Here is a 55,265-nt window from a genome sequence, read left to right on the forward strand (position 1 = left end):
AAGCTGCAGCAGCATGCCCGGGTCGCGCCGGCCTCGGCCACGCTCAAGGACTACTCGTTCAAGAAGCCTGCTTACGGACAACTGCATGATCACGCCGCACGCGATCTAGAAGCTCACGGCCAGCGCAGCGACTACGAACACTACGACTACCCCGGGCGCTACAAGGCCGACGCCTCCGGCCAGGCCTTCACTCGCATTCGTCTCGAAGCGCTGCGCCGCGGCGCCAACACCGCCGACGCCGAGAGCGATCTGCCCGAACTCGCCCCGGGTACCCGCTTCACGCTCACCGACCATGACCTCGACAACCTCAACCGCGACTGGCAGGTGCTCGGCGTCATTCACCACGGCAAACAGCCCCAGGCTCTGGAAGAGGACGGCTTCGTTCAGGATCAGGCAGAAGGCGATGGCAGCGGCATGACCCGCTACCACAACGAACTGGTGCTCATGCCCGCCGACCAGGCCTGGCGCCCCGAGCCCAACCCCCGGCCCCGGGTCGATGGCCCCCAGATCGCCTTCGTCGTCGGCCCCGAAGGTGAAGAGATCTATTGCGACGAGCACGGCCGGGTCAAGGTGCAGTTCCCCTGGGATCGTTATGCCGAGCCGAATGAAACGGCGAGTGCTTGGATTCGTGTCAGCCAGGACTGGGCCGGTGGCGGCTACGGCAGCATGGCGATTCCGAGGATTGGCCATGAGATCCTCGTCAGCTACCTGGAGGGCGACCCCGATCAACCGCTGATCACCGGGCGGATCTACAACGCCGTCAGCACACCGCCCTACGAACTGCCGGCGCACAAGACCCGCACCGTCATCCGCACCCAGAGTCACCAAGGCGAAGGCTTCAACGAACTGCGCCTGGAGGACGAAGCCGGCCAGGAGCAGATCTGGCTCCACGCCCAGAAAGACCTGGAGCTGCTGACCCACAACGACCGCACCGAAGAGATCGGCAACGACAGCCACCTCACCGTGCACCGCAACCGCATCAGCGAGATCCACGCCGACGACCACCTCACTGTGCGTGGCCAGCGCCACCTCAAGGTCGACGGCGACGACCACCTCATCGTCGGTACCACGCGCCACGAAAAGACCGCCCGCGCCCAGCTCGTCGAAGCCGGCCAGGAGATCCACCACAAGGCCGGCAGCAAGACCGTGATCGACGCCGGCGCCGAGATCACCCTCAAGGCCGGCGGCAGCTTCCTCAAGCTCGACCCCAGCGGCATCACCATCGTCGGTGCCCAGGTCAAGATCAACTCCGGTGGCAGCCCCGGCTCGGGGAGCGGGCAGGGAGCGGCGGCGGCGCTGTTGCCGGGTGTTGCCACTCCGGAAGCCAGCGAAGACGTGACGCTCAAATCGGTCGGGGCCGGGCTGTTTTCTCAGCTAGGTAATCTGCTGGATCTCGGCAATCCCGCCATGCTCGAAGGCTTGGCCAACCGCTGCAGTGCCTGTGCGCCTGCCGTGGGCAGCCCGGTCAATCCGCTGTTGGGCGCCAAGCTGCTGCCCGCGGAAACCGACTTCGCCTTGCCGGCACCGCGGCCCTTCGTGTTCTCACGCGGCTACCTCTCCGCCAACGCTCGTATCGGCGTGCTGGGGCAGGGGTGGTCGGTGCCTGGTGATGGCCTCTCGCTCACTCTGCGCGACGATGCCTGCGTGATCCACGATGCCCAGGGCCGCGACATTACCTTCAGCGCTCTGGCGCCGGGTCAGTCGCGCTACTCCCCCACCGAGCAGCTTTGGCTGCGGCGTGGCGGCGAGCCGACTGCGCTGGAAGCGGGTAAGGATGGCGAAAGCGCCCGCTGGGCGGCTCTGCCCGAAGCCCTGCGCCACGACCCGCAGACCATCGTGCTGAGCGATGGTGACCTCTACTACGTCTTCGCACCGACGCAGGAAGCATCTCCAACCTGGCGCCTTGCCCAGGAACTGGACCGCAACGGCTACGCCACCACCTATCGTTGGGAAGCCGAGCTGCTTGTCCAGGTCGAGGACAGCGCCGGGCGCCACTTCCACTTCGACTACGAAGCGCTGCTGCCGTCGAGCGAGCAGGACAGCGGCCAGCGCCTCAGTGGCGTACGCCTGGTACGTGAGGCCGATGGCAGCACTCAGGATGACTGGCTGGTGCGCTATACCTACAGCCCCGAAGGCGATCTGGTCAGCGTGCAGCTGCGTCATGGCGAGGTCGTGCGCGAATTCGAGTGGCAGGACCACATGCTCACGGCTCACCGCGTGCCCGGCGGTATCGAAGCTCACTACACCTGGGATCGCCATGTCCCGGAAGGCCGGGTCATCGCCCAGGAGGAGAGCGGTGGGCTGACGCGCACCTACGCCTACCATCCGGATCACACCCTGGTGACCGACAGCCTCGGCCGCGAGGAGCGCTACCACTTCAGCGGATCTGGCCCCGGCCAGCGCTGGACGGCTCACACCCGTGCCGATGGCTCGGTTATTCAATACCGCTACGATCACGCCGGGCAGCGTATTGCCACCATTGATCCGCTCGGCAGAGAGACCGCGCTCGAACGCGATGAAAGCGGGCAGGTCATCGCTCAGATAGGCCCCGACGGCAGCCGCTGGGCCATTACCCGCGACGCGCAAGGGCAGCCCATCGCCGTGGCCGGCCCGGAAAACCATCGTTGGCAGTTCGAGCGCGATGTCCGCGGCAACCTCATTCGTGTCACTGGCCCCGAGGGCACCACCACCTTCGCCTTCGAGAGCGAAGCGCTGCCCGATCGTCCCACCGCCGTCACCGATGCCGGCGGTAGCACCCGCCGACTCGAATGGAACGCCCTTGGTCAGCTCATCGCCGAGACCGACTGCTCCGCCCAGACCACCCGCTACGACTACGATAGCCGTGGCTACCTGCTGGCTGTGACCAACGCTCTGGGTGAAACCTCCCGCACCACCCACGACGAGATGGGCCGGCGCATCGCCACCCAACTGCCTGACGGCAGCCGCTGGCAGCATCACCACGACCTGCAGGGCAGGCTCGTCGAGCAAGAGGGGCCGCAAGGCTACCGGCAGCAGTTCCACTACGACGCCCACGGTCGCCCCGTACTGCGAATCGACGCCGACGGCGGCCGCGAGCATTACGCCTACGACGAAGCTGGCCGACTCAGTGAACTGACCCTGGCCAACGGCGCCGGCTACCGCTTCGAGTACGACGAGATGGATCGCCTCGTCAGCGAGACCGGTCCGGACGGCCGCGAGCAGCGCTACGGCTACGACGCTGCAGGCCAACTGAGTACTCGTACCGAAGCCCACCGGCTCGGCCTCGATGGGCAGCCGCTCGCCGTTCATTACGAGTTCGATGCCAACGGACGCCTGATCGCTCGCCACCTGCCCGCAACAGATTCGGCCCCTGCCAGCACCGAGCGCTATCAGTGGCGCGCCGACGGCCAGCTTGCTGGTGTCGTCAATCCTGAGAGCGAGGTCTCCTTCGCTTACGACGCCTCCGGTCGTCCCATCGGGGAGCGGCAGCGCCATCATACCGATGGCGACGTAGCCGCCTGGCAATGGCAGCACCAGCAACGCCTGACCGCCACCGGTGCGCCTCAGGCCAGCCGCTACGGCGATCTGCCCGAACTCGCCTGGCACACCTACGGCAGCGGCCACCTGCACGGCCTCAGCTCTCCCGGGCTGGGCCTCGAGCTCGCCCTTGAGCCCGATGCCCTGCACCGTGAAACCCAGCGCCGCCTGAGCAGCGCCGATCAGCCCCAACCGCTGATTCTCGAGCGTGGCTACACGGCACTTGGTCAACTCGACCATCTGAACCTGCGCGGCCCCGGCAGCGCCAAAGGCGAGCAGCACTACCGCTACGACGCCCTCGGCCGGCTCAGCTTCCGCAGCCAGGGCAGTGCCAACCCGGTCATCGCCTATAGCTACGACGCGGCAGGCCGCCTGATCGCCAGTCAGCACGGCGACCGTGCCCACCGCTACCCGGTGGATGCCGCCGGCAACCGCCTCGAAGGCCAAGCCAGCGCTCAGCCCGACAACTGCCTGACCCAACTCGACGGTGCCCGCTATCGTCACGACGGCGCCGGCAACCTGATCGAGCGCGAGACTTCCAATGGCGAGCGGCTCAGCCTTGGCTACGATGGCGCCAACCGCCTGGTACGGTTGACCCGCACCAGCGCCCAGGGAGCGACCGAAGAAGCCCGCTACCGCTACGACGCCCTGGGGCGGCGTATCAGCAAGACCGTCCATCACGCCAACGGCACCACCGCCACCACCCACTACGGCTGGGATGGCGACCGGCTGGTGCACGAAGCGAAAGAGCGTCACCAAACCACTGTGGTCTATGAGCCCGGCAGCTTCGTGCCCATGCTCCGAATCGACCAGCCCGGTGATGGCGCAGCCAAGCAGATCAGTGCCTACGTCACCGATGCCCTGGGCACACCCATGCAGCTCGTCACGCCCCGGGGCGACACCCTATGGCAAGCCCAGCCTGACGACTGGGCCGCGGTCGCCAACGAACAGGGCCGCACCGCCCAGCCCATCCGCTTCCAGGGCCAGTGGTACGATGAAGAGAGTGGGCTGTACTACAACCGCCACCGCTACTACGACCCGCAGCAGGGCCGATACATCAGCCAGGACCCGATTGGTCTGAACGGCGGCACCAACCTGTATGGTTACGTCAGCAACCCGACCGGGATGGTGGATCCGTTGGGGTTGGAGGGTATTGTTGATAGACGGGTAAGGCCAGACTCCAGAACTCTAATGGGTATGAGAGGGCTAGACCCTAGAAATAACAATCAGATTATTGAATCCTGCATGAGTGACTTGAAAGATTGGCTGGATATGGCTGACTACTCAGGGGCGGTTGATGCGAGGAAGACAGTATTTGCAGCTTTACGGAAGCAGCCTGGTGCTGGTGTTTTTGCTTCTTTTAGTAAGCAGGCGCTCATGCAAGGCGCCTGCTCAAGCATGAATAATAATGGGAATCTTATCGATGAGTTGAGTGGGGAGGTTATCGATGATTTTTCTGTTTGGCCGGGCCCAGTTCCGCAAGAGATACTAGACCTTCGCCAGATGAATATACCCAATGACCCTGGTGCTAAAGCCAGAAGAATTCTTGAACAAGGTGCTTATGGAATGTTTTTCCGATAGGAGTGCGTCGTGAAAACCAAATATTTGGTTTCGTTGATTTTTTTTCTCATTGGATTCTGTGACATTCTTCCGTTGGCACACTCTGAAACTTTGGAAGAAGGAAAAGCCGCATATGAAGCAGAGGAATTTTCTACTGCGCACCATATTTTTCTCACCCTCGCTGAGGAAGAGAACAGCGAGGCTCAGAGCTTGCTGGGGGGAATGTATTTAAGGGGCCAGGGAGTAACACAAGACTTTTTACAGGCAGCAGAGTGGTATAGGCGCTCTGCTGAGCTTGGAAATCCAATTGCTCAGAATAATTTGGCATGGATGTACGAGGTAGGTAGAGGAGTAGAGCAAGATTACCAAGAGGCTATGAAATGGTATCGGCTTTCTGCTGAAGAGGGAATGGCTGGGGCACAGCAAAATTTAGGGCTGATGTTTTTTTACGGTAGAGGGAGTAGTGTTAATTATTCAGAGGCGGCGAAATGGTTTCGTTTGTCAGCAGGGCAAGGGCTAGCTAAGTCGCAAGAATATCTTGGTAATATGTACTATTACGGAGCAGGAGTTTCGGCTGACTATGAAGAATCCGCTCGATGGTTTAGGTTGGCCGCAGAACAGGGGGAAGTAACTTCCCAATATCAGCTGGGTGTGCTGCATATGAATGGAGAGGGGGTGCCACAAGATGATGTCATTGCTGCAGAATGGTTTTACAAAGCTGCTGAGCAAGGTGATGATCATGCCCAGTACAACTTGGGGGCAATGTATGAGAATGGCTGGGGAGTGAGCCAGAATTACGAGGAGGCAGTCAAGTGGTACGCTATGGCTGCTCAGCAAGGTTTAAAAGAGGCTCAGGAAGTCTTGCTTGAACTTGCAGAGAGTGGTGTTGAGGCGGCTGTAGTTATTGTTAATGCTAAATGAAAGAAAGTTCTGATAATGGATGCTGGGAGCGTTGCCAAATTTAATTATTGTAGGCGCATGTAGCTTGGCTAGGGCCTCATGCAGCTCGTCACACGCAGTGGCAAACCCAGCCCGACGACTGGGCCGTGGTCTCCAATGAACAGGGCTGCACTGACCAGCCGATTCGCTTCCAAGGCCAGTGGTGCGGTTTAGGCATGCATGTGGTGAGGTGATGAAAATTTCACAGTTTGCTACCCACTACTATTTACGCGAAACTGGCCCGTTTCGAAGCCTCTCAGAGCTATCGGCCGGCTCCGAAGATCCTGTTTTCCTGAATCTTCTGACTCGTCATGAACGCGATCCCGGCTATCGTCGTCGCTATGGCAGGAACTACATTGCAGTACGGCGCGAGGTTGAAGCTCGGCTGCGTGAGTTGTTCATTGCGCGAGGGGGAAAGCCGCGTCGACGCCATCCCTTTTATCTGGTGCTGGGTGAGTCGCCGTGGTTTCGCGATCTGAACGCTGACCACAGTGAGCTGAGAATTCCTCTCTCACAGCTTGACCCAGAAGTGACGTCTTTAACCTTCCCGGATAGCTTTGTTGCGCTAACCCGAAACGACAAGCCGTACTATAACCAAGTGTTTCTTCTCAGCGAGATCGACGAGCTCATTGCTCGATTCGGAGCCCCTGAAAATGATCAGTTGGTCCCTTATGAGCGATATTGGGAAACTGAATTTGAGCTCTATATCGAAGTGCAGCTTTGGGATGTACCACCCATGATTGACGTCTAACTGTACAGTGCAGTATTCACCTGACAAAGCCCCTGAGCCAACCACTTGGCTCAGGGGCTTTTCGTTTCCGCTGGCTGCCTACTTCGCTGCCAGCGCCACGCCTACCTTCGAGCGGTTCGGCCGGCCGATGGTTTGGGTGATCCAGGTGCCGGTTTCGGCAAGCTTGTTGAGGTCGATGCCGGTTTCGATACCTAGGCCGTTGAGCAGGTAGACGACGTCTTCACTGGCAACGTTGCCGGAAGCGCCCTTGGCGTAGGGGCAGCCACCGAGGCCGGCAACGGAGCTGTCCACTACGCTGATGCCTTCTTCCAGCACGGCGTAGAGGTTGGCCAGCGCTTGGCCGTAAGTGTCGTGGAAGTGGGCGGCTAGCTTTTCCATGGGGATGTCGCGGCTCACGGCTTCGATCATGCGCTTGGCGGCGAGCGGGGTGCCGACGCCGATGGTGTCGCCGAGCGAGACTTCGTAGCAGCCCATATCGAACAGCGCCTTGCTCACCTCGGCTACCTTGGCCGGGGCGATCTCGCCTTCGTAGGGGCAGCCGAGCACGCAGGAGACGTAGCCGCGTACGCGCACGTTGGCCTCTCTGGCTCGCTCCAGCACGGGGGCGAAGCGCTCCAGCGATTCGGCGACGGAGCAGTTGATGTTCTTCTGCGAGAAGGCTTCACTGGCCGCGCCGAATACCGCCACTTCTTCCACGCCGCACTCCAGCGCCGCTTCCAGCCCCTTGAGGTTGGGGGTGAGGGCGGCGTAGGTCACGCCTTGGCGGCGCTTGAGGCCGGTCATCACTTCACGATGGTCGGCCATCTGCGGCACCCACTTGGGCGAGACGAAGCTGGCCGCTTCGATGTAGCCGATGCCGGCAGCGCCCAGGCGGTCGATCAGTTCCAGCTTGGTGGCCGTGTCGATCGGATTGGGCTCGTTCTGCAGCCCGTCGCGAGGGCCGACCTCGACCAGGCGCACGCGCTTGGGAAATGCCATTCGATTTTCTCCTATCCTGTTCACGGCACGCAATCAGTGGCTTCGTCCGCGGCTACCCCGGGTGCTGTCTCTCGCGAAGATCGCTATGAACCCATCCCTGGGCGCTCCATTTTTCATCCCTGAAAAATGAGCTTCGCTCACGACAGCTCCCGGCGCCGCTTAGCTTGGCGCTTCCGATATCTTTCTTAGCTTACTCGACCGGGGCGAATTCCAGCAGCACGTCGCCTTGGCCCACCGTATCGCCGGCGTTGAAGTGGAAGCTCTCCACGTGGCCGTCGGCGGGGGCGGTCATGGTGTGTTCCATCTTCATGGCTTCCATGACCATCAGCGGCATGCCTTTCTCCACCTTCTGACCGGCTTCCACCAGCAGCGCGACCACGGTGCCGTGCATCGGCGCGGTGAGGGTCGATTCGGCTTCGTGGTGGCCGTGGTCGATGGCGTCGATGCGGCGCCAGAACAGGCGGGTTTCGCCGCGCGGGTCGACCATCACCACGACATTGCCGTCGCGCCGTGCCTGCAGGCGGCGTCGGTGGCCATTGAGGGTGACGGCCACGGCGTCGCCTTCCAGGTGCTGCAGGCGAGCGGTAAGGGTCTCGCCGCCGATGGTCAGGTCCCACGGATCGGCGCCGCTGGCCCGGGTGCCTTCCACCACGACCACGCCTTCGGCGTCATGCACCTGAGCGATGGACGGGTCGCACAGCGAGATACGGATGGTATGCGGGGCGTTGAGACGGAAGCCGTCGTGGCGGTCCCACGGCGAGTCGCTCTCGCACTCGCGGGCCAGCTGGTTGAGGCCGATCAATGCGGCACCGGCGTACTCTTCGATGCTGTACTGCTTGGGCGCGAAGAGAGTGGCTTCGTTCTTCTCGATGAAGCGGGTATCCAGCTCCACGTTGCGAAACGCCGGGTGGGTGGCCAGGCGCTGCAGGAAGGCGCGGTTGGTCACTACGCCCTGTACGTCGAGCGCCGCCAGTGCGCGGTTGAGGGTGGATAGGGCCTGGTCGCGGTCGTCGCCGTGGACGATCAGCTTGGCGAGCATGGGGTCGTAGTGCATGGAGACCACGTCGCCGGTTTCCACGCCGCTGTCCAGGCGTACCTGGCGCGGATCGAGGCCGGCGCCCTTGAGGTCCATGGCGAAGCGCTCGAGCTTGCCGGTGGCGGGCAGGAAGTCCTGCTCCGGGTCTTCGGCGTAGAGGCGCGCCTCGAAGCTGTGGCCGGTGATGGTCAGCTCTTCCTGCTTGAGCGGAAGAGCTTCGCCCATGGCCACGCGCAACTGCCACTCGACCAGGTCCTGGCCGGTGATCATCTCGGTGACGGGGTGCTCCACCTGCAGGCGTGTGTTCATCTCCATGAAGTAGAAGGAGCCGTCCGCATCCAGAAGGAACTCGACGGTGCCGGCGCCCACATAGCCGATCTCCTTGGCGGCGCGCACGGCGGCTTCGCCCATCTCACGGCGCAGTTCGGCGGTCATGCCGGGGGCGGGGGCTTCTTCGAGTACCTTCTGGTGGCGGCGCTGCACGGAGCAGTCGCGCTCGAACAGGTAGACGCCGTTGCCGTGGCTGTCGCAGAACACCTGGACCTCGACGTGACGCGGCTGGGTCAGGTACTTCTCGATCAGCATGCGGGTGTCGCCGAAGGCAGCCTGGGACTCACGCCGGCAGCCGTCCAGCGCGGCCTGGAACTGCTCGGGGGCTTCCACTACGCGCATGCCCTTGCCGCCACCGCCGGCGCTGGCCTTGAGCAGCACCGGATAGCCGATCTTGTCGGCCTCGGACTTGAGCAGGGCGTCGTCCTGGTCGTCGCCGTGGTAGCCAGGTACCAGCGGTACGCCGGCGTTGGCCATGCGCGCCTTGGCGGCGGACTTGTCACCCATGGCAGCAATCGCCGAGGCGGGCGGGCCGACGAAGGTGATGCCGGCGGCGTCCAGCGCTTGAACGAAGGCGCCATTCTCGGAGAGGAAGCCGTAGCCGGGGTGAATGGCGCCGGCGCCGGTGCGCTTGGCGGCTTCGACTACTGCTTCCACCTTGAGGTAGCTCTCGCGGGCGGCGGCCGGGCCCAGGCGCACGGCCTCGTCGGCCTCGCGCACGTGTCGGGCGTTGGCGTCGGCGTCGGAGTACACGGCCACGGTGCGCAGGCCCATGGCGCGGGCGGTGCGCATCACGCGACAGGCAATCTCGCCGCGGTTGGCCACCAGCAAGGTGTCGAAGGGCGTGGTGCGGGAATCGTTCTGACTCATGAGCGGCGCTCCGAGGAGTTCGTGTTGTCGTCGGCCCAAGCGGGGCGGCGCTTCTCGAAGAAGCTGGTCAGGCCTTCCTGACCTTCGGCGCTCACGCGCAGCTCACTGATCACGCGGCAGGTGTGCTCGCGGGTGGCCTTGCTGTCGGAGTCGCGGGCTACTTCGGCCAGCAGCGCCTTGGTGGCACGCTGGGCCTGGGGCGAGGCGGCCAGCAGGGTGGCGATCATTTCTTCGACAGCCTCGTCGATGTGGTCGTGGCCGACGATCTGGTGGGCCAGGCCCAGTTCCAGCGCCTGGTCGGCATCGATCACCTCGGCGGTGAGGGCGTAGCGGCGCATCTGGCGAGAGCCCAGGGCGCGCTGCACGTAGGGGCTGATCACCGCCGGGGAGAGGCCGATCTTGACCTCGGAGAGGCAGAATTTGGCCTTCTCGCTGGCGATCACCACGTCGCAGCAGGCGGCCAGGCCCACGGCACCGCCGAAGGCGGCACCCTGCACGCGACATACGGTGGGGCAAGGGAGGGTGTCCAGCCCGTGCATCAGCTGCGAGAGCTTGCGCGAATCGGCCAGGTTGCCCTCGAAGTCGTACTCCACCATGCGCTTCATCCAGCCGAGATCGGCTCCGGCGGAGAAGCTCTTGCCCTCGGAGCCCAGCACCACCACGCGCACCTCGCCGTGGCGGGCGGCATCGTGGAGCTTGGCGAGGTGCTCGTTGAGCTCGGCGATCAGGCTGTCGTCGAAGGCGTTGTGCACTTCGGGGCGATTCAGCGTCAGCCGGGCGACGCCGCGCTCGTCGATCTGCAGTTCGGTATAAGTCTGTGTCATAACGGCCTCACATCCGGAATACGCCGAACTTGGTTTCCTGGACTTCCGCGTTCATCGCCGCGGCGAGCGAGAGTCCCAGCACGTCGCGGGTCTGGGCCGGGTCGATCACGCCGTCGTCCCACAGACGCGCGCTGGCGTAGTAGGGGTGGCCCTGGTGCTCGTACTGCTCGCGAGTGGGCTGCTTGAAGGCCTCTTCCTCCTCGGCGCTCCACTCTCGGCCTTCGCGCTCGTACTGCTCGCGCTTGACCTGGGCGAGCACGCCGGCGGCCTGCTCGCCGCCCATCACCGAGATGCGCGCATTGGGCCACATGAACAGCAGGTTGGGGTCGTAGGCACGGCCGCACATGCCGTAGTTGCCGGCGCCGAAGCTGCCGCCGATCAGCACGGTGAACTTGGGCACCTTGGCGCAGGCCACGGCGGTGACGAGCTTGGCGCCGTGCTTGGCGATGCCTTCGTGTTCGTACTTGGAGCCGACCATGAAGCCTGTGATGTTCTGCAGGAACACCAGCGGAATCTTGCGCTGGGCGCACAGTTCGATGAAGTGGGCGCCTTTCACCGCGGATTCGGAGAACAGCACGCCGTTGTTGGCGACGATGCCTACCGGGTAACCGTGGATATGGGCGAAGCCGGTCACTAGGGTGTCGCCGTAGTAGCGCTTGAACTCGTCGAAGTCGCTGCCATCGACGATGCGGCCGATCACTTCGCGCACGTCAAACGGCTTCTTGAGATCGGTACCGACGATGCCATAGATCTCGCTGGGATCGAGCTTGGGCGGCTTGGGCTCCTGCATCTTGAGCTGGCCGCGCTTCTGCCAGTTGAGCCGCGACACGCAGGCACGGGCGAGCTGCAGGGCATGGGCGTCGTTCTCGGCGTAGTGGTCGGCCACGCCGCTCTTCTTGGCGTGCACGTCGGCACCGCCCAGGTCCTCGGCGCTGATGGTCTCGCCGGTGGCGGCCTTCACCAGCGGCGGACCGCCCAGAAAGATGGTGCCCTGCTGCTTGACGATGATCGACTCGTCGGCCATGGCCGGCACGTAGGCGCCGCCGGCGGTGCAGGAACCCATCACCACGGCGATCTGCGGGATGCCTTCGGCGGAGAGGGTGGCCTGGTTGTAGAAGATGCGCCCGAAGTGCTCGCGGTCGGGGAACACTTCGTCCTGACGGGGCAGGAAGGCGCCGCCGGAGTCGACCAGGTAGATGCACGGCAGGCGGTGCTTGCGGGCGATCTCCTGGGCGCGGATGTGCTTCTTCACCGTGAGCGGGTAGTAGGTGCCGCCCTTGACGGTGGCGTCGTTGGCGACGATCACGCACTCCACGCCACTCACGCGACCGATACCGGTGACCACGCCGGCGGCGGGCACGTCGCTCTCGTAGACCTCATGGGCGGCCAGCGCCGAGAACTCGAGGAACGGCGAGCCTTCGTCGATCAGGTGGTCGATGCGGTCGCGCACGAACAGCTTGCCGCGGCTCTCGTGGCGGGTGCGGGCCTTCTCGCCGCCGCCCTGGCTGATCGCCGCGGTCAGCTCACGCAGCTTCATGACCTCGTGGCGCATGGCCTTGTCGTTGGCCTGGAAGCCGTCGCTGCGCGGATTGACTTGGGTGTTCAGGATGGCCATCTATCGGCTCCCTTGCTCAATGTGTGTTCACGAAGGTGCGAGCTAGCGCAGCCATTTTCATTTTGATTCGTTGAACAACTCACGGCCGATCAGCATACGACGGATCTCGCTGGTCCCGGCGCCGATCTCGTAGAGCTTGGCGTCGCGCAGCAGGCGTCCGGTGGGGTACTCGTTGATGTAGCCGTTGCCGCCGAGCAGTTGGATGGCGTCCAGCGCCACCTGGGTGGCCTTCTCGGCGCAGTAGAGGATCACGCCCGCGGCGTCCTTACGGGAAGTCTGGCCGCGGTCGCAGGCGGCCGCCACCGCGTAGAGGTAGGCGCGACAGGCGTTCAGCGTGGTGTACATGTCGGCGATCTTGCCCTGCACCAGCTGGAACTCACCGATGGACTGGTCGAACTGCTTGCGCTCGTGGATGTAGGGCACGACGACGTCCATGGCCGCCTGCATGATGCCGATGGGGCCGGCGGCGAGCACGGTGCGCTCGTAGTCGAGGCCGCTCATCAGCACGCGCACGCCTTTGCCTTCCTCGCCCAGGATATTCTCGGCCGGCACTTCGCAGTCCTGGAACACCAGCTCGCAGGTATTGGAACCGCGCATGCCCAGCTTGTCGAGCTTCTGGGCGGTGGAGAAGCCGGGCATGCCTTTCTCGATGATGAAGGCGGTGATGCCCTTGGAGCCAGCGTCCGGGTCGGTCTTGGCGTAGACCACCAGCACGTCGGCGTCGGGGCCGTTGGTGATCCACATCTTGTTGCCGTTGAGGATGTACTTGTCACCCTCCTGGCGCGCGCGCAGCTTCATCGAGACTACATCGGAACCGGCGCCCGGCTCGGACATGGCCAGCGCGCCGATGTGCTCGCCGCTGATCAGCTTGGGCAGGTACTTGGCCTTCTGCTCGGCGTTGGCGTTGATCTTGAGCTGGTTCACGCACAGGTTGGAGTGGGCGCCGTAGGAGAGACCCACCGAGGCGCTGGCCCGGGAGATCTCTTCCATGGCGATGCAGTGCGCCAGGTAGCCCATGCCGGTGCCCCCATCCTCTTCCGGCACGGTGATGCCGAGCAGGCCCATGTCGCCGAACTTCTGCCACAGGTCGTTGGGGAACTCGTTCTTCTCGTCGATCTCGGCGGCGCGCGGGGCGATCTCGTCGCGGGCGAAGGCGTTCACCTGATCGCGCAGCATGTTGAGCTCGTCGTCGAGGCCGAAGTCGAGGGGCTTGTAGGCGGTCAGCATGGCGGAACTCCCTGATGGTTGTGTCGTAGCTGGTGTTTCTGTCGCTAGCGCAGCTGTGTGTCAGGTGCGAAGCTGTCGGGTTGTGCGAACCGCGCAGGCGCAGTTCGCATGGCTATTCACGAATGTTACTAGACTAGGCGAGGTTTACGTTAACGTAAAGTGCAGCTTTGGGACGTTCTACGAATGTCGAAGAGGCGAGGATATGGAAGAAGAAGGTAGGGAGAAAAGCGAACGCCACCGGGGCTGCCGGTGGCGTAGAGGCTGGGGGGTAACTCAGTTACTCAACCACATGGCCAACTGATAGTAGATGGGAATACCCACGATCACGTTGAGCGGGAAGGTGAAGCCGAGCGCCGCGAGCATGGCCAGGCCGATGTTGGCCTGGGGTATCGCCGTTCGCATGGCCGCCGGAGCGGCAATGTACGAGGCACTGGCGGCTAGCGCCGTGAGAATCATCAGCGAGCCCATGGGCAGGCCCAGCATCAGACCGACAGCCAGGCCGGCCATGGCTAGAACGAACGGGGCCACCAGGGCGAAGGTGAGCAGACGCCAGTGGTACCAGGGAACGGGGCGCAGGGTTTCCGCCGCGGTGAGGCCCATCTGCAGCAGGAACAGGGCGAGCACGGCATGGAAGGCGCCCATGAACAGTTCGGTCACGGCCGCACCTTCCCGCGGGCCGTACATGGCGCCGATCACCGCGCCGCCTGCCAGCAGGATCACGCCGCGGTTGGTCAGGGTCTCGTGCCAGATGCCTTGGAACGCCTCGCTTGCTTCCTTGCCGGCATGGCGGCGGTAAAGCGCGATGGCCACCATGATCGCCGGCAGCTCCATCATCACCAAGTAGAGGGTGACCTCTGCACCGATAGGCAGGGCGCGGCTTTCGGCAAAGGCCAGCGCCACGGCGAAGGTGCCGGCGCTCACCGAGCCGTAGTGGGCGGCGATACTGGCGCTGTCGGCGGGAGAGAGGCGTGCGAAGCGCCGCAAGATGGGCATCAGCGCCAGCGGAATCAGGGCGCCGAGGGCGGCGACCGAAAGCAGTTCGGGGATCAGCGACCAGCGCAGGTTGCCGTACAGTGCCATGCCGCCTTTGAGACCGATAGTCAGCATCAGCAGCAGGCTCAGCGTGTCGTAGGCGGCCTTGGGGATGTTCAGGTCCGACTTGACCACCCCGGCGAGCAGGCCGAGCAGGAAGAACATGACGACGATGTCAGGCATATCTCTCTCTTCTTCTGTAACCGCGAATGGCAGAGTAGTCGCGGATTGTGCGCAGCGCCTGATATTGATTCCAATAGAATCTTGGTGAGATTACTATAGGTAATTATCTATAGGACGCGCTGCGGGGCCGCGCCATGAACGTTCGTCACCTTACCTTCCGCCTGCTTCAGGTCTATGTCGTGGTGGTGCGAAGCGGCTCGGTTAGCGAGGCGGCGCGTCAGCTCCACCTGACCCAACCTACCGTTTCCCAGCAGCTCAAGCGCTTGAGCGAAGCGGTGGGGGAGCCGCTGCTGCATATGCGCCGCGGGCGCCTGTTGCCCACCGAGGCAGGGCGGGAGCTCTACCGCGCCAGTCGTGAGGTGCTCGGCCGCTTCGACGATTATCAGGACTACCTCGAGGCGCTGCGAGGCGGGGAGCGGGGCCGCTTCAGCATCGCGCTGGTCAACACCGCCCAGTACGTGCTGCCACGTTTGCTCGGCCCCTATAGCCAGGCCTTCCCCGATGTCGACGTTACCCTGCACATCGGCAACCGCCGTCAGGTGCTCACGCGCTTCGAGCGCCAGGACGACGATCTCTACGTGTTCAGCCATCCGCCTTCCCTGGTGCATGCCCTGGCCGGTCGCTTTCTGCGTAATCCGCTGGTGGTGGTGGCGCCTCAGGGCCATCCCCTGGCAAAGCGGGAGGCAATCGCCATGAACGAGCTGCTGGGAGAGCGCTTCCTGTTGCGCGAACCGGGCTCGGCCACGCGCATGATGTTTGAGAGCTGGCTGCAGGAGCACGGCCTGTCGCTGGGGCCGACTTTGCAGATGGCCAGTAACGAGGCAATTCGCGTGGGGGTGGCCGCCGGCATGGGTTTGGCCGTGCTCTCCGAGCACGTGCTGCCGCCGGAGCATCCGGATATCGCGATCCTGCCGGTCACCGATTTCCCCATCGAGAGCCACTGGCAGTTCATCGTACGCCGCGACCGCCGTCTGCCCCACGCTGCGCAGGGCTTTCTGCGCTTTGCCTCGGGACATCTCGGCGAGTGCGTGCAGCCGCGTTTCCTGGCCAATGAGCTGGCAAGGCTGCTGGCGGATCTCGAACAATAGTGTTGGTGAAAAGGAGATTAGACATTGGTCGAGTATGCTTGCCATGCAAGGTTGGTGACAGGTTGGCCCTCTAGAGTTGGCGATGCCGGGGCGAGGCTCCGCAAGAAACCAACAATGAGGATGTACACGCCATGTTTGAAGGAACTTCACAGACCGGTCGGAAGGTGCTCATGACCGGCACTCTGGCAGCCGTGCTGGCTTCACTGACGATGACGGCCCCCGTCGCGGCGGACGATTACCCGGATCGCCCCCTCGATATGGTGGTGGGCTTCGGTACCGGCGGCAGCGCCGACCGTATGGCGCGCGCCATGTCCAACTTCCTGGCCGAGGAACTCGAGACGCCCGTGCGCGTGACCAACCGCCCGGGAGCGGGCACTCAGGTTTCCGCCAACTACATTCTGTCGCGGCCGGACGACGGCTACACCCTCTACGCTTCCACCTTTGCGCCGTACCTGACCAACACCATCCTGACCGGTGGGGCGTCCTACGCCATCGACGACTTCTCCTTCGTCAACTTCCAGTGGTTCGATCTCGACCTGATCGCCGCCAACAAGGACAGCGGCTTCGAGGATCTGCCCTCGCTGCTGGAGGAAATCCGCGACAACCCCGGCCAGGTGCGCGGCTCGGTGGTGCAGGGCTCAGCGGGCCATCTGATGGTTCGGCTGCTGCTCGATGAAGCGGGCATTCCCCAGGACAACCTCAACCTGGTGACCTACAACAGCGGCGGTGAGGCGCGTTCCGCGGTGGCCGGCGGCCAGGTGCATTTCACCTCCATCAGTGCCGAGGGTAGCGAGGGCATCCGTGAGTTCCTCACGCCGCTGGCCGTCGTCAACGACGAGCGTATCGACCAGTGGGACGCTCCGCCTATCAACGAGGCGCTCGAGCCGATGGGCCTCGAAGTGCCGGTGCTGCAGGGCTCGATGCGCGGCTTCGCCGTCAGCAGCGAAATGGAGCGCCAGTATCCCGAGCGCTTCGAGGCGCTCTCCGAGGCGATCCAGAACACCCTGGCGCGGAAGGATGTCCAGGATCATCTCTCCGCCAACGACATCGGCGGCGTCTGGGTCGGCCCCGAGCGCGCCAACGAGCTGATGCAGACCAACTACGAAGTCTTCGAGAAGTACGCTCACCTGCTGAAGTGATCCCTGCCGCATGACGCGGCCCCGGCCAACCATGGTCGGGGCCGCCTGGAGTCGTCTCATGACCACCCATAAACGCGACTATGGGGACCTGTTGGTCCTCATGGCTCTGGCCGGCTTTACCCTGTGGTACCTGATGGATGCCATTCGGGTCTCGTCGGCCATACAGAATCTGTTGCTGATCCTGCCCTTGTCTCTCGTAGTGCTGGCCATCGTGCTGCTGGAGGTCGGCATTCGCCTGAAGCAGGGCACCCTGCTCACCCGCCCGGATGACGGTGGGGAGCCATTGCACCGCACGCTGCCGGTGGTGGGGCTCTTCGCCGCCTATGTCATCTCGCTGGAAACCCTGGGTTTCGATGTGGCCACGGTGCTGTTCGTTGCCCTGTTCCTGCTGCTCAAGGGTGAGCGCAACTGGTTGCTGCTGGGCGGCTACAGCCTGGCCTTCGGCTTCGGCACGGCGTTCTTCTTCGCCGAGATGCTGCCTTATCCCATGCACATGCTGGTCCTGCCGGACTGAGGGAGCGACACCATGATCGATTTTGCCGCCGTCGAGCAGGCGCTTGCGCTGCTCTTCACCAATTTCAGCCCTTGGATGGTGGTCGTTCCTGGCATCATCATCGGCTTGATCTTCGGGGCCACGCCGGGCCTGCAGATCTCCATGGCCATGGCGATCTTCCTGCCCATGACGCTGTATATGGATTTCGTGCAGGCCATGCTCTTCCTCACGGCCATCTTCACCGGTGGCTCCTTCGGCAGTGGCATTCCGGCCATTCTGATGAACATCCCCGGGACCTCCTCGGCCATTGCCACCGCCTTCGACGGCTATCCCATGGCGCGCCAGGGCAAGCACAACCAGGCGCTGGGCGTGGCGCTGGCCTCGTCGGTCATCGGCGTGCTGATGGGCTACCTGATCCTGTTCCTGATGATCCAGCCCCTTTCCTTCATGGTGCTGAAGCTGGGGCCGGCGGAGATGTTCGCCGTCATCCTGTGGGGCATGACGCTGATCGCCACCCTGCGGGGCGAGCATATGCTGAAGGGGTTGATGGCCGGTTTCGTCGGCATGCTGGTGGGCACCATCGGCTTCAACGAGCTGGGCATGGCCAGGGGTACCATGGGGCAGACCTTCCTGCTCGATGGGGTGCCGGTCATCCCCGCGATGATGGGCATGTTCGCGGCCTCGGAGCTGTTCAAGCTCGCCAACAAGGGCTATATCGTCGAGTCGGAAGCCTCGCGCAAGGTCAAGATCTCGGAAATCTTCCAGGGCTTCAAGATGGCCGTGACGTACCCCTGGGTATTGATCCGGGGTGGCTTCATCGGCGTGTTCGTCGGCGCCGTGCCGGGGGTGGGGTCGTCGGTGTCCAACCTGCTCTCCTACGTGGAGACCCAGCGCCGCGACAAGGACCCGAGTTCGTTCGGCAAGGGCAACCCCAAGGGCGTGGTGGCGTCCGAGTCGGCCAACAGCACCTCCGAGGCGGGGTCCATGGCGACTCTGCTGGCGCTGGGCATTCCCGGCGGGGGCGCCACGGCGGTGATGCTGGCAGCCTTCGCCATGCACAACATCACCGGCGGGCCGCAGTTCATCCGCCAGCAGACGGATGTGGTCTACGCCATCATCTTCGCCAACTTCGCTCAGGTGTTCCTGCTGATGGTGATTGGCCTGATGTTCATCCCGCTGCTGGCCAACATCGTCAAGGTGCCGATGCGCTACCTGATTCCCTCGGTGCTGGTGCTGGCGGTGATGGGCTCCTTCGGTCTGACCGGCAACATGACCGGGCCCGCCACGGTACTGATCTTCGCGGTGGTCGGCTGGCTGCTGCGCCATTACGGCTATTCGGTGCCTGCCGCCGTGATCGGCATGCTGCTGGGGGCCATGGCCGAGAAGTCGCTGCTGCACTCCTACCAGATCAGCGGCGGCAACCTGGCCTACGTGCTGGAGCGCCCGGTGACACTGATCATTCTAGCCTTGCTGCTCATCTCGCTGTTCGGTCAGCACCTGGTGAACTGGTTCCGGCGGCGCCGCCAGCCGCTCGGCGCCTGAGCGATGGTGCTGCGTACCGTTTCGACATTGTCGATCGGGGCTCTGGGTGGCGCTATCGCCACCCTGGTCTCGTTGCCCATGGCCTGGATGCTGGGGCCGCTGTTCGCGGTGCTGATCGCTTCATTGGCCGGCGTAAGGGCGGGGATCGACAAGCGGCTGCATCGCGGTTCCATCGCCATGCTGGGGCTGTTCATCGGTAACCGCATCGAGCTGGGCGAGCTGTCGCACCTGCTGGAGTGGTATCCCAGCGTGCTGGCCATGCTGGTGTACATGGGCTTGATGCTGGCCGGGGGCGCCTGGTTGTTCTCCACCAGCGGAATGAGCCGGCTGAGCGCGGTGTTCTGCTCCTTCCCGGGCAGCATGAATGCCACGGTGATCCTGGCCGAGCGGCTGGGCGTGGACATCCGCTGGATTGCCATCACCCACGCCATGCGCCTGGTCATCGTGGTGGCGTCGGCGGCCTTCATGGCCAGCTACCTGGCCGGTGGCATTGCACTGGGCGAGGGCAACGGCGTGAGTTGGGCGGGCGTCTCGCTGCTGTTGCTGGCACCCGCTTCCTGGTGGCTCGGCCGGCTGCTGCGCTTTCCGTTGCCGGAGTTCCTGGGGCCCATGGCCGTGGGGGTGGTGCTGGCGACGTTGGGACATGGGGTGGCGCTACCCGATGTGCTGCTGGTGGCGACCTTTCTGGTGCTGGGCAGCTCGGTGGGGGCGCGTTTCGCCGGCACGCCTTGGCAGCGGGTCGTCCAGGTCGGGCGCTATGGTCTGCTGTTCGGGCTCTATGCCGTGCTGATGGCGGTGGCCACCGCCTGGCTGCTGGCGAGCTTCACGGCGCACTCCTTCACGGCGGCGCTGCTGGCGCTGTTGCCGGGTGGTGTCGGGGAGATGGCGGTGATCGCGGTGGCGCTGGACGTCGACCCGCTCTACGTGGTGTCGCACCACGTGCTGCGCCTACTGCTGCTGATTCTGGCCACACCGGCGATCATTTCGCTAAGCCGGCGGCTAGCGAACAAGGCCTAGGCTGAGGGAAAGGTCACCGTCACCGTTAACCCTTGCCCCGCTGGGCTGTCGAGTTCCAGCGTGGCGCCGTGGGCGCGGGCGATCTCGTCGACGATGGCGAGACCAAGCCCACTGCCTGGCGTTTCGGGGCTGGCACGGTAGAAGCGCTCGGTCAGTCTGGCCAGCTGCTCCGGACTCACGCCGACCCCATCGTCGCTGACTCGCAGCTGCACCGTTTCCTCGCTGCGGGAAACCCGTACATAGATGGTGCCGCGATAAGGCTGGGCGCCGCCGGCATGCTGGCTGGCGTTCTCGACCAGGTTCTGGATCAGCCAGCGCAGCATTACGCTGTCCGCCATGACCAGGCAGTCGCTCTCCCGTTCGCAGAACTCGAGCTCCTGACCGCGCTGGTAGATCCGTGAAATCGACTCGGCGCATGCTACCCGGCTCAGTTCGGCGAGGTCGGCAATGGCCATGGCGGAAGTGTCCACCAGTTCGTGGCGCGCCTTGGCCAGGGTGAGCAGCTGCTGAACCGTGTAGCCGGCGCTCTCGGCGATACGCCCGATCTCCTCCAGGCTGCTCCTGGCTCGTGGGTCGATGGACTGGCGGGTGGTGAGCTCCGCCAGGGCGCGAATCTCCGAAATGGGCGTGCGCAACTGGTGAGATACATCGGCATTGAACTGCTGGGTGTTGTGAATGCTCTGGCGCATTCGCATCATCAGGCCATTGATACTGGCGACGAGCGTCGAGACTTCCCTCGGCACTTCGGCTTCGATCGGCTCGAGGTCGTTCTGCGAACGGCGACGCAGCGAGCGGCTGATCGAGCGCAGCGGGGCCAGGCCGCGATGAATGGCCAGCAGGGCGATGGTCACGGCCAGCAGGCCGCCGATGGCGATCAGTACCGAGAGCGTGAGCAGAAACTCGTTGATCATGTTCTGCCTGGCTTCGGTCGATTCGGCCACGATCACTTCGATCTGGCCGCTGTGGGTGGAGCGCACCACGGGGAAGGTGGTGGCCACGGCACGCAGCGTATTGCCGGCATAGCGGGTGTCGTAGAACAGCGGCTCGTCGAGGTCGCCGGGCGGGTCTTCCAGACCGTCGAAGCCCGCCAACATGCGGCCCTCGGCATCGCGTATCCGATAGAAGATCTTGCCGTCGCCGCGGCTGCCCAGGGTGCTGATGCTGAAGTAATGCATGTTGATGCGCAGCTCGCCGTCCACCGAATAGAGGCGTCGCTCCAGGCGCTCCGCGGCATTGAGCAGCATGTCGTCGAAGGTCTCGGTGATCTGGTGGGAGAGCACGTAATAGCTGGTAGCGAGGGTCAGCAGGCCGACCAGGGTGAAGGGCAGGCCGATCCACAGCAGCAGGCGGGAGCGAATGGAAGTCATGTCAGCTGGACTTGGTATCGAGCAGGTAGCCGAGGCCGCGTACGGTACGCAGCTGGATGCCGTCGCCCAGCTTCTTGCGCAGGCGCGAGATGTAGGTCTCGATGGCACTGGGGGAGACGGCATCGTCCAGGTCCGATAGCCGGTCGATCAACTGCGCCTTGCTCACCAGGCGCCCCTGGTTGATCAGCAGGTACTCGAGCACCTCACGTTCACGCCGGTGTAGCGTGACCGGCTGGCCAGCGACCAGCACGGCCGGGCTACCGGAAGGCAGCTCGATGTCGCCGCACTGCAGGCTGTTCTCGCCGAACTGCTTCGCCCGGCGCACCAGCGCTTTTGCCCTTGCTACCACCTCCACCAGCGAGAAGGGCTTGGCCAGGTAGTCGTCGGCACCCTCCTCCAGGCCGAGCACGCGCTGGTCGAGGGCGTCCCGCGCCGAGATGATCAGCACGGGCGTATTGTCGTGCCGGCTGCGCAGGCGGCGCAGCAGATGGATGCCGTCCAGCTCGGGCAGCCCCAGGTCCAGCAGGATCAAGTCGAAGGAGAGCGTCTGCAGCAGATGCTCGGCGCTGCGACCGTCGCCGCAGGTCTCCACCTGAAAGCCCGCCTCGCCGAGGAAAGTGGCGATGGAGGTGGCCAGGTTCGGGTTGTCTTCGATGACCAGAGCTTTCACGTGGCATCCCGTGTTTGGTTTTCAGGAACGTGCTCTCAAGGACGTGAATGGTAACGGATCCCCAGGCTCAGCGCTGTTGCGAGTGGGCGGCGCTACGTGCCCGCTGGCGCAGGGTTTTCCACAGTTGGGAAAGCAGGACGGCGACCAGCAGCGCCACGATACCCAGCGAGATGGGACGGGTGAACAGCACCGTCCAGTCGTTCTGGGCGATCAGCATGGTCAAGCGGAAGTTCTGCTCCGCCATCGGGCCCAATAGTACCCCCAGCACCACCGGTGCCAGCGGGAAGCCGAGCCGGTTGAGCAGGTAACCGAGCAGGCCGAAGCCCAGCATCACATAGAGATCCATGACGTTGCCGTTGACGGTGTAAACCCCCACCGCCATCAGTACCAACGTGGTCGGAACCAGCAGGGCAGAGGGCATGCGCAGCACCTGGGCGAACAGGCGTGTGGCGACCATGCCGCCGAGCAGCAGCAACAGCATGGCGGTGAGCAGCATCTGCCACATGAAGCCGAACACCACGTCGGGAGCGCGGGTGAACAGCTGAGGGCCGGGCTGAAGACCATGGATCATCAGCGCGCCCAGCACCAGCGCCGCGATCAGGTTGCCGGGTATGCCAAGCGTCAGCGAGGGAATCATGGCCGCGGCATTGTCGGCGCTGTTGCCGGACTCTGCTGCGGCGATACCGACCGGATTGCCGGTACCGAAGGACTCGGGATCGGGAGACTTGCGCTTGGCCTCGTTGTAGCTGAGCAGCGCGGCCAGATTGCCGCCGGCGCCGGGCAGAATACCCACGGCGACGCCGATCAGCGACGAGCGGCTCCAGGTACGCCAGTGGCGGCGCAGCAAGCCGAGCGCGCCGCCACCGGGCGAGACGCGGAAGCTTTCGGCATTGAAGTAGGATTCGTTGCGCTTCTCGGCCATCTCCAGCACCGGGGGTACGGCGTAGAGCCCGATCAGCACGACGAGAAGTTCGAAGCCGCCCACCAGGTAGAGCGTATCGAAGGTGAAACGCTCTGCGCCACTGATGGTGTCGACGCCCACCAGACCGATGATGACGCCGAGCAGGGCGCAGAGCATGCCCTTGCTGGCATCCTTGCCCACCAGCAAGGCAATGCTGACGAGGCCGAATACGGCCACCCAGAAGTACTCCGCAGGACCGAATGCCAGCGTCACCTTGGCCAGCATGGGCGCCAGGGTCATCAGGGCCAGCGCGCTGACGATACCGCCGATGGCGGAGGACCAGCAGGCCGTCTTCAGGGCCAGGCCGCCCTCGCCCTTGCGCGTCATCGGGTAGCCGTCGAAGGTGGTGGCGATGGCGGCGGGCGTGCCCGGGATGTTGAGCAGAATGGCCGGAATGGAGCCGCCGTACATGGAGCCGTTGTAGATGCCGGCCACCAGCCCCAGGGCAATGATAGGGTCGAAGCCATAGGTCAGCGGCAGCATCAGGGCGATGGCCATGACCGGATTCAGGCCCGGCAGCGCACCGATCAGAATGCCGATCAGCGTGCCGACGAACAGGCTGATCAGCGATTCGAACTGCAGGGCTACCGGGAGCGCGTTCAGGAGAGATTCGAACATGAGGTAGAGCCCTCTAGGTGGCGAAGAAGAACTCGACGGGCAAGGGACGCTTGAGCACCACCGCGAACAGGGCATACAGCAGCGTGATGAAGCCCAGGGTGATGCCTGCTACCACGGCGGGCCGCCGCTCACCCAGCAGTACCGCCAGCAAACTGATGAACAGAGCGCTGGTGGTATAGAAGCCGACGATGGGCATGGCCGCGTAATACACCAGGCAGCAACCCAGCGTGGTGGCGAAGCGCGCCGGGTGGTCGACCAGGGCCGGGATGGCATGGGCCTGGGTTCGATGGGCCTGGGTGTGACTGGCCTTGGTGGAATCGGTCATCGCTCGCGCGGCCAGAATGCTCTTCACGCCACGCCAGATCAGAGGCAGGGAGAACGCCCCCATCAGGGCGCCAGCCCCGATGGGAACGTAAGCGGCATCGGCAAAGAAGTCCTTCCCCATCCAGACGGTGCTGGCGCCGATGATGAGGAAGGCGATGCCAGAGAAGAGGTCTCTGTAGTTCATGGTCTTATCGATGCCTTTGCGCGTCACTGTTGCTTGAGGCCGAGGTTTTCCAGGGTCTCGCCGATGGCCTGGGTTTCCAGCCGCAGGCGTTCACGCAGTTCTTCGCCACGCACCAGGTTGAGGGTTTCGCCCTGGGCGGCGAGGAACGCCTGGAACTCCGGATGCTCCACGGCACGGGCCACGGCGTCGGCGACCGCTTCCGCACGTTCTTCCGCCATGCCTTCGGGGCCCAGCATCATGCGCCACAGCACGGTCTCGAGTTCGGGATGACCCAGGGCAGCGAGACCGGATGCCTGGGGCAGGGCTTCGTTGTCGTCGGCGGAGGTCACCAGCAGACACTTGGCCTGGCCTTCCTCTACATAGGGCAGTACGGGCGTGATGGAGCCGCCATAGATGTCCACGTGGCCACCGAGGAAGTTCTGCAGGGTCTCGCCGGCACCGCCGAAGGGAATCGGGCGAGCGGTGATGTCGAAGGCTTCGAAAATCCGCTCCGCCGCCAGACGCATGGTGCCGCCGACGCCATCGTTGCCATAGGTGTACCTACCGGGGTTGGCTTGCAGCTCGGCAAGGAACTCCTCGCCGCTCTCGGCCGGAAAGTCGGGAGCCACGCAGAGGGTGTAGGCGCTCTGTGAGGTGCTGGTGATGGGCGTCAGCGTCTCGTAGGAGTACTGCACGCGCTGCATGTGCGGCACCGTGGTGATGGGGCTGTTCCAGGTGGAGAGCAGGGTATAGCCATCAGAGCGCGCTCGGGAGAACTGGTTGACGCCGATGGCGCCGCCACCGCCTGCCACGTTGAGTACGGCTACGGGCTGGCCCAGTTCCGCCTCGAGATACTGGTTGAGCATGCGAGCGACGTTGTCGGTACCACCACCGGCCGGGGCCGGCACGATCAGCTCGATGGGGCGGTTGGGGTAATCGCTGGCCATGGCCGGGGCGAGGGCAAGAGCGAGGGCTGATACGGTGGCGGTGGTGAGGAGCAGCGTGAGTTTCATTGTTGGTACCTGTTGTTGGAATCGTAAGGACATGGGGGTGAGTTTCGAGACTCGCTTCAGGGGTGTTGCTCGCCGAGGTTGACGCGATAGCGGAAACGTTCGGGGCGACCATGCACGCGGCGATATTCGATGATGCGACCTACGGGGTTACGCGCGATGCGCTCGATGACGGCAACCGGCGAATTGGCAGGTAGCTCCAGATATCTGGCGCTTGCCTTGGTGGCGGTGCCGAACGAAAGCTCATCCGTCGCCGACGTGATGAGAATCCCGAACTCCTGCAGGAAGACGGGGTAGAGCAGGGGTCCCATGTCCTTGGGGTTGAGCGTCTGCAGACCTTCGAAATCGGGCAGGCGCAGATAGATCTCCTCGAACAGCATCGGTTCGCCGGACCACAGGCGAACGCGCTCGAGCTTGATGCAGTGCGTTGTATCCGGCTCGCCGAAGGCCAACCGGACCTCGGCCGGCATCTTGACCACCTCACGACTGAGAATGCGGCTTTCGGGTATGACGGAGCCGTCGGGGTCATCGGCATCGTGAACGTGGAAGAAGCGGAACAGGTCGGCGCGAAACGCCGGCTGCTTGACGAAGGTGCCGGTGCCACGGCGACGCTCAAGCAAGCCTTCGTCCACGAGCTGCTTGAGTGCCATGCGCATGGTGGCTAGCGCCACGCCGTACTCCTCGGCCAGGCGATTCTCGGACGGGATCGTGTCGCCTGGCGACCATTCGCCATTGGCGATCCGCGAAGCCAACTGGTCGCGAAGCCTGGCGTATAGAGGGAGGCGTCCATCGGTCTTGGGCATGTGCAGTGCACACATGGGTGCATTCTCCTGGCGATTCCGCTGTCTTGTTGCTGTCACTAAAGACCAGTGTATACTTCTAGTCAACCAGTTCTCTAGAGAACTAGACTTAAGTATAAACTCAAGAGTCGGGACGCAAAGAGAAAGCCAAGAGTGAGGACGCCAGAGTGAAACAAGGATTCGACTGTCACGCCCACGTCTATGCGCAGGTGGAGGAGAACGAAGGCTCCAACTACCGGCCTTCACGGCCGGCGCCCCTGGATGAGTGGCAGCAGCACCTGATGACCTGCGAGCTTCGCGGTGGCGTGCTGGTGCAGCCAAGTTTCCTCGGCCATGACAATCGTGAGCTGCTGCGGATTCTCGGTCAGTTGGGCGAGGACTACCGCGGAGTGGTGCAGCTTCCCGCGGATACGAGCCTGACCGAGATGCGCCAGCTTGGCGCAGCCGGCATCGTCGGCGTGCGCTGGAATCTGATCGAGCGACGCCGTGAACTCCCCGACCTCAGCGATCCTCGATGGATCGATTTTCTCGACCGACTGAAGATTCTGGATTGGCACCTGGAGCTGCATCTCGAGGGAGACCGTCTGCCCGAACTCTTCCCAGCCTTGCACGAGCACGGCGTCAGCTTGGTGATCGATCACCTGGGTCTGCCCGTCGAGGCCGATCCCCGTGCCGATGCCGGGTTTCGTTTGCTGCTGGAAGCCGGGCGCTACGGGCGCACCTGGGTCAAGCTGTCGGCACCTTATCGTTCCCCCGTGCGAGACCTGCAGCCCCATGTGTGTGAGCTGCTGAACGAGCTGGGGCGTGAGCGCCTGGTATGGGGCAGCGACTGGCCCTGGACCCGCCATGAAGGCAAGCATGGCTACCGGGACACCCTCGACTGGCTGACCGACTGGGTCCGCGATGAGGACGACCGACGCGTTATCCTGAATGATTCTCCGCGCAGGCTGTTTCATCTCGACTGAGGATGGGTGGAGGGCGAAATCCAGAGCGAATGAAGACCCAGCCGCTCACACAGAGCGGCTGAGTCTTGGCGTTTTCAGGCCTAAACCAAGGGGAAGGTCAGAGCAATGCTGCCCTGGTGCGTTTTTTCGCCTTGGCCAACCAGGCGGCCAGGTGGGCGCTGAGTTCGGCGGCGTCGTCATCGGCGCCATGGATAGCGCCCGACTTGCGCCTTCGCATGAAGGGCAGGCCCATGGCGTAGAGGCCGGGGGCCACCACGCCGCCTTCGTGGCGCAGGCGTCCACGGGTATCGAACACCGGTACCTGGAGCCAGCGGAAGTCGGGACGAAAGCCGGTGGCCCAGAGCACCGTCTTGATCTCACCGGTAGCCAGGTCGAGGCCCAGGCAAGGCCGCGGTGGCACCCGGGTGGGCGCCGGGCGCTTCGGGGCGGGCAAAGCGTCGTGCCAGCCATGGGCAATGGCCCAGGCGTCCAGGTTGTCGAGCAGCCGCGACAGCTTGAGATCCGCCGCGGTGCAGTGAACGGCCAGCGAGCCCGAGAACTGCAGCCGGGTGCCGACCAAGCCGGCCAGCCGCCCCACCAGGCGCACGCCACGCCCGCTCAGTGTATTGAGGTCCAAATCTTGAGGCGCGGCACTGCCCAGCAACTGCGGCGAGGGTTGACGCCGGGTGCGGGCGAGATCTTCCACCTCATCGAAGCGTTGGTTGAGCAAGCCGGCATGCTCCAGCCACCATTGAATGTCACGGTCGCGATAGCGTCGCGGCAGGCGCAGGTGCTGCCCCACGGCCAGCGTGACGGGTCGACCGCTGCGCTGAAGCTCGTCGGCCAGCTGTACGCCGGTGGCCGAGGCGCCTACCACCAGCACGCCGCCTTCTGGCAGCTGCCCCGGCTGACGATAGGCATGTGGCGTCAGGCTCACGATCCATGGCGGCAGGGCTGCCGCCATGGCAGGCACGACGGGAAGCTGGCAGGCACCAGTGGCGATTATCGCCGCGCGGCAGCGCCATTCGCCCCGGTTGGTGACGATCCGGTAGCCGCCCTCCACCTGGCGTAGAGCGAGCACTTCGGTCGCGGTATGCAGCGGGGCCGAAAGGCCCCGTGCATAGTCATCGAGAAAGGCGATCAGCTCCGGCATGCTCATGAAGCCTTCTGGCTCCGGCCCGGTGTAGGCCTGCCCGGGCAGGCGGCACTGCCAGTTGGGCGTGAGTAGGCGCAGCGACTCCCAGCGCTCGTGGCGCCAGGCATTGGCCACCTCGCCGCGTTCCAGAGTCACGTGATCGATGCCGCGCCGGGCCAGGTGATGGCTCATGGCGAGCCCGGCGTGCCCGGCGCCGATGACCACGGCGGTGACGCTTTTCATTTCAGCTCGACCTTCACGTAGGTGGGGTTGGTCAGCAGGTCGTACACGGCCGAACGCTTCTGCGATTGGGCAAGCAGCGCCTCGATATCCGCACGGCTGGCATCGGCGTCGATCTCGAACGTCACGCGGATGTCGTCGAAGCCGTTGCGCACCTCAGGGTCCATGCCGAGGATGCCCTGGATGTCCATGTCGCCCTCCACCATGGCCTTGACCGAGCGCAGCTGGATGCCACGATGCTGAGCCACTGCTGCGACACCGGCGGTGAGACAGGCGGCCAGCCCGACGAGTACGTATTCCACCGGAGTGGGGCCGTGGTCTTGGGCAGCGAACACTTCGGGGTGGTCCGCCTGGTAGGTGAAGCGTGAGCGATGCCGCTGTGTTTCGCCGAGACCGTGGAAATCCTCGACGGCGATCTGGCTATGAGTGCCGCGAATCCAGTCGCAGTGAGCGCGCCAGATGAAGCGGGCGGCCTCCGGTGCCTGGGTCAGCGCTTCGCGGGCGCCCAGCAGAGCAGTGACGTTGACGCCGTTGTCGATCTGTTGAGTGGTGGTGTGCATGGAGCTCTCCTCGTATTGTTCTGGAAACACTGCACAAATGTCTGCGCGAGCGAATCACTGCGTTGCGCGGTGCGCGGAATCCTCACCTATACCCCATAGGCTCCGGTTCCTGTGCTCCGTGCGCCTTGCGCTTCATCTCGCTCGTCAATTCGTTCAGCGTTTCCTTTCTCGTCGTGGGTGACCATCAGCGGTCAGCTACGAGATTCGCTGGGGCACGTGAGACCCAGCGTGGGAGAGGGCGTGGTTTTTTAGAGCTGCGCCGTGGTATCGGCCGGTGCGATACGTTGAAAGGCCCAGATGCGGCTGACCGGCATGCCGGCCTGATGCTGGGCCAGGCGTACCGATTCGGCATCGGGCGCTTGGTAGAGGCAGTGCATGCGCTGCCGGTCGAGGGAGAAGTGGCTGCGCAGGAAACGCACGTGATGGTTGGACAGGCATGCGGCCCCGGCATTTTCCAGCGCCTGGATCGCCTCGAAGGTGACGGGGGCGGCGAAGTGGCGCTCGACCAGGACGTTGGCGGTCGCCAGATCCGCGGCTTTCAGGCCCGGCGCAGCATGCACGCTGCCGCCCCACAGTGAGCTGACGTCGGCACCTGCCTGGCGCAGACCGATACGCGCCGATTCCACGTCGGGCGCCTGAAAATGACAGATCAGGCGTTGCCCATCTCGTGCCAGCAGGCTTTCCTGCCATTGGATTCGATACAGATCGAAGCATGGCTGTCCTTCCAGAGTCAGGGCACGCACCACCTTCGGTCCGAGAGGGTGCGGGAGGCGGCGCTCCAGAAACACGTCGATCATGCTTCGTCCTCGGCAGCAGGTTGCTCCAGCAGCGTGTGACAGCGGCGCCTGACCCAGGCGGCGATGGGTTCCTGCAGCAGGGCTTCGGCGGTGCGGGCGTGCTCGCGCCGATCATCCTCGTCACCCAGGCGACGGGCGCATTCGGCCAGCAGGGCGTGGGCCAGCAGCTGCTCGCTGCGACGTTCGAGCACACGGGCATGCTCCAGGGCCTCGCCAGCTCGCTGCCGGGCCGTTTCGGTTCGAGCGCGGGCGAGATCGAGCCGTGCCGCCTGCAGCAGCAGCGTGGCCAGGCGATGGCGGGCATCGGCGTGGCGCAGGGTGACGAGTGCGACGCCGAAAGGGGCGGAGTCATCCTCGAGAGCATACGTACACAGGGCCGCGGCGGCGTCTGCATAAGGTGCCTCGCTGCCGTCGCGTAGGCGCTTGCCGAGTTCCTGCAGCTGGACGCAGCGCTCTTGGGCCTGCTGGTAATCGTCCCGCTCCAGGTCGATCAGCAGCAACGACTCCTGGGCCTGGAACTCGCCCAGTCGGTCGCCCATGGCCTTGCACAGGGTACGCGCCTCTCGAAAGTAGCTCGCCGCTTTGTCGAAGCGGTCCTCATGCAGGCTGAGCAGGCCTTGGGCCAGGGGAATGGCGGGATAACCGATGTGCTGCCGAGTGGCCAGTTCGCGTGCCTGCTCGAGCAGATCGGCCGCCTGGCCAAGGTCGCGCTCCAGCATGGCCAGACAGCGCGCGGTTTCCGCCATGGCGATGACCTGCTCGCGGTCGTCGCCGCAGCGGGTTGCGCGCTCCGCCTGGAGAGTCTGCTCATGGGCGTCGCTCCACTGGCCATGAGCCCAGCGGATATGGCTGGCCAACTGATAGCCGAGCCGGGCGTGGGCGAGGGCACCGTGTTCCAGCGCCTGCTCGGCCAGTGTCACCACTGTGCCGGCGCCGGCCTCCCAGTCTGCCAGGGGAGCGGCGCTGTAGAGGATTTCGTGCAGTTCGATGGCGAGACAGACACGCCGGGTGCCGGTCATGCCATCGCTCAGCGCCAGGCCCTGCTGGGCGAAGCGCTGGGCTTCCTCGTTGGCGCAACTGCGCAGACAGAAGCGTCCGGCTTCGATCATGGCTCGGGTTGCCAGGTCGAGGTCGCCGCTGGCCTGGGCGTGATGTACCAGGCAATTAGCCTGTTGCATGTCGTTGAGGGGGCCAGCGGCCAGCCATTCGGCGATGCGTCGATGCATGGTCTGGCGGCGTACCGGGGAAATGGCATCGTACAGCTCGGCGGCCATGGCGCTGTGCGTGAAGCGCAGGCCTTGAGCATCGATGGAGAGCCACTGGTGGCGCTCGGCCACTTCCAGGGCGATACCGAGACGATTGGTATCGAGCCCCGAGACCTGGCTCAGGGTGGTGAAATCGGGATCCGGCGCCAACAGCGCGGCCCAGCGCATCACTTCCAGGGCGTCGCCCGTCAGGTCCGGGTGGATTCTCTCTAATACGGGGGATTGGGAATCCGCGGTATCGACGTTCTCTGACAAAGGCGTGGGCGAGGGCTTCGCCCGCCAGGCACGCAGCAACTGACCGTTGAGCGGCAGGCCCGCCTCGCGGATGAGCCGCACACCCAGTTGCAGCTGTTGTTCGGCCTCGCGCGGCCGGTGCAGTGCCAACAGCAGACGCACCAACTGCGCACGCGCCGTTTCATTGAAGGGAGCCAAGCGTACCCAGGCATGAGCATGAGGCAGGGCCTGCTGCGGAGAGTTGGCGAGACGCTCGACCAGGGTCGTCAGCAGGGTCGTCTGGGCGCGTATGGCAGCTTCGCGTTCGGCCAGGCACCAGCCGTGGAAGTCGTGAAAACGGTCCAGGTCCAGCCCCTCCAGAAAGGGGCCACGGTAGCGAGTGGCAGTATGCTCGAGCGCTTCGATATCGGCCTCAGCCAAGCCGCCGTTGCACAGTGCATGCAGGCCGGCCACATCGACGTCGATGTCGGAGGTATCCAGGCACACGCCAAGCCGGTCGGCTCGCAGTCGTAGTCGACCCGGTGTGTCCACCAGTCGGCGTAACTTCGACAGGCTCCAGCGCAACGAGCCGCGGGGATCGTCGGGAAGCTCCCACAGCAGGTCGCATAGGTGCTCACGGCTAAGGGGACGGGAATGACGGGCCAGGTAGGCGAGCAGGGCACGGGTCTTGCGCGAAGGCGGCAGCGACAATACCTGCCCGTCCCGAATGACTTCGAGATCGCCAAGCAGGTTGAGGGTCAGCGTGTTCATGTCCGGACCCGGTGATGTCACGCTAGCAGTATAGTCGCCGATCGTGCCGGGCTGGCCTGTCATTTACAGGTTCGTCTTCAAGCACGTCGCCAGAAAAACCACGCTGGCTCACACGCCGGCTTCCTCGGCATGGGGCGAAGCTGTCGGCATGCCCACCCGAGGAGTTTGATCATGACCCGCTACGCCAGCATTCTGGAAACCATCGGCCGTACCCCGCTGGTGCGACTCGCCCGGCTTGCGCCGCCGACGGTGAACGTGCACGTGAAGGTGGAGGCCTTCAACCCCATGGGCTCGGTCAAGGACCGCATGGCGCTGGCGGTGATCGAGGCGGCCGAGCGCAGCGGCGACCTGCGCCCGGGCCAGACGGTAATCGAGGCCACCAGCGGCAACACCGGCATCGGCCTGGCCATGGTCTGCGCACGCAAGGGCTACCCGCTGGTGGTGACCATGGCGGAAAGCTTCAGCCTGGAGCGGCGTCGGTTGCTGCGTTTCCTCGGTGCCCGCGTGGTGCTCACGCCGGCAGCCGAGAAGGGCAGCGGCATGCTGGCCAAGGCAATCGAACTGGCAGAGAGGCACGGCTACTTCCTGTGCCGCCAGTTCGAGAACGAGGCCAACGCCGAGGTGCACAGCCGCACCACGGCAAGGGAGATTCTCGACGACATGCAGGGCGAGCCGATTCATGCCTGGGTCAGCGGCTTCGGCACCGGCGGCACGCTCAAGGGGGTGTCTCGGGTGCTCAAGGCAGCCGATCCGCGTATTCGCGTCGTCGTTGCCGAGCCCGACAACGCCCCGCTGCTGGGCAGCGGCGAGGCGCAGCCGGCTGGCGCCAGCCATCCTCGCTTCCGTCCTCACCTGATGCAGGGCTGGAGCCCCGATTTCATTTCGCCGCTGACCCAGCAGGCGGTGGCCGCCGGCATGGTGGACGAGGTCGTGCCGGTGGCCGGGGAGGAAGCGCTGAGGCTGGCCCGTGAGCTGGCCCGCAAGGAGGGCATCTTCGTCGGCATTTCCGCCGGCGCGACTCTGGCCGCGGCCCTTGAGGTGGCTCGGCGAGCGCCGGCCGGCAGCCATATCGTCTGCATGCTGCCCGACACCGGTGAGCGCTACCAGTCCACCCCGCTGTTCGAGGGCATCGAGGACGAGATGAACGAGGAGGAGCTGGCGCTGTCGCGCTCCACGCCCGGCTGTCGTTTCGATGTGCCCGCGCCACGTCCGGTCGCCGTTGCCGCACCCCGGGCCGTACAGCCAGCGGATACGGCGCGCGATGTCGAGGCTGAGCGATGCCTGGATGAGTGTCTGGCCCAGGCACCGGTAGTGATGTTCTCTCTTGCCTGGTGCGAGTTCTGCTGGGCGGCGCGCAAGCTGTTGGCCAGGCTTGGGGTCGATTACCTGAGCGTGGACCTCGATTCGCCTGCCTATCAGGCCGGCGACATGGGGGTGCGCCTGCGCCCGGTGCTGGCGCGGCGTTGCGGAGGGCCGACCATCCCGCAGATCTTCATCGACGGTCAATCCATCGGTGGCTGCAGCGAACTGTTCGAGGCATGGCACGACGGCAGCCTGGGCCGTCACCTCGCCGCGTGCGGTGTCGCATATGACGCCGAGGCCATCATCGACACCCAACTGCTGCTGCCGGCCTGGCTGCATCCACGTTCCGTCACGGCCTGAGAGGAGACACGCACATGAGCTATATCGAGACGATTGCCCCCGAGCAGGCCGAAGGCGAGGTGCAGGCCATGTATCAGCGCCAGCGGGCACACTTCGGCTATCTGCCCAACTATGCCCGGCTGTTCTGTCATCGCCCCGAAGTGATGAAGGCCTGGGCGACGCTGATCGCCACCATCCGCCGCCCCATGGAGTCGCGCCGCTACGAGTTGGTGACCGTTGCCGCCGCCCGGGCCCTGGGCAATTCCTACTGCTCGTTGGCCCATACCAAGTTCCTGGCGGAGCTGGTGGGCATGGAGGCCACCCAGGCCATGCTACTCAGTGAGGAAGGCTCGCCCGGCCCGGTCGAGCGCGACATCATGGCCTTTGCCGCCAAGGTGGCCTGTCGCGCTCAGGAGGTCAATGCCGCGGATATCGAAGCGTTGCGCGCCCATGGGCTTGCCGACGACGAAATATTCGACATCGTCGCCGTGGTCGCCGGGCGCGCTTTCTTCACGCGCATTCTCGACGGTCTGGGGGCCGAGCCGGATACCGCCTACCGCGAGCTGCCATCCAAGCTGGCCACGGCGCTCTGCGTGGGCAGGCCGATTGCTTTGAGCTGAGCTGGTCGTAAGCCAGAATGACGGAGAACCCATAGGCATGGAGGAGATGCCGTGAGCGAATATACGGATTCGCTGCGCGACGTGTTCGAGCTGTTCGGTCCCATCACCGCGCGGCGCATGTTCGGCGGGCACGGCATCTATCACGATGGCCTGATGTTCGCACTGGTGGCCGACGAGACGCTCTATCTCAAGGTCGATGCGCACAACCTTGACGACTTCGAGCGCGAGGGGCTCGAGCCGTTCGAGTACGACAAGGGTGGCAGGGTGGTGCAGATGTCCTATTACCAGGCGCCGGAGGAGTTGTTCGAGGACCGCGAGCTGGCTGCCGTCTGGGCACGCCGCTCCTTCGAGGCCGCCCTACGCGCTCAGGCGGGCAAGCGCAAGACGAAATCCTGAGGCCCGGCTGTTGATGCTCAGATGGTGGGCGGCCCCTTGAGCTCGACGGTGTTGCCTTCAGGGTCTTCGAGGTAGAGCGAGGGGCCGGTGCCCTCAGCGCCATAACGCTGCTGAAGTTCGCCAGCCTCGATGCCGTGCGTGGTCAGGTGTCGGCGAATCGTCACCTCGTCGAAGGGCTCCAGGCGCAGGCAGAAGTGATCGAGATTGCGCCCCTCGCGGCCCGGGAGACGCCACCACGCTGCCCAAGCGGGCCTGCCACGGGTACCAGGTCGATCAGGCTGCGTCCGGCGCGCAGTTGAATCAGGCCGATCTCTTCCTGACGCTTCTCCACCGTGCAGCCCAACACGTCGCAGTAGAAGGCGAGCATGGCGTCGGTGTCGCGGATGCGCAGCACCAGATGATCGATCCCTTGGATTGGCAGCATGCTTTTCCGCTTCTCATGAGGAGTCCATCGACACTATGGCTCAGGTGACTGACACGCTCCAGGTCTTCATTCATCCCCATCGTCCCCGCCCTCGCTCCGGTACCATACGGCCGAAGTAGAGCAGGCCGAAGATCAGCCAGGCCACGGTGAGTATCAGCGTGAAGCCAAGCACGGTGGGCGCGCCGAACTGGGCAATGAGCGGTAGCGACGCCGCCGTGAACAGCCCGCCGCCGACCACCGGTTCGAACATCAGCTGCTTGTAGCCGAAGCTTTCGAACGCGCCGGAGCGGTTCTTGGGGTCGGCCATGCGCATCAGCAGCAGGCCGGTGACGGTCACGCCCATGGACTGGCCGAAGTCGCCGATGCCGCGCTCGAACCAGTTCTCGGGGATCACCCGCGGGGCGATCACGATCAGTACGAACAGCGACCAGCCGACGCCCGCCAGTGCCAGTAGCAGGAACGGGATGAAGTGCTCGCCCAGGGCGGTGAGCGACAGCGTGGCCAGTGCCGCGACGATGGTGAAGTCGAGGGCGGTGCCGGCGATGCGGGCCATGGTGCGGCTGGAGACGTGGGGTTCGAGGCCGAAACGCGTCACGCACAGCTGCACGATCACGCCACCGATCATGGCGATGGGGAACAGCGGCACGTGGGCGAGAATCTCCAGGCCGTCGTTGCGCGCCCAGGTCTGCTGCTCGACCCATTGCAGGGCGGAAAGGATCAGCCAGCCGATGGCAATGGCGATGCCGACCAGGCCGATGTGCAGGCTCAGCGGATCGGCGGTTTCCTCTTCCTGGGCCAGGTCCTTCTTGAACTCGCTGTACTCCTCGGTAGGCGGCAGTTCGTTCTCCTCGCCCTGGGACATGGATTGGGCTTCGTCCAGCGCCTCCGAGGTCTTGCGCGTCTTGTCCAGGCTGATGACCCCGCGCCGGGCCGCGATGTTGATCATCAGCGTACCGATCAGCACGCCCGAGACGATGCCCACGGTGGCCAACCCCAACGCCAGGTCGGCGCCCTCCTCGAAGCCGAGCTCGGCGAAGGTGTCGGCCATGCCGGCAGCGGTGCCGTGGCCGCCTTCGAAGCCGATCTCGATCAGGGCGCCGGCCATGGGGTTCATGCCGAACACGGGCGCGAGAATGAGAATGGCCAGGGTCAGGCCGACCACGTACTGGCCCCAGGCCATGGTTTGGCCCACTACCACCTGCGGCCCGGCGCGCATCCAGATGGTGCGCAGCCCGGGGATCGGTCGGCCGATGAAGAGCGCGGCAAACACCACGTTGATCAGCAGGCCAGGCAGGGCGGCCCAGCTTTCGAAGACGTATTCGGGAAACAGGCCGGCGGCTTCCTCGAAGGGCGCCGTTACCGCGCGGCCCGCCACCTCCGGGCCGAGCAGCAGCAGGATCGCACCGCCGATCACCGAGCTAGGCAGGAACAGACGCCGCAGCCAGGGCGAAACGTTGCGGATGGCATTGCTGGCCAGCAGCACCAGCGAGATGAGCACCAGGGCAATGAAAAGCTCGCCCACCGTCATGGTCATGTCGTTCTCCTTCCTTGGGCTGGCTTCCTTTTACCTCATGCCACGTTACAGACTAGCTGAATTTCGTTGCTCCGCTGAACCGGCGGACGTGCCAATGCCGTCCAGGATTCGTGGTGGCGTCAAAGCGTGTCAATATGGGTAGGGCCGAATCGCCTAGGATCGACATCCACATGACCCGACTGTTCAAGAAGCACTATCACCCAGCCGGCACCGCCCCGGGTACGCTGCGCGAGCTGACGCTGGAGCAGGCGGCTCTGCTGGCGCCGGCCACCTATACGCTGGCCCGTCGTGAAGCGGGGCGCTGGGGCGAGCCTCATGAGATCGCACCTGAGGCCACCCCCGGCGTCGATGCGCAAGAGCCGCTGTGCTGGATGCACGTGCAGGGCGTGCCGACGGCAGAGGAACTGGAACTGTTGGGTGACCGGGTCGGGATGCATCCGCTGGCGCAGGAGGACATTCTCAACGGTGGGCAGCGGCCCAAGGTGGAGCGTTTCGATGAGACGCTGGTGGTGTTCCTCGGCATTCCGGAGCTGGACGATGAGGGCGATCTGCATCTCTACCAGCTGGCACTGTTCATGGGTGGCAACGTCATCATCAGCTTCATGGGCGGGGCGCTGGATCCTTTCGTCGTCTTTCGGCGGCGGCTCAAGGAACGTGGCGGCCGGGCGCTGGGCGAGGCGGATGACTTGCTCTATGGCCTGCTCGACGCCGCCGTCGACCACGCCTTTCCGGTGCTCGACAGCGTGGGCGAGCGCATCGAGGAGCTCGAGGTGGAGATTCTCGACCGCCCCGACAGCTCGACCCTGGAGCACCTGCATGGGCTGAAGCGCGAACTGATCATGCTGCGACGTTACCTATGGCCCACCCGCGAGGTGATCAACCAGCTGCTGCGCGATCATGACGATCTCTTCACCCCCGACACGCGGCTCTGGATGCGCGACATCTACGACCATACCGTGCAGGTCATCGATCTGGTGGAGAGCTATCGCGACATGACGGCCAGCCTGCTCGACGTCTACCTCTCCAGCATGAGCAATCGGCTCAACGAGAGCATGCGTACCCTGACCATCATCGCCACCGTGTTCATGCCGCTGACCTTCATCGTCGGCGTGTACGGCATGAATTTCGAGAATCCCGACAGCCCCTTCGCCATGCCCGAGCTGGGCTGGTACTGGGGCTATCCTATGGTGTGGGGTGTGATGATTGCCGTCGGAATAGGAATGGTGGTGTGGTTCAAGCGCAAGCGCTGGTTCTAGGTGCCGGGATGGATATGTCATGGACAGCCCCCTCGTCGAAACTCGTAGCTATCCCGATCGTGAACTGAGCGACCGTCACGGCTTTCACCAGCTGCTGCTGGGTCTCGACGGTGCCCTGGAAATCGAAGCGGCGGGGCGACTCATTCACGTGACCCGCGGCGTGCTGGCTCCGGTGGCCAGCGGTGACCTGCATCATTATCTGGCGCCGGGAGACAACCGTGTGCTGGTGCTCGACCTGCCCGAGGCTTGGTGCGAGGCGCTGGTCCTGGATGGCCTGTTCGAGGGCCCGGCCCGGCGCCTGCCTGAGGCACTGATGGCACGGGGCGAGTGCCTGCGTAAAGCGAAGATGGGGGAGTCCGGCCAGGCCCTGGCCCGCTGGCTCGAGCTGGCGCTTGAAGCCGGCGGCCGTAGGCTGGTACCGCCGCGGCTCAAGCTGCTCGATCTGTTACCCGCCATGCGCGCCGACCTGGCACACACCTGGCGTGTGGCCGAGATGGCCCGCCGCTGCCACCTGGCCGAGGCCGTCTTCGCCCGCCAGTTTCGTGCGCTGACCGGCCTCTCGCCCCACGAATGGCTGGTACGACAGCGCCTGTCGCGTGCCTGTGAGCTGCTCCAGGTCGGTGGTGCCTCGCTCACCGAGGTGGCTCTGGCCTGTGGCTTTGCCGACAGCGCACACTTCTCGCGCAGCTTCCGCCGCCAGCACGATGTCTCGCCGAGTGAGTGGCGGCGCCTAGTGGCTTCGGGCGGCACCTCGAAAAGAGGTCAGGATTCGACAAGCCGCGTCTCGATCTGAAGCCCATGCTGTGGCCTCGACAACACTGACGAGGTCTCATCATGTCCGCTTTGACCCGACGACAGGCTACGGCCATCGGGGCCACCACCATTCTCAACTGGGCGTTGCTCGCCACCCTGACTCAGCTCTCGGGGCCGGTGCCGCCGTTCCTGCTCACCGGGCTGGCCTTCAGCATAGCCTTTCTCTGTTTTTTCGCCTGGAGCCTGGCGCGTCGTGAGTCGTTCACGGCACCGCTGCGTCAGGCGCCTTCGGTGTGGGCGCTGGGAGTGGGCGGGCTGTTCGGCTATCACGCGCTCTACTTCGTCGCCCAGCAGAATGCGCCGCCGGCCAATGCGGGGCTGATCAGCTATCTGTGGCCGCTGCTGATCGTGCTGTTCGTCGGCCTGTTGCCGGGAGAGCGCCTGCTGCCCAGGCACGTGGTGGGTGGGCTGCTGGGCTTTGCCGGGGCGGCGCTGTTGATCGGCGGCGATCTGGGCGCCGGCGGCAGCGCGCTGGGCTATGGGGCGGCCTTCGCCTGTGCCCTGGTGTGGAGCGGCTATTCGGTACTGTCGCGAGCCAAGAAGGCGGTGCCGACCAGCGCCGTGGGTGGCTTCTGCCTGGTCACGGCGCTGCTGGCCTTCGCCTGTCACGGCCTGTTCGAGGTGGCGCGCTGGCCCCAGGGCATCGAGTGGCTGGGTGTGGTCGGGCTGGGCCTAGGGCCGGTGGGCAGTGCCTTCTTCACCTGGGACATTGGCGTCAAGCACGGCGACCTGCATCTGCTCGGGCTGTTGGCCTACGCCACACCGCTGCTCTCCACGCTGGTGCTGATCGTGGCCGGCTACGCCGAGGCCACGCCGCTGCTGGCCCTGGCGGCAGGCGTGATCACCCTAGGCATGCTGGTTGGTAGCGGCGCGCTGGTGCGCCGCAACAGGCGGGAAACCCCCGTGCGCTCCGCCTGAGTCGGGCGCACGGGGGCTGGGACGAGCCGCCAAGCACGAGTCGTTCAGAACGAGCCGTTAAAAGGAACCCACCAGCGAGCCCACCAGGATCAGCAGGATCAGCGAGATGATCGGCCCCACCACGGCCACCGCGGCGATGTCCAGATAGGCCTGGCGGTGCGTCAGCCCGCAGATAGAGAGCAGGGTGATCACCGCGCCGTTGTGGGGCAGGGCGTCCAGGCCGCCGGTGGCCACGGCGGTAACCCGGTGCAGTAGATCGGGTGAGATGCCGGCCGCCTGGCCCATGGCCAGGTAGGTGTCGCCCAGGGTGGAGAGCGCGATGCTCATGCCACCGGAGGCGGAGCCGGTCATGCCCGCCAGCAGGTTCACGGCGATGGCCAGCGAAATGAGCGGATTGTCGCCGCCGGCGGTGGTCACCCAGGCGCTGATGGCATCGAAAGCCGCCAGCGAGGCGATCACCGAGCCGAAGCCGACCAGGCTCGCGGTGTTGAAGATCGGCAGCAGCGAGGCATTGGCGCCGCTGTCCAGCGAGGCGGTAAGTTGCTGTAGGCGCGACCAATTGAGCGCGATCAGTACCAGAATTGAGAACACCAGCGCGGCGATGACCGACCACACGCCACGTACCGATTCGATGCTGGTGGCGCCGTAGACCGGATCCGCCAGGTAGCCGGTGTCCATGGCCGGGATGACCACGGTGGTGAACAGCAGGTTCAGCGCGATCACCAGCACGATGGGCAGCAGTGCCAGAGGCAGGCTGGGCAGCCCGCTGCGAGGCTGAGGCTGGACCTCGGCCAGGTCGAAGCCTTCGCCGGCCGCACGCTCGCGCAGGTGATCGTGCGGGGTGGGCTCGCTGTCATGCTCGCCGTAGCCTTCGCCCGCTGCTCGTGCCTGCCTGGCGCGGTAGGTGAGCCAGGCCTGGCCCAGGCCCAGCATGATCAATCCGGTCATGATGCCGAGCCCCGGGGCGGCGAAGGGCGAGGTGCCGAAGAAGGGCATCGGGATGGCATTCTGGATCGCCGGTGTGCCGGGCAGCGCCGTCATGGTGAAGGTGAAGGCACCCAGGGCGATGGTGCCGGGGATCAGTCGCTTGGGCAGGTCGGCCTTGCGAAACAGTGCTGCGGCGATGGGGAATACGGCGAAAGCCACCACGAACAGCGACACGCCGCCGTAGGTCATCACCGCACAGGAAATCACCACGGCGAGAATGGCACGGCTCTCGCCCAGACGCTCGACGATGGCACCGGCCAGCACCTCAGCGCTGCCGGAGTCTTCCATCAACTTGCCGAAGATGGCCCCCAGCAGGAACAGCGGGAAGAAGCTGACGATGAAGTTGCCTGCCGAGCCCATGAACACCTGGGTATAGCTGGCCAACAGCGGCGTATCCACCGACACCAGCGCCACCAGGGCGGCCAGCGCCGGGGCCAGAATCAGCAGGCTCAGGCCGCGATAGGCCAGGTACATCAGCAGGACCAGCGCAACGACGATGGCAAGAATGCCGCTCATGACTCGTCTCCTTTGCCAGTCTTCGTGCTGGAGTCATTGCGGCTGGGCGCCTTGCCGGTGGATGCCTTGCTGGTGGAGGCCTTGTCGGTGGGCTGCTTGTCGGCAGGCAGCCTGGCACTGGGCTCCTCGGCGCTGGGCTTGTCCTGCTCGGCCGCGGCGACGTCCTGGCTCGTGCCGCTGGGGCGGGCGAGCGGGCGGAAGGTATCGCTGAACACGGCATTGAGATCGAAGGTGGAGCACTGCCCCAGCTTGTCGAAGTTCTCCTTCAGCCACAGATCGGCCCAGCCGCGCCCTTGGCGGTAAAGGCGGGAGACGAAGTCCCACTGGGCGTTGAGTTTGCTCGAAGCACTCAACTGCTCCACTTCCTTCTCGGCATGAATCAGGTGCAGGCGCATGGAGCGGTAGCGCTCCACCTCGAGCCCTTCGGCATCGATCAGCTGCTGCAGCAACTGAATACTGCGCAGCTCCTTGATCAGGCTGGTATTGAAGGTGATCTCGTTGATGCGGTTGATGATGTCACGGGCGCTGTCGGGCAGTGTCTGGCGGATCAGCGGGTTTACCTGGATCACCACCAGGTCCTGACAATCCATGTCATCCACCAGCGGGAACAGCGCCGGATTACCGCTGTAGCCGCCGTCCCAGTAGGCTTCGCCGTCGATTTCCACCGCCGGGAACATGAATGGCAGGCAAGCCGAGGCCATGACGGTGTCCACGGTGATCTCGGGCTGGCTGAAGACCTTGGCGCGCCCGGTACGAACGTTGGTGGCGGTGACGTACACCTTGGCCTTGCGGCAGGCATTCACCCGTTCGAAGTCGACCAGCTTGCACACCAGGTCGCGCAAGGGGTTGAACTTCATCGGGTTGAGCTTGGACGGGGCGATGAGCTGGGTGAGGCTCTCGAACATCAGGTAGCTGGGGGAGTTGTCCAGGCTGCTGTTGCCCATCAACTGGTCCCATGGTGTCGGCTGGATGGGCGAGAAGCGTGCCGCGTCGCTGACGCCGCTCCAGAAATCGTGCAGCGCCTGGCGCGCTCCCTCACGCCCGCCGCGGTGCAGCCCATCGGCCAGCACCACGGCATTCATCGCTCCTGCACTGGTACCGCTGACGCCGTCGATCTCCAGCCGCTCCTCCTCCAGCAGCCGGTCCAACACTCCCCAGGTCAGGGCGCCGTGTGAGCCGCCGCCCTGCAGGGCGAGGTCGATGTGCTTGCGTTCTTCCTTGGCCATAACAACTCCTGCGTCATTTATGTTGCATTGCAGTATAACGACTCCATTAGCGATTGGCATGCCGAGTGAAGTGAAATTTCGGCGGAATGTTGAACTAAAGTCTAATGATGTGGATAATGTGAAAAATACTTCCACAAACGATGCGGAGGCGGTTCCGAGAACCGTAATTCATCATGAATACACTACGTTTCCCCACCATCTGGGATTTGCCGCTGCCGAGCCGCCGTGACCGGGGCCTTGCCGAGAGCGAAACGGCCCCCGTCACCGAACGGTTCCTGACCATCTGGGACGTTCCGCTGCGCGCCACTAAAGCCAAGCGCAAGCGTGCTGCACGCAAGCTGCCCAAGTTTTATCTGTAAGGACAAGTGGCTGCCAAAAAGGCGTCCATGCTGACCGGCATGGGCGCCTTTTTCGTCTGTGGTTGAGTGCTTGCCTATCACTCCTCTCTGCTGGGGTCGGTCGCTTGCAGCTTGGCCAGTGTCGTCACCAGGCGCCGGCACAGGGCGTCGAGGCGCTGCCGCTGGCTCTCGTCCACCAGCTCGCCGGCTTCGTTGAAGGCCTGGGCGGCGCGGGGAATCGCCAGCGGATTGGGCAGCACGGTCACGCCGAGGTTGCCCAGCAACTGGCGGAGCAGGGCGAGGCTGCGCATGCCGCCGAATGCCCCCGGCGAGGCGGAAAACACCGCCGCCACCCGCTCGGCGAACAGTGCCAGGCCGCTGTTCTCACCGTCCGAGCGAGACATCCAGTCGAGCGTGTTCTTCATCAGTGGCGTGATGAAGCCGTTGTACTCCGGTGAGGCGAGCAGCAGCCCCTGATGTTCGGCGAGCAGGGCCTGGAGGCTGCGGGCATTGGCGGGCAGGCCTTCGCGACTTTCCAGGTCGCCGTCGTAGAGCGGCATCGGGTAGTCGCGCAGGTCGATGAAGGTGGCCAGGCCGCCGACGTGCTCGACTCGCTCAGCCGCCAGGCGGGCGAGGCGCTTGTTGAAAGAGTTCTCTCTGGCGCTGCCGGCGAAGACCAGTATGCGCGGTGGCGTATAGGTGGTCATGAGTGCCTCTCTTCAGGTGGCGGGGAGGGGAAGCCGTCTTCAGGCCTGCCAGGGCAGCGGCGGCGGCTCCAGGCGCTTGCCATCGAACTGGGGAATGCTGCCGAAGCGCTCGCTGCCGGCTTCCCAGTCGCGTTGGGCCTCGATGATCTCGGCCTTGCTGTGACCGACGAAGTTCCACCAGATCAGGATCTCCTCGCCCAGCGGTTCGCCGCCCACCAGGATCGCACGTCCACCTGCCGGCAGTTCGATGGTGACGTCGCGGCGTCCGCGCCCAAGGTAAGCCAGCTCGTTGGTGGCGAAGCGTTCGCCTGCGATCGCGAGTTCGCCTTCCAGCGGCAGCAGGCCGTACTCGAACTCCTCATGTAGCGGCAGCTCCAGCGCGCCGCCCGACGAGGCCGCCAGATCCAGACCCACCAGCGGCGAAAAGGCCAGCGTCGGTGCGCGGTGGCCGCCGAACTCCCCGGTGAGCAGAGTCATCTCGACGTCGCCTTCGCGCCACTGCGGCAGTGTCGGATAGTGGTCGAAGCGCGGGTCGGTGCGACGATGGGCGTCGGGCAGGGCGATCCAGAGCTGGGCGGCATGCAGGTGCGACTCGCCGGGTACCGACTCCTCGGTGTGACTGATGCCGCGACCCGCCGTCATCAGGTTGACCTGACCGGGGCGAATCACCTGCTCGTGACCCAGACTGTCACGATGCAGCACTTCGCCCTCGATCATCCAGGTGAAGGTTTGCAGGCCGATGTGCGGGTGGGGGCCGACTCGCAGGCCGCGTGAGTCGCCCTTGAACACCGCCGGGCCGGCGTGGTCGAGGAAGCACCAGGCACCGATCAGGCGTCGATGACGCGAAGGCAGCACACGGTTGACGGGGATGCCGCCCACGTCGGCGCTGCGCGGTGCGACATGCTGCACCTGGCGTTTGCCGTCGACGATTGGGCAATCGAGGGATGAGGAGAGGTCGGCTTCGTTGACGAGATTGCTCATTGTCGTTTTCCCGGGAAGGATGAAGTGGGCAGGAGGGGCGGCGCTTGTTTCAGCATAGGCTTTGGCCGTTCGCCCTGCCTGAGAGAGGATGCTCATGACTCAACGGAACAGCCAGGGCGCCACCAGTTTCACCACTCGGGGCATGACGAGGTAGACCACCAGCGCGACGATGGTGGCGGCGACCAGGCCGTGACGAATGCCCCAGGTGCCGAGCAGCGGCAGCAGGCCGAAGAGCGGTTGCCACAGCAGCGGTACGATGATGGTCAGCGGCCAGATCACCGATGTGGTCACCAGCCACTGTTTCCAGCGCGTTGGCTGCCTGCTGGCGGGTGTGGGCGGGGTGAACCAGTAGTCGATGCCGCTCACGATCTCCACCCGCTCGGCCTGTTGCAGTTCTCTCTGAATGGTCGCCATGAGCTCACGGCGTTCGGCTGACTCCCGCCAGCGTCGGGCGTCGTCGTCGCTGGCGAAGCGCACGGCGATCTCGTAGTCGTGATGACCTTCGGGAGGGCGCAAAATGTGTACCCCCTGATGGCCGGGGAAACGCCCAGCGGCCTCGATGATCTGGCGCAGCCAGGTCTCGTAGCGATCCGCGGCACCGAGCCGCACGCGGTGGTGGATCTTAATGGTTGCCCCGTCGCAGTGGTCGACGGGGTGGAGTTCGTTGCTGGACATGACACCTCCTGGGCAGGCCGAAACGCGCGATGAGTGAGGCTGGGCCCGGCAGGTGCCGGGCCCGCGCCCGCGCCCGTCAGCGCTTCTGGGCGGTGTAGCTCTGGATCAGGTTGGCGTAGGCGGGCAGGTGGCCGGCCAGCAGGCCGCCGAAGCCTTCGATGTCGTTGCGCCAATCGCGGTGCAGTTCGCAACCCACTCCGAACCAGGTCATCAGCTGGGCTCCTGCCTGGGACATGCGGTCCCAGGAGGCGTCCCGGGTGGTCTGGTTGAAGGTGCCGGAAGCGTCGGTGACGACGAATACCTCATAGCCCTCTTCCAGGGCCGAGAGTACCGGGAAGGCCACGCACACCTCGGTCACCACGCCAGCGATCAGCAGCTGCTTCTTGCCGGTGGCCTTGATCGCCGCGACGAACTCTTCGTTGTCCCAGGCGTTGATCTGCCCGGGGCGGGCGAAGTAGGGCGCGTCGGGGAACATCTCCTTCAGTTCCGGCACCATCGGCCCGTTGGGACCGTCCTCGAAGCTGGTGGTGAGGATGGTGGGGATCTCGAAGAACTTGGCGATGTCGGCCAGGGCCAGCACGTTGTTCTTGAAATCGTCGGGGCTGAAGTCGCGCACCAGTGAGAGCAGGCCGGACTGATGATCGACCATCAGCAGGGCGACATCGTCCTTGTCGAGTCGATTGTAGGTAAAGGACATGGTTATATTCCTCCAAGGTTGAGTGGAGCGCCCGGTCAGGGATGCAGGGCGCGGTTGGGCGCGGCGGGACCGCTAACCCTCCAGGCGGCCGAACTTGCCGGCCTGGAAATCGGCGAAGGCCTGATGGATCTCGGCTTCGCTGTTCATCACGAAGGGGCCGTACCCCACCACCGATTCGCCCAAGGGGGCGCCGGCGAGCAGCAGTAGCTTGGCGTCGTTGTTGGCTTCGAGCCGTATCTCGTCGCCCTGGCGCTCGAAGCACACCAGACCAGCATCACGCACCACGGCGTCGCCGTTGACCTGTACCGTCCCTTCGAGCACCACCAGCAGGGTGGTGTGCCCCTCGGTAACTTGCAGGCTCGTTTCGCCGCCTGCCGCCAACCGCAGATCCCACACCTCGATCGGGGTGAAGGTATGGGCCGGCCCTTCATGGCCGCGGTACTTGCCGGCAATCACCCGCAGCTCGCCGGCGCGGCCAGGCAGCGCGACGCGTGGAATGTCGGCGTCGAGCAGCGTCTGGTAGGCCGCCGGGGCCGACTTGTGCTCGGCCGGCAGATTGACCCACAGCTGCACCATTTCCAGGGTGCCGCCCTGCGCGGTGAAGTCGCCGGAGTGAAACTCCTCGTGGACGATGCCGGCTCCGGCGGTCATCCACTGCACGTCACCCTCGCCGATACGACCGCCGCTGCCGGTGGAGTCGCGATGCTCCAGTTCGCCTTTGTAGACCAGGGTCACGGTCTCGAAGCCGCGGTGCGGGTGAGCGCCGACGCCGCGCGGCCGGCTTGCCGGCGGGAAGTCATGTGGGCCGGCGTGGTCGAGCAGCAGAAAAGGGCTCAGGTGGTCGGCGCCGTGGCGGTCATAGCTGAACAGCGAACGCACGGGGAAGCCGTCGCCGACCCAGTGGCCGCGAGGGGCGCCATAGATGCCTTGGATCTTCTTCATGGTCTGGCTCCTGCATGGATTGGGCCTTTGCCCGATACAGGAAGCTTATGAGGAGAACGGAAGCGGCAGTAGAGGGCATAATACACACTCAGCGTTCCATGAATAGGACAACAAGGGAGGAACGATATGCAGGACCTCAACGACCTCTACTACTTCGTGCAGGTGGTGGACCATGGTGGGTTTGCTCCGGCCGGGCGCGCCCTCGGCATTCCCAAGTCGAAGCTGAGCCGGCGCATCGCGCAGCTCGAGGAGCGGCTGGGTGCCCGGCTGATTCAGCGCTCGACGCGCCATCTTTCCGTTACCGAGCTGGGCCAGGCTTACTACCGCCACTGCGCGGCGATGCTGGTGGAGGCGGAGGCTGCCGAGGAGCTGATTCAGCGCAACCTGGCGTTACCGCGGGGCACGGTGCGGCTGAGCTGTCCGCCAAGCCTGCTGCATTATCTGATCACACCGCTGCTGGTACGCTTCATGGCTCAGTGCCCGGACGTGGAGGTACAGGTGGAGGCCACCAGCCGCCGGGTGGACGTGATCAGGGAAGGCTTCGACATGGCCATCCGGGTGCGTTTCCCGCCGCTCGAGGACAGCGACCTCTCGATGAAGGTGCTGTCGCGCAGCCCCCAGCGGCTGGTGGCCGCTCCCACCCTGTTCGAGGCGTGGCCGAGGCCGCAAGCGCCGGGCGACCTGGCCGGGTTGCCCAGCCTCGACTTCGAACAGGTGGGCAGACAGCACGACTGGGTACTGGATGGCCCCGAGGGAGCGACGGCGCAGATTCGTCATCACCCGCGGCTGGTCACCGACAACGCCGAGACGCTGCATCAGGCCGCGCTGGCAGGGCTGGGGGTGGTCAAGCTGGCCTTGCTGGTGGCCGGCAACGACTTGAAGGCGGGACGTCTCGTCGATGTGATTCCCGGCTGGGAGCCGAGGGGCGGCGTGCTGCATGCGGTCTTCCCCTCGCGGCGGGGTGTGCTTCCCGCCGTGCGGGCGCTGCTCGACTTCCTGGCCGAGAACATCAACGAGATCGACTTTACCAGCGATACCGCCTGGGCGCTGTCTCAGGCAACGAGCGAAGCGTGAGTCACGCCGTAAGCTAGGCCGGGAACGGGGTGGGCCGGGCCGTGGAGAACGGCAGCGGCAGGCTCAGCACAGCCGTACGCCGAGCAGCAGCAGCGCAGCATCGGCGGTTTGCCAGCCCCACCAGACCAGTGCCAGGGCACCGGCCAGGACGATCAGAGCGGCAAGTTTCACCAATGGGTAACGCTTCATGCCTGAGCCTCGCGAGGAGCGTTGCGCTCGATGGGTGCCTCGCTGATGAACCAGTGCAGCAGAGCAGCGATCACCGAGAGCAGAATGGCAAGCTTCCATACCACATCATAGTCGCCGTGCAGGTCGTAGAGCATGCCGCCCAGCCACACGCCGGTGAACGAGCCGACCTGGTGAAACAGGAAGACGATGCCGCCGAGCATGGAGAGATGGCGTACGCCGAACACCGAGGCCACGATGCCGTTGGTCAGCGGTACGGTGGAGAGCCACAGCAGGCCGATGGCGATGCCGAACAGGTAGGCGCTGGCGGGGCTCAGCGGCATGAAGACGAAGAGCGCAATAACCGCACCGCGGGTCAGGTAGAGCCAGCTGAGCAGGCGCGGCTTGGAGTAGATTCCGCCCAGCCAGCCGGCGGCGTAGGTACCGAAGATGTTGAACAGCCCCACCAGAGCTAGCACCGTGCTGCCGACGTGCAGCGCCAGGCCGTTGTCGAACAGATAGCCGGGCAGATGCACGCCGATGAACACCACCTGAAAGCCGCACACGAAGAAGCCCAGGCACAGCAGCCAGAAGCCGCGATGGCCGGCGGCTTCATCCAGCGCTCCGCGCAGTGAGAGGTCCGTGGCCAGGCGCGCGGAGGGGCGGTCCTTCAGCATGGCACCGAGCGGCACCATCATCGCCGCCAGGGCGCCCATGGCCAGCAGCGCGGCCGACCAGCCCAGCCAACCGAGCAGGCCCAGAGTGCCGGGCAGCATGGCGAACTGACCGAACGAGCCCGCCGCGCTGACGATGCCCATGGCCATGCTGCGCTTCTCCGGAGCCACGGCACGGCCCACGGCGCCCAGGATCACCGAGAAAGTGGTGCCCGAGAGCCCCAGGCCGATCAGCAGCCCGGCGGAGAGCGACATGCCCAGCGCCGACTCGGAAATTCCCATGAACAGCAGACCCAGGGCGTAGAGCGCACCGCCGATGACCACCACCCGAGCGGCTCCGTAGCGATCTGCCAGCGCGCCGGTGAAGGGCTGAGCGAAGCCCCAGATCAGGTTCTGCAGCGCCAGGGCGAAGGCGAATACCTCACGCCCCCATCCCAGATCGCTGCTCATGGGCTCCAGAAACAGACCGAATCCATGGCGTAGCCCCATGGCCAGTGAGATGACCAGGCTGCCGAGTAGGATCAGCAGCAGCGAGTGGCGGCGGAGGGCGTCCATGGTTTGTCCCGTTTGCAGGCTAACGAGCATGCACTATCGCGCGTTATCGAAGGGCTGGCAATGTCGCCGTTCGGCGACTTGTTTGTAGCCGCTGCGCCACATGTGTAAAGGCGTTACGCTCCGCTATTATGAACACTGTTCGTCAACTTGGAGATACGCCATGTCACGGCGTCTGGCATTCCCCTTCGTGATCGTACTGGCCGCCATGCTGGTGGCCGGCTGCAGCTACCAACCGGCGCGTATCAGCCCGCAGCCATTGGTCGTCATCGACGATGGCCGTGGGCACCATGGTGGCCCGCCGGGAGGCCGTTTCTGCCCGCCTGGTCTGGCCAAGCAAGGGCGTTGTTGAGGCTGCTTTCAGTTTGGCCTTGCCCAGAGAGTCGCACCAAGAAGAGAGGCGCTAGCTGATGGAAAGCCGACGCCTCCTTGAGGGAATCGAAGGGCATCCAACTTTACCAATGAGGTAAAAGTCATGAAACTGCTCCCGCGTCTGCTCACCCTGGCCGTTCTGCCCCTGATGCTGGCGCTGGCCGGCTGTAGCTACTCACCGGCTCGTGTCACGTCAGAACCGCTGATCGTGGTGGATGGCTCCGACCGCTACTATCACGGAGAAAAGCACCGGCACCGCCACCGTGACCGCTATGTGGAGCGGCACTACTACTACCACGACGGTCGTCGCCACCGTGATCATCGCGGCGGCTTCTGCCCACCCGGGCTGCGCATGCAGGGACGCTGCTGAGGGAGCCGGGAGGTTTCACGATGCCGCCCGGCAGGGTAGGGTAGAAGAACTTTCAACCTCGCTTCGCTTGAGGAACCGAGATGAAGCTCTTCTACCACCCCGATCAGGAGCTGCACGCACCAGGCTCCTTTCTGCTGCGCGGTAAGATCACCGCGTCTCCCGAGGGCCCGGTGCGTGCCGAGCTGTTGGCCAAGGGTATCGAGGCCACCGGTCTGGCACTGCACGAGCCGGAGGACCTCGACAGCCCGCGGCTGCGCAGCCGTCTGGAGAAGATCCATACGCCGCGCTATCTGAGCTTCCTCGAGACCATTCATGTCCGCTGGCGCGAGCTGCCCGGTGCTTCCGAATTGGTGATGCCCAACATTCATCCCTGCGGCGGTGGGCATCACTATCCACGTCACCCGGTGGGGCAGGCGGGCTGGCATCTGCACGACATGGCGTGCCCCATCGGCGCCGACAGTTTCCGCGGCATACTGGCCAGCGCGGCTACGGCCCAGGCGGCTGCCGAGGCGCTGCTGGAAGGCCATGGCACCACTTATGCGCTGTGTCGTCCTCCCGGCCACCACGCCGGCCCCGACCGGGCCGGAGGATTCTGCTTCCTCAACAACTCGGCGTTGGCGGCAACGGTGCTGCGCGAGCACTTCTCGCGGGTGGCGATACTGGATGTCGACCTGCACCACGGCAACGGCACCCAGGACATCTTCTACTACCGGGGCGACGTCTGGACCGGATCGCTGCACGTGGATCCGAGCGACTTCTATCCTTTCTTCTGGGGCGGTGCCAACGAAGAGGGCATGGGCGAAGGCCTGGGGGCCAATGTCAACCTGCCGCTACCGTTGGGCAGTGACGGTGCGGCTTTCCTCGAGGCGCTGGAAATTCTGATCGCCAGGCTGGAAGCCTTCCGCCCCGAGGCCGTGGTCGTGGCGCTGGGGCTCGATGCGCATCGCGACGACCCGCTGGCCGGCATGACCTTGGAGACGCAGGATTTCACCGCGGTGGGGCGTCGCCTGAGCCGCATGAAACTGCCTGTCGTACTGGTTCAGGAGGGCGGCTACCCGACCGAGCACCTGGGCAATAACCTTGCCGCCTTCATGGATGGCTTCATGGGTGGCTGACGTCGCCTCGTAGGCATGCCATGATCGGCTGCTTCATTCCCCTTACCTTTTGCAAGAGAGAACGACATGTCCGTGCATTACCATGAAAGCAACGCCCGCATGAGCCAGATCGCCGTGCACAACGGTACCGTCTATCTGGCCGGCCAGGTGCCGAGCGATGCCACTGCCGACATGCGCGGCCAGACCGAGCAGGTACTGGCGCGCATCGACGAGCTGCTGGCTCAGGCCGGCAGCTCCAAGGAGCACCTCATCTCGGCCCAGGTGTGGGTCACCGACATGGCCGAGTTCGACCAGATGAACGCCGCCTGGGAAGCCTGGGTGGTGCCGGGGCGTCCGCCGGTTCGCGCTGCGTTGGAGGCCAAGCTGGCCAAGCCCGAGTGGAAAGTCGAGATCATGGTGATCGCGGCTCTGCCGGAGGCCTGACATGCGCGTCGTCACCGCCGATGAGGTAGCCGCCGCGCTGCCCTGGGACGCGCTGATCGAGCGACTGGCACTGACTTTCCGTGAAGGGGTCGAGGCGCCGCCGCGTCATCATCACGCCATGCATCGGCCGGATGGCGAAGCCACCATGCTGTTGATGCCGGCCTGGGAACGGGCCGGCTATATTGGCGTGAAGATGGTCAACGTCTTCCCGCAGAACGCCGAGCATGGCCTGCCGGCCATCGCCGGTGTCTATTTTCTCAGCGAGGGGGCTCATGGCCGCCCGCTGGCCTGTCTTGAAGGCAGTGAACTGACCCGGCGGCGCACGGCGGCGGCCTCTGCGCTGGCCGCCCGCGAGCTGGCCAGAGAGGATGCGCAGTCGCTGCTGGTGGTGGGCACCGGCAAGCTGGCTCCCATGGTGATCGAGGCACACGCCGCGGTGCGCCCCATTCGGCGCGTGCGCGTGTGGGGGCGCAACCTGGAGAAGGCGCGACAGGTGGCGGCGGAGTACGCCGAGCGCTTCGACTGCGAGGCGGTGGAGGATCTTGCCGCCGCTGCTCGCGAGGCCGATGTGATCAGCTGTGTGACGCTCTCCACCGAGCCGTTGATACGCGGTGAGTGGCTCACTCCCGGTACGCACCTCGATCTGATCGGCGCCTTTCGCCCCAGCATGCGTGAGACCGACGCCGAGTGTCTGCGCCGTTCCCAGGTGTTCGTCGACACCTACGCCGGGGCCCGGGGCGAGGCGGGCGATCTGCACCAGGCCATCGCGGAAGGTGCGTTCTCCTTCAACGACATCGCCGCCGATCTGGCGGAGCTGCTCAAAGGGGAGAAGCCGGGGCGTACAAGTCCCGATACGATCACGCTGTTCAAGTCGGTGGGCGCTTCTCTCGAGGATCTGGCCGCTGCCATCGAGGTCTGGGAGCAACTGGAGAAGCGGCCATGAGCGAAGGGCGCAGAACCGGTTTCTTCTGGCACGAGCGCTGCTTCTGGCATGACCCCGGTGCCATCGGGGTGTTCTCGGCGCCGGGGGAGTTCCTGCAGCCGCAGCCCGCTTCCGAGAGCCCCGAGAGCAAGCGACGGCTGAAGAACCTGCTCGAAGTCTCGGGGCTGATCGACGAGCTCGAGGTGCGCAAGGCGCCGCCAGCCAGCCGCGAGGACCTGGCGCGATTCCACACCGGGCGCTATCTGGACGAACTCGAAGAGGGCGACAGGACTTGCGGCGGTGATGCCGGGGAGTGTGCCCCGTACACGCCGGGCAGCCTTGCGGCGGCCCGCCAGTCGGCCGGTCTGGCGATCGCGGCGGTGGAGGCGGTGGCCGGCGGTGAGTTGCCCAATGCCTATGCCCTGTGTCGCCCGCCGGGACATCACGCCGAGGCTGACCGCGGTCGCGGCTTCTGCCTGCTCGGCAACATTCCCGTGGCGGTGATGCACGCCAGGGCGCTGGGCCTGGTTCGGCGCGTGGCGATTCTCGATTGGGACGTTCATCACGGCAACGGCCAGCAGGCGGCGTTCTACGACGATCCCGACGTGCTGACGGTGTCGATTCACCAGGCCGGCAACTATCCGCTCGACACCGGCGACTTCGATGAGCTGGGCGAGGGCGCGGGTCTCGGTGCCAACCTCAACCTGCCGATGCCGCCCGGCAGCGGTATCGGTGCCTATCGCTATGCCATGCAGGAGCTGGTGTTGCCTGCCATCGGCGACTTCGCTCCCGATCTGATCGTGGTGGCCTGTGGCTACGACGCCTGCGGCAAGGATCCGCTGGGCAAGATGATGCTCAACAGTTCGGCCTTCGCTGCCATGACGCAGCAACTGAAGGACCTGGCCGAGCGTATCAGTGGCGGCAAGCTGGTGATGATTCATGAGGGCGGCTATTCCGAAGGCTACGTGCCGCTATGCGGTCATGCGGTGCTGCAAGTCCTCTCGGGTAGCCGCATTGCGGTGCCCGATCCGCAAGACGACGAGATCGCCGCCTGGGCCTACCAGGCGCTGCAACCCCATCAGCGCGCGTTGATCGACAGCTGGCGAGAGGAGTGGCGGCGCGTTGGAACGACGAGGACGACATGACCCCGCTTTACGATCGTGACGGCTGGATCTGGCTGGACGGCGAGTGGCTGCCCTGGCGCGACGCCAAGACGCACCTGCTGACCCACACCCTGCATTACGGCATGGGCTGCTTCGAAGGCGTGCGGGCTTATGCGGGGGCCCATGGAACCCACCTGTTTCGGGTCGCCGAGCATACCCGCCGGCTGCTCGACAGTGCCCATGCGCTGGACATCCCCGTGGCCTTCGACGGTGAAACGCTGATCGAGGCCCAGCGCCAGTGCCTGGTGCGAAACGAATTGCGCAATGCCTATCTCAAGCCGACCGTGTTCTTCGGCGCCGAAGGACTGGGGCTGCGCGCCAAGGGGCTTTCGGTGCACGTCATGATCGCCGCCTGGGATCTGGGCGATTACATTTCGGCCGAAGCCGCCACCCTGGGGCTGCGGGCGCTGACCTCCTCCTGGGCTCGGCATCACGTCAACATCAGCCTCTGCCGGGCCAAGACCAACGGCCATTACGTCAACTCCATGCTGGCGCTCAACACCGCCGTCAAGGCCGGTTTCGACGAGGCGATCATGCTCGACCCCGAGGGCTACGTGGCCGAGGCATCCGCCGCCAATGTCTTCCTGCTGCGCGACGGGGTTCTGCATACGCCGGAAGTGACCTCCTGCCTGCAGGGCATCACCCGCGACAGCGTGATTCGCCTGGCTCGCAACGTGCTCGGGCTCGAGGTGCGCGAGCGCCGCATTACCCGCGACGAGCTGTATACCGCCGACGAGGCCTTCGTCACCGGCACGGCGGCGGAGATCCTGCCGCTGCGTGAGCTCGACGGGCGGCACATCGGTGCCCGGGCCGGCGCACCATTGCCCGAGCAGCCCATCGACCTCAACTCCGTGACGGCGCAGTTGCAATGCCTCTATCGCCAGGTCACCCGCGGCGAGCTGGAAGGCCGCCTGACGGACTATGCCGCCTGGCTGACGCCAGCCTGATTTCGACGTTCGTCACCTCATACCACTGCGAGACGGGCATGGCCTTGTACAGGCTGCTAATATGGCCGCATCTCGGAAGAAGTGGAATGAAATGGCTCAGCTGATAGTAGGTATTGTCGCCCATACCGTACTGGCGTTGGCGGCTATGTGGGGCGCAGCTGCGCTGTGGTTCCGACTGCCCGGTACGCCGAACCAGCGGCGCCTGGCGGTCACGGGATGGAGTCTGGTCGCCCTGGTGCTGGTCATGCTCGGCGCCCAGGGGATCTGGCCGGCAAGCGTTGTCTTGCTGCTGCTGTTGGCGGCGCTGCTGATCTGGTGGTTCCGTCTGCAGCCCACCCATGATCGTCCCTGGTCGGCGGACGTAGTCCATCTGGCCACGGGTGAGGTGCGCGGCGAACGCCTGACGCTGCATCACGTGCGCGACTTCGACTGGCACACCCGAGACGAGGCGGACGAGCACTGGGAAGAGCGCAGCTACGACCTCGAAAGGCTCGACTCGGTGGACATGATCGTCTCCAGTTGGGGGCGCCCCGGTGTCGCTCACGTGATGATCTCGTTCGGCTTCGAAGGTGAGCGCTTCGTGCTTTTCTCCGTGGAGGTACGGCGCCTGAAGGGCGAGCGCTTCTCCGAGATCGGCGGTTTCTTCCGCCAGTACGAGCTTGCCATCGTCGCCGCCGACGAGCGCGATGCGGTGGGGCTGCGCACCAAGGTGCGCGGCGAGCGGGTCTCGATCTATCGCCTGCACATGTCACGCAGGGCGATGCGCTCGCTGCTGCTGGCCTACGTCGACGAAGCCAATGCGCTGGTCGAATCACCGCGTTTCTACAACACCATCACGG

At 64.9% G+C, this 55,265-nt stretch carries 53 protein-coding genes and 1 pseudogene (1 of these 54 running past the window's edge); 26 read left to right on the plus strand and 28 right to left on the minus strand.

Annotation, left to right across the window (positions count from 1 at the left end; translation table 11 throughout):
• The 4 genes and pseudogenes from B8115_RS23935 to B8115_RS12735 all read left to right on the plus strand — a co-directional run.
• Positions 1 to 1,338 (plus strand): annotated as a pseudogene (locus tag B8115_RS23935) (type VI secretion system Vgr family protein); the annotation flags it as partial.
• Between the two features lie 69 nt (positions 1,339 to 1,407).
• Positions 1,408 to 5,097, plus strand: coding sequence for an RHS repeat-associated core domain-containing protein (locus B8115_RS12725; RefSeq protein ID WP_238539221.1), 3,690 nt, complete (start codon positions 1,408 to 1,410; stop codon positions 5,095 to 5,097).
• Positions 5,098 to 5,106: 9 nt separating this feature from the next.
• Positions 5,107 to 5,997, plus strand: coding sequence for a tetratricopeptide repeat protein (locus tag B8115_RS12730; protein ID WP_010628190.1), 891 nt, complete (start codon positions 5,107 to 5,109; stop codon positions 5,995 to 5,997).
• Positions 5,998 to 6,208: 211 nt separating this feature from the next.
• Complete coding sequence (locus B8115_RS12735) at positions 6,209 to 6,766, plus strand: hypothetical protein (RefSeq protein WP_026038099.1); 558 nt, start codon at positions 6,209 to 6,211, stop codon at positions 6,764 to 6,766.
• 78 nt (positions 6,767 to 6,844) lie between these two features.
• Here the strand turns inward: B8115_RS12735 and B8115_RS12740 are convergent, their stop codons facing one another.
• From B8115_RS12740 to B8115_RS12765, 6 genes are all read right to left on the minus strand, one after another.
• Positions 6,845 to 7,744, minus strand: coding sequence for a hydroxymethylglutaryl-CoA lyase (locus B8115_RS12740; RefSeq protein ID WP_010628193.1), 900 nt, complete (start codon positions 7,742 to 7,744; stop codon positions 6,845 to 6,847).
• A 190-nt stretch (positions 7,745 to 7,934) separates the two neighbouring features.
• Entirely contained in the window at positions 7,935 to 9,980 is a 2,046-nt protein-coding gene (locus B8115_RS12745; RefSeq protein WP_010628194.1) for an acetyl/propionyl/methylcrotonyl-CoA carboxylase subunit alpha, read from the minus strand.
• On the minus strand, positions 9,977 to 10,804 hold the full coding sequence (locus tag B8115_RS12750; protein WP_010628195.1) for an enoyl-CoA hydratase/isomerase family protein: 828 nt from the start codon (positions 10,802 to 10,804) through the stop codon (positions 9,977 to 9,979). Before B8115_RS12750 ends, B8115_RS12745 begins: the two co-directional genes overlap by 4 nt.
• 7 nt (positions 10,805 to 10,811) lie before the next feature.
• A complete protein-coding gene (locus B8115_RS12755; protein WP_010628196.1) occupies positions 10,812 to 12,419 on the minus strand; it encodes a carboxyl transferase domain-containing protein in 1,608 nt (535 codons plus the stop codon).
• Positions 12,420 to 12,476: 57 nt separating this feature from the next.
• Entirely contained in the window at positions 12,477 to 13,646 is a 1,170-nt protein-coding gene (locus B8115_RS12760) for an isovaleryl-CoA dehydrogenase (RefSeq protein WP_010628197.1), read from the minus strand.
• A 273-nt stretch (positions 13,647 to 13,919) separates the two neighbouring features.
• Positions 13,920 to 14,861 (minus strand): sodium-dependent bicarbonate transport family permease, encoded by a 942-nt coding sequence (locus B8115_RS12765; protein ID WP_010628198.1) that lies wholly within the window; start codon positions 14,859 to 14,861, stop codon positions 13,920 to 13,922.
• Between the two features lie 134 nt (positions 14,862 to 14,995).
• Here B8115_RS12765 and B8115_RS12770 point away from each other — a divergent pair, with 134 nt between their 5' ends.
• The 5 genes from B8115_RS12770 (at position 14,996) to B8115_RS12790 (ending at position 20,140) form a co-directional block, all read left to right on the plus strand.
• A complete protein-coding gene (locus B8115_RS12770) occupies positions 14,996 to 15,949 on the plus strand; it encodes a LysR family transcriptional regulator (RefSeq protein WP_010628199.1) in 954 nt (317 codons plus the stop codon).
• Positions 15,950 to 16,119: 170 nt separating this feature from the next.
• Positions 16,120 to 17,088, plus strand: coding sequence for a tripartite tricarboxylate transporter substrate binding protein (locus B8115_RS12775; protein WP_234254643.1), 969 nt, complete (start codon positions 16,120 to 16,122; stop codon positions 17,086 to 17,088).
• A 58-nt stretch (positions 17,089 to 17,146) separates the two neighbouring features.
• Positions 17,147 to 17,602 carry a tripartite tricarboxylate transporter TctB family protein gene (locus B8115_RS12780; protein ID WP_010628201.1) on the plus strand — a complete coding sequence of 152 codons (456 nt, stop codon included), beginning with the start codon at positions 17,147 to 17,149 and terminating at the stop codon, positions 17,600 to 17,602.
• 12 nt (positions 17,603 to 17,614) lie between these two features.
• On the plus strand, positions 17,615 to 19,123 hold the full coding sequence (locus tag B8115_RS12785) for a tripartite tricarboxylate transporter permease (RefSeq protein ID WP_010628202.1): 1,509 nt from the start codon (positions 17,615 to 17,617) through the stop codon (positions 19,121 to 19,123).
• A gap of 3 nt (positions 19,124 to 19,126) precedes the next feature.
• Positions 19,127 to 20,140 carry an AbrB family transcriptional regulator gene (locus B8115_RS12790; protein ID WP_010628203.1) on the plus strand — a complete coding sequence of 338 codons (1,014 nt, stop codon included), beginning with the start codon at positions 19,127 to 19,129 and terminating at the stop codon, positions 20,138 to 20,140.
• On the opposite strand, the gene B8115_RS12795 is transcribed toward B8115_RS12790, so the two are convergent.
• From B8115_RS12795 to B8115_RS12820, 6 genes are all read right to left on the minus strand, one after another.
• On the minus strand, positions 20,137 to 21,507 hold the full coding sequence (locus B8115_RS12795) for a sensor histidine kinase (RefSeq protein ID WP_010628204.1): 1,371 nt from the start codon (positions 21,505 to 21,507) through the stop codon (positions 20,137 to 20,139). The two genes, B8115_RS12790 and B8115_RS12795, sit on opposite strands and share 4 nt — an antisense overlap.
• A gap of 1 nt (position 21,508) precedes the next feature.
• Positions 21,509 to 22,177 (minus strand): response regulator transcription factor, encoded by a 669-nt coding sequence (locus B8115_RS12800; protein WP_010628205.1) that lies wholly within the window; start codon positions 22,175 to 22,177, stop codon positions 21,509 to 21,511.
• A gap of 67 nt (positions 22,178 to 22,244) precedes the next feature.
• Positions 22,245 to 23,756 (minus strand): tripartite tricarboxylate transporter permease, encoded by a 1,512-nt coding sequence (locus tag B8115_RS12805; RefSeq protein ID WP_010628206.1) that lies wholly within the window; start codon positions 23,754 to 23,756, stop codon positions 22,245 to 22,247.
• Between the two features lie 13 nt (positions 23,757 to 23,769).
• Positions 23,770 to 24,264, minus strand: a complete 495-nt coding sequence (locus B8115_RS12810; RefSeq protein ID WP_141638587.1) for a tripartite tricarboxylate transporter TctB family protein — start codon at positions 24,262 to 24,264, stop codon at positions 23,770 to 23,772.
• 23 nt (positions 24,265 to 24,287) lie between these two features.
• Entirely contained in the window at positions 24,288 to 25,256 is a 969-nt protein-coding gene (locus tag B8115_RS12815) for a tripartite tricarboxylate transporter substrate binding protein (protein ID WP_010628208.1), read from the minus strand.
• A 56-nt stretch (positions 25,257 to 25,312) separates the two neighbouring features.
• Complete coding sequence (locus tag B8115_RS12820) at positions 25,313 to 26,071, minus strand: GntR family transcriptional regulator (protein WP_010628209.1); 759 nt, start codon at positions 26,069 to 26,071, stop codon at positions 25,313 to 25,315.
• Between the two features lie 149 nt (positions 26,072 to 26,220).
• Between B8115_RS12820 and B8115_RS12825 the strand changes: the two genes are divergently transcribed.
• A complete protein-coding gene (locus tag B8115_RS12825) occupies positions 26,221 to 27,018 on the plus strand; it encodes an amidohydrolase (protein WP_010628210.1) in 798 nt (265 codons plus the stop codon).
• A gap of 97 nt (positions 27,019 to 27,115) precedes the next feature.
• Here the strand turns inward: B8115_RS12825 and B8115_RS12830 are convergent, their stop codons facing one another.
• The 4 genes from B8115_RS12830 to B8115_RS12845 all read right to left on the minus strand — a co-directional run bounded on the left by B8115_RS12830 (position 27,116) and on the right by B8115_RS12845 (position 31,978).
• Positions 27,116 to 28,375: an NAD(P)/FAD-dependent oxidoreductase gene (locus B8115_RS12830; protein WP_010628211.1), complete on the minus strand. Its 1,260-nt coding sequence runs from the start codon at positions 28,373 to 28,375 to the stop codon at positions 27,116 to 27,118.
• Complete coding sequence (locus B8115_RS12835) at positions 28,372 to 28,932, minus strand: OsmC family protein (protein ID WP_010628212.1); 561 nt, start codon at positions 28,930 to 28,932, stop codon at positions 28,372 to 28,374. The genes B8115_RS12830 and B8115_RS12835 overlap by 4 nt, the downstream gene beginning before the upstream one ends.
• 248 nt (positions 28,933 to 29,180) lie before the next feature.
• Entirely contained in the window at positions 29,181 to 29,729 is a 549-nt protein-coding gene (locus tag B8115_RS12840) for a DUF4242 domain-containing protein (RefSeq protein ID WP_010628213.1), read from the minus strand.
• Positions 29,726 to 31,978 carry a hypothetical protein gene (locus B8115_RS12845; protein ID WP_158409651.1) on the minus strand — a complete coding sequence of 751 codons (2,253 nt, stop codon included), beginning with the start codon at positions 31,976 to 31,978 and terminating at the stop codon, positions 29,726 to 29,728. The genes B8115_RS12840 and B8115_RS12845 overlap by 4 nt, the downstream gene beginning before the upstream one ends.
• Before the next feature lie 171 nt (positions 31,979 to 32,149).
• Between B8115_RS12845 and cysK the strand changes: the two genes are divergently transcribed.
• The 3 genes from cysK to B8115_RS12860 are packed head-to-tail and all read left to right on the plus strand — an operon-like array spanning position 32,150 to position 34,635.
• Positions 32,150 to 33,640 carry a cysteine synthase A gene (gene cysK / locus B8115_RS12850; protein WP_010628215.1) on the plus strand — a complete coding sequence of 497 codons (1,491 nt, stop codon included), beginning with the start codon at positions 32,150 to 32,152 and terminating at the stop codon, positions 33,638 to 33,640.
• 14 nt (positions 33,641 to 33,654) lie between these two features.
• Entirely contained in the window at positions 33,655 to 34,239 is a 585-nt protein-coding gene (locus tag B8115_RS12855) for a carboxymuconolactone decarboxylase family protein (RefSeq protein ID WP_010628216.1), read from the plus strand.
• Positions 34,240 to 34,290: 51 nt separating this feature from the next.
• Complete coding sequence (locus B8115_RS12860) at positions 34,291 to 34,635, plus strand: TfoX/Sxy family protein (RefSeq protein ID WP_010628217.1); 345 nt, start codon at positions 34,291 to 34,293, stop codon at positions 34,633 to 34,635.
• 17 nt (positions 34,636 to 34,652) lie between these two features.
• On the opposite strand, the gene B8115_RS23940 is transcribed toward B8115_RS12860, so the two are convergent.
• The 3 genes from B8115_RS23940 to B8115_RS12870 form a co-directional block, all read right to left on the minus strand.
• A complete protein-coding gene (locus B8115_RS23940) occupies positions 34,653 to 34,799 on the minus strand; it encodes a hypothetical protein (RefSeq protein ID WP_238539219.1) in 147 nt (48 codons plus the stop codon).
• Positions 34,796 to 35,059 (minus strand): VOC family protein, encoded by a 264-nt coding sequence (locus tag B8115_RS23945; protein WP_238539220.1) that lies wholly within the window; start codon positions 35,057 to 35,059, stop codon positions 34,796 to 34,798. The genes B8115_RS23940 and B8115_RS23945 overlap by 4 nt, the downstream gene beginning before the upstream one ends.
• Positions 35,060 to 35,129: 70 nt before the next feature.
• Entirely contained in the window at positions 35,130 to 36,593 is a 1,464-nt protein-coding gene (locus B8115_RS12870; RefSeq protein WP_010628218.1) for a sodium/glutamate symporter, read from the minus strand.
• 170 nt (positions 36,594 to 36,763) lie between these two features.
• Between B8115_RS12870 and corA the strand changes: the two genes are divergently transcribed.
• The 3 genes from corA to B8115_RS12885 are packed head-to-tail and all read left to right on the plus strand — an operon-like array spanning position 36,764 to position 39,580.
• Positions 36,764 to 37,849 carry a magnesium/cobalt transporter CorA gene (gene corA / locus B8115_RS12875; protein WP_010628219.1) on the plus strand — a complete coding sequence of 362 codons (1,086 nt, stop codon included), beginning with the start codon at positions 36,764 to 36,766 and terminating at the stop codon, positions 37,847 to 37,849.
• A 19-nt stretch (positions 37,850 to 37,868) separates the two neighbouring features.
• Positions 37,869 to 38,642 (plus strand): AraC family transcriptional regulator, encoded by a 774-nt coding sequence (locus tag B8115_RS12880; RefSeq protein ID WP_010628220.1) that lies wholly within the window; start codon positions 37,869 to 37,871, stop codon positions 38,640 to 38,642.
• Between the two features lie 41 nt (positions 38,643 to 38,683).
• A complete protein-coding gene (locus B8115_RS12885; RefSeq protein ID WP_010628221.1) occupies positions 38,684 to 39,580 on the plus strand; it encodes a DMT family transporter in 897 nt (298 codons plus the stop codon).
• 57 nt (positions 39,581 to 39,637) lie between these two features.
• Here B8115_RS12885 and B8115_RS12890 read toward each other — a convergent pair whose 3' ends face one another.
• Entirely contained in the window at positions 39,638 to 41,083 is a 1,446-nt protein-coding gene (locus B8115_RS12890; RefSeq protein ID WP_010628222.1) for a GntP family permease, read from the minus strand.
• Positions 41,080 to 42,309: a patatin-like phospholipase family protein gene (locus tag B8115_RS12895; protein ID WP_010628223.1), complete on the minus strand. Its 1,230-nt coding sequence runs from the start codon at positions 42,307 to 42,309 to the stop codon at positions 41,080 to 41,082. The genes B8115_RS12890 and B8115_RS12895 overlap by 4 nt, the downstream gene beginning before the upstream one ends.
• Positions 42,310 to 42,482: 173 nt before the next feature.
• On the opposite strand from B8115_RS12895, the gene B8115_RS12900 reads away from it, so the two are divergent.
• Complete coding sequence (locus tag B8115_RS12900) at positions 42,483 to 42,668, plus strand: hypothetical protein (protein ID WP_010628224.1); 186 nt, start codon at positions 42,483 to 42,485, stop codon at positions 42,666 to 42,668.
• A gap of 77 nt (positions 42,669 to 42,745) precedes the next feature.
• Here B8115_RS12900 and B8115_RS12905 read toward each other — a convergent pair whose 3' ends face one another.
• The 5 genes from B8115_RS12905 to B8115_RS12925 all read right to left on the minus strand — a co-directional run bounded on the left by B8115_RS12905 (position 42,746) and on the right by B8115_RS12925 (position 46,649).
• Positions 42,746 to 43,354 carry an NADPH-dependent FMN reductase gene (locus tag B8115_RS12905; protein WP_010628225.1) on the minus strand — a complete coding sequence of 203 codons (609 nt, stop codon included), beginning with the start codon at positions 43,352 to 43,354 and terminating at the stop codon, positions 42,746 to 42,748.
• A gap of 39 nt (positions 43,355 to 43,393) precedes the next feature.
• The gene (locus tag B8115_RS12910) at positions 43,394 to 44,335 is read right to left on the minus strand and encodes a pirin family protein (protein WP_010628226.1); all 942 of its coding nucleotides are present in this window, start codon (positions 44,333 to 44,335) and stop codon (positions 43,394 to 43,396) included.
• 99 nt (positions 44,336 to 44,434) lie between these two features.
• Positions 44,435 to 45,010: an antibiotic biosynthesis monooxygenase gene (locus B8115_RS12915; protein ID WP_010628227.1), complete on the minus strand. Its 576-nt coding sequence runs from the start codon at positions 45,008 to 45,010 to the stop codon at positions 44,435 to 44,437.
• A gap of 76 nt (positions 45,011 to 45,086) precedes the next feature.
• The gene (ycaC, locus tag B8115_RS12920; protein WP_010628228.1) at positions 45,087 to 45,707 is read right to left on the minus strand and encodes an isochorismate family cysteine hydrolase YcaC; all 621 of its coding nucleotides are present in this window, start codon (positions 45,705 to 45,707) and stop codon (positions 45,087 to 45,089) included.
• A 72-nt stretch (positions 45,708 to 45,779) separates the two neighbouring features.
• Positions 45,780 to 46,649, minus strand: coding sequence for a pirin family protein (locus tag B8115_RS12925; RefSeq protein WP_010628229.1), 870 nt, complete (start codon positions 46,647 to 46,649; stop codon positions 45,780 to 45,782).
• Between the two features lie 126 nt (positions 46,650 to 46,775).
• On the opposite strand from B8115_RS12925, the gene B8115_RS12930 reads away from it, so the two are divergent.
• Positions 46,776 to 47,723, plus strand: coding sequence for a LysR substrate-binding domain-containing protein (locus tag B8115_RS12930; RefSeq protein WP_010628230.1), 948 nt, complete (start codon positions 46,776 to 46,778; stop codon positions 47,721 to 47,723).
• Between the two features lie 63 nt (positions 47,724 to 47,786).
• Here the strand turns inward: B8115_RS12930 and B8115_RS24075 are convergent, their stop codons facing one another.
• The gene (locus B8115_RS24075) at positions 47,787 to 47,912 is read right to left on the minus strand and encodes a hypothetical protein (protein ID WP_267963416.1); all 126 of its coding nucleotides are present in this window, start codon (positions 47,910 to 47,912) and stop codon (positions 47,787 to 47,789) included.
• Entirely contained in the window at positions 47,909 to 49,117 is a 1,209-nt protein-coding gene (locus tag B8115_RS12935; protein WP_010628231.1) for an MFS transporter, read from the minus strand. Before B8115_RS12935 ends, B8115_RS24075 begins: the two co-directional genes overlap by 4 nt.
• A 160-nt stretch (positions 49,118 to 49,277) precedes the next feature.
• Between B8115_RS12935 and B8115_RS12940 the strand changes: the two genes are divergently transcribed.
• From B8115_RS12940 to B8115_RS12975, 8 genes are all read left to right on the plus strand, one after another.
• The gene (locus B8115_RS12940; protein ID WP_010628232.1) at positions 49,278 to 49,466 is read left to right on the plus strand and encodes a hypothetical protein; all 189 of its coding nucleotides are present in this window, start codon (positions 49,278 to 49,280) and stop codon (positions 49,464 to 49,466) included.
• Between the two features lie 123 nt (positions 49,467 to 49,589).
• Positions 49,590 to 49,856, plus strand: coding sequence for a hypothetical protein (locus B8115_RS12945; protein WP_010628233.1), 267 nt, complete (start codon positions 49,590 to 49,592; stop codon positions 49,854 to 49,856).
• Between the two features lie 80 nt (positions 49,857 to 49,936).
• Positions 49,937 to 50,971, plus strand: coding sequence for a histone deacetylase family protein (locus tag B8115_RS12950; protein ID WP_010628234.1), 1,035 nt, complete (start codon positions 49,937 to 49,939; stop codon positions 50,969 to 50,971).
• Positions 50,972 to 51,037: 66 nt separating this feature from the next.
• Positions 51,038 to 51,394 carry a RidA family protein gene (locus B8115_RS12955; RefSeq protein ID WP_010628235.1) on the plus strand — a complete coding sequence of 119 codons (357 nt, stop codon included), beginning with the start codon at positions 51,038 to 51,040 and terminating at the stop codon, positions 51,392 to 51,394.
• A gap of 1 nt (position 51,395) precedes the next feature.
• Positions 51,396 to 52,337 (plus strand): ornithine cyclodeaminase family protein, encoded by a 942-nt coding sequence (locus B8115_RS12960; RefSeq protein WP_010628236.1) that lies wholly within the window; start codon positions 51,396 to 51,398, stop codon positions 52,335 to 52,337.
• The gene (locus B8115_RS12965; protein ID WP_010628237.1) at positions 52,334 to 53,461 is read left to right on the plus strand and encodes a class II histone deacetylase; all 1,128 of its coding nucleotides are present in this window, start codon (positions 52,334 to 52,336) and stop codon (positions 53,459 to 53,461) included. The genes B8115_RS12960 and B8115_RS12965 overlap by 4 nt, the downstream gene beginning before the upstream one ends.
• Complete coding sequence (locus tag B8115_RS12970; protein ID WP_010628238.1) at positions 53,458 to 54,426, plus strand: branched-chain amino acid transaminase; 969 nt, start codon at positions 53,458 to 53,460, stop codon at positions 54,424 to 54,426. The genes B8115_RS12965 and B8115_RS12970 overlap by 4 nt, the downstream gene beginning before the upstream one ends.
• Positions 54,427 to 54,517: 91 nt before the next feature.
• Positions 54,518 to 55,265, plus strand: the 5' portion of a protein-coding gene (locus tag B8115_RS12975; protein WP_010628239.1) for a DUF4105 domain-containing protein. 290 nt of this gene lie beyond the right edge of the window; only the first 748 of its 1,038 coding nucleotides appear in the window; its start codon is at positions 54,518 to 54,520; its stop codon lies beyond the right edge, outside the window.

The sequence above is a fragment of the Halomonas sp. KM-1 genome (assembly GCF_000246875.1).
GTDB classification, from domain to species: domain Bacteria; phylum Pseudomonadota; class Gammaproteobacteria; order Pseudomonadales; family Halomonadaceae; genus Halomonas; species Halomonas aerodenitrificans.

What these genes read in the sequence shown, in the direction of transcription:
- B8115_RS12725 (WP_238539221.1), top strand. Translation starts at nt 1,408, where the DNA reads ATGCTCGAAGGCTTGGCCAACCGCTGCAGTGCCTGTGCGCCTGCCGTG.
- B8115_RS12735 (WP_026038099.1), top strand. Translation starts at nt 6,209, where the DNA reads ATGAAAATTTCACAGTTTGCTACCCACTACTATTTACGCGAAACTGGC.
- B8115_RS12740 (WP_010628193.1), bottom strand. Translation starts at nt 7,744, where the DNA reads ATGGCATTTCCCAAGCGCGTGCGCCTGGTCGAGGTCGGCCCTCGCGAC.
- B8115_RS12745 (WP_010628194.1), bottom strand. Translation starts at nt 9,980, where the DNA reads ATGAGTCAGAACGATTCCCGCACCACGCCCTTCGACACCTTGCTGGTG.
- B8115_RS12750 (WP_010628195.1), bottom strand. Translation starts at nt 10,804, where the DNA reads ATGACACAGACTTATACCGAACTGCAGATCGACGAGCGCGGCGTCGCC.
- B8115_RS12755 (WP_010628196.1), bottom strand. Translation starts at nt 12,419, where the DNA reads ATGGCCATCCTGAACACCCAAGTCAATCCGCGCAGCGACGGCTTCCAG.
- B8115_RS12760 (WP_010628197.1), bottom strand. Translation starts at nt 13,646, where the DNA reads ATGCTGACCGCCTACAAGCCCCTCGACTTCGGCCTCGACGACGAGCTC.
- B8115_RS12765 (WP_010628198.1), bottom strand. Translation starts at nt 14,861, where the DNA reads ATGCCTGACATCGTCGTCATGTTCTTCCTGCTCGGCCTGCTCGCCGGG.
- B8115_RS12770 (WP_010628199.1), top strand. Translation starts at nt 14,996, where the DNA reads ATGAACGTTCGTCACCTTACCTTCCGCCTGCTTCAGGTCTATGTCGTG.
- B8115_RS12775 (WP_234254643.1), top strand. Translation starts at nt 16,120, where the DNA reads ATGACCGGCACTCTGGCAGCCGTGCTGGCTTCACTGACGATGACGGCC.
- B8115_RS12780 (WP_010628201.1), top strand. Translation starts at nt 17,147, where the DNA reads ATGACCACCCATAAACGCGACTATGGGGACCTGTTGGTCCTCATGGCT.
- B8115_RS12785 (WP_010628202.1), top strand. Translation starts at nt 17,615, where the DNA reads ATGATCGATTTTGCCGCCGTCGAGCAGGCGCTTGCGCTGCTCTTCACC.
- B8115_RS12790 (WP_010628203.1), top strand. Translation starts at nt 19,127, where the DNA reads ATGGTGCTGCGTACCGTTTCGACATTGTCGATCGGGGCTCTGGGTGGC.
- B8115_RS12795 (WP_010628204.1), bottom strand. Translation starts at nt 21,507, where the DNA reads ATGACTTCCATTCGCTCCCGCCTGCTGCTGTGGATCGGCCTGCCCTTC.
- B8115_RS12805 (WP_010628206.1), bottom strand. Translation starts at nt 23,756, where the DNA reads ATGTTCGAATCTCTCCTGAACGCGCTCCCGGTAGCCCTGCAGTTCGAA.
- B8115_RS12810 (WP_141638587.1), bottom strand. Translation starts at nt 24,264, where the DNA reads ATGAACTACAGAGACCTCTTCTCTGGCATCGCCTTCCTCATCATCGGC.
- B8115_RS12815 (WP_010628208.1), bottom strand. Translation starts at nt 25,256, where the DNA reads ATGAAACTCACGCTGCTCCTCACCACCGCCACCGTATCAGCCCTCGCT.
- B8115_RS12820 (WP_010628209.1), bottom strand. Translation starts at nt 26,071, where the DNA reads ATGTGTGCACTGCACATGCCCAAGACCGATGGACGCCTCCCTCTATAC.
- B8115_RS12830 (WP_010628211.1), bottom strand. Translation starts at nt 28,375, where the DNA reads ATGAAAAGCGTCACCGCCGTGGTCATCGGCGCCGGGCACGCCGGGCTC.
- B8115_RS12835 (WP_010628212.1), bottom strand. Translation starts at nt 28,932, where the DNA reads ATGCACACCACCACTCAACAGATCGACAACGGCGTCAACGTCACTGCT.
- B8115_RS12840 (WP_010628213.1), bottom strand. Translation starts at nt 29,729, where the DNA reads ATGATCGACGTGTTTCTGGAGCGCCGCCTCCCGCACCCTCTCGGACCG.
- B8115_RS12845 (WP_158409651.1), bottom strand. Translation starts at nt 31,978, where the DNA reads ATGAACACGCTGACCCTCAACCTGCTTGGCGATCTCGAAGTCATTCGG.
- cysK (WP_010628215.1), top strand. Translation starts at nt 32,150, where the DNA reads ATGACCCGCTACGCCAGCATTCTGGAAACCATCGGCCGTACCCCGCTG.
- B8115_RS12855 (WP_010628216.1), top strand. Translation starts at nt 33,655, where the DNA reads ATGAGCTATATCGAGACGATTGCCCCCGAGCAGGCCGAAGGCGAGGTG.
- B8115_RS23945 (WP_238539220.1), bottom strand. Translation starts at nt 35,059, where the DNA reads ATGCTGCCAATCCAAGGGATCGATCATCTGGTGCTGCGCATCCGCGAC.
- B8115_RS12870 (WP_010628218.1), bottom strand. Translation starts at nt 36,593, where the DNA reads ATGACCATGACGGTGGGCGAGCTTTTCATTGCCCTGGTGCTCATCTCG.
- corA (WP_010628219.1), top strand. Translation starts at nt 36,764, where the DNA reads ATGACCCGACTGTTCAAGAAGCACTATCACCCAGCCGGCACCGCCCCG.
- B8115_RS12880 (WP_010628220.1), top strand. Translation starts at nt 37,869, where the DNA reads ATGGACAGCCCCCTCGTCGAAACTCGTAGCTATCCCGATCGTGAACTG.
- B8115_RS12885 (WP_010628221.1), top strand. Translation starts at nt 38,684, where the DNA reads ATGTCCGCTTTGACCCGACGACAGGCTACGGCCATCGGGGCCACCACC.
- B8115_RS12890 (WP_010628222.1), bottom strand. Translation starts at nt 41,083, where the DNA reads ATGAGCGGCATTCTTGCCATCGTCGTTGCGCTGGTCCTGCTGATGTAC.
- B8115_RS12895 (WP_010628223.1), bottom strand. Translation starts at nt 42,309, where the DNA reads ATGGCCAAGGAAGAACGCAAGCACATCGACCTCGCCCTGCAGGGCGGC.
- B8115_RS12900 (WP_010628224.1), top strand. Translation starts at nt 42,483, where the DNA reads ATGAATACACTACGTTTCCCCACCATCTGGGATTTGCCGCTGCCGAGC.
- B8115_RS12905 (WP_010628225.1), bottom strand. Translation starts at nt 43,354, where the DNA reads ATGACCACCTATACGCCACCGCGCATACTGGTCTTCGCCGGCAGCGCC.
- B8115_RS12910 (WP_010628226.1), bottom strand. Translation starts at nt 44,335, where the DNA reads ATGAGCAATCTCGTCAACGAAGCCGACCTCTCCTCATCCCTCGATTGC.
- B8115_RS12915 (WP_010628227.1), bottom strand. Translation starts at nt 45,010, where the DNA reads ATGTCCAGCAACGAACTCCACCCCGTCGACCACTGCGACGGGGCAACC.
- ycaC (WP_010628228.1), bottom strand. Translation starts at nt 45,707, where the DNA reads ATGTCCTTTACCTACAATCGACTCGACAAGGACGATGTCGCCCTGCTG.
- B8115_RS12925 (WP_010628229.1), bottom strand. Translation starts at nt 46,649, where the DNA reads ATGAAGAAGATCCAAGGCATCTATGGCGCCCCTCGCGGCCACTGGGTC.
- B8115_RS12930 (WP_010628230.1), top strand. Translation starts at nt 46,776, where the DNA reads ATGCAGGACCTCAACGACCTCTACTACTTCGTGCAGGTGGTGGACCAT.
- B8115_RS24075 (WP_267963416.1), bottom strand. Translation starts at nt 47,912, where the DNA reads ATGAAGCGTTACCCATTGGTGAAACTTGCCGCTCTGATCGTCCTGGCC.
- B8115_RS12935 (WP_010628231.1), bottom strand. Translation starts at nt 49,117, where the DNA reads ATGGACGCCCTCCGCCGCCACTCGCTGCTGCTGATCCTACTCGGCAGC.
- B8115_RS12940 (WP_010628232.1), top strand. Translation starts at nt 49,278, where the DNA reads ATGTCACGGCGTCTGGCATTCCCCTTCGTGATCGTACTGGCCGCCATG.
- B8115_RS12945 (WP_010628233.1), top strand. Translation starts at nt 49,590, where the DNA reads ATGAAACTGCTCCCGCGTCTGCTCACCCTGGCCGTTCTGCCCCTGATG.
- B8115_RS12950 (WP_010628234.1), top strand. Translation starts at nt 49,937, where the DNA reads ATGAAGCTCTTCTACCACCCCGATCAGGAGCTGCACGCACCAGGCTCC.
- B8115_RS12955 (WP_010628235.1), top strand. Translation starts at nt 51,038, where the DNA reads ATGTCCGTGCATTACCATGAAAGCAACGCCCGCATGAGCCAGATCGCC.
- B8115_RS12960 (WP_010628236.1), top strand. Translation starts at nt 51,396, where the DNA reads ATGCGCGTCGTCACCGCCGATGAGGTAGCCGCCGCGCTGCCCTGGGAC.
- B8115_RS12965 (WP_010628237.1), top strand. Translation starts at nt 52,334, where the DNA reads ATGAGCGAAGGGCGCAGAACCGGTTTCTTCTGGCACGAGCGCTGCTTC.
- B8115_RS12970 (WP_010628238.1), top strand. Translation starts at nt 53,458, where the DNA reads ATGACCCCGCTTTACGATCGTGACGGCTGGATCTGGCTGGACGGCGAG.